Source organism: Roseateles sp. P5_E4 (assembly GCF_054049255.1).
The window spans coordinates 284266-340263 of the sequence record NZ_JBFUMS010000003.1 but is presented as its reverse complement, the minus strand read 5'-3'; the positions used below and the strand labels follow the sequence as shown (position 1 = coordinate 340263).

At 66.8% G+C, this 55998-nt stretch carries 49 protein-coding genes (2 of these 49 cut by a window edge); 25 read left to right on the top strand and 24 right to left on the bottom strand.

Translation table 11 applies throughout. The annotated features are described in order from the left end of the window. Positions 1 to 2005 carry the 5' portion of a nitrite reductase large subunit NirB gene (gene nirB, locus ACXJLH_RS08590; RefSeq protein WP_457443444.1) on the bottom strand. It extends 524 nt beyond the left edge of the window, so only the first 2005 of its 2529 coding nucleotides appear in the window; the start codon lies at positions 2003 to 2005; its stop codon lies off the left edge, out of view. A 297-nt stretch (positions 2006 to 2302) separates the two neighbouring features. Continuing rightward, positions 2303 to 3259, bottom strand: coding sequence for an MBL fold metallo-hydrolase (locus ACXJLH_RS08585; protein WP_457443442.1), 957 nt, complete (start codon positions 3257 to 3259; stop codon positions 2303 to 2305). A 49-nt stretch (positions 3260 to 3308) separates the two neighbouring features. Here ACXJLH_RS08585 and def point away from each other — a divergent pair, with 49 nt between their 5' ends. Both def and ACXJLH_RS08575 read left to right on the top strand, forming a co-directional pair. Then, positions 3309 to 3848 (top strand): peptide deformylase, encoded by a 540-nt coding sequence (def, locus tag ACXJLH_RS08580; protein WP_457443440.1) that lies wholly within the window; start codon positions 3309 to 3311, stop codon positions 3846 to 3848. 77 nt (positions 3849 to 3925) lie between these two features. Further along, positions 3926 to 5905, top strand: a complete 1980-nt coding sequence (locus tag ACXJLH_RS08575; RefSeq protein WP_457443438.1) for a DUF6600 domain-containing protein — start codon at positions 3926 to 3928, stop codon at positions 5903 to 5905. Between the two features lie 22 nt (positions 5906 to 5927). Here the strand turns inward: ACXJLH_RS08575 and ACXJLH_RS08570 are convergent, their stop codons facing one another. Next, entirely contained in the window at positions 5928 to 6581 is a 654-nt protein-coding gene (locus ACXJLH_RS08570; RefSeq protein ID WP_457392185.1) for an arylesterase, read from the bottom strand. Here ACXJLH_RS08570 and ACXJLH_RS08565 point away from each other — a divergent pair. After that, positions 6580 to 7251, top strand: coding sequence for an ABC transporter ATP-binding protein (locus tag ACXJLH_RS08565; RefSeq protein WP_056198349.1), 672 nt, complete (start codon positions 6580 to 6582; stop codon positions 7249 to 7251). The genes ACXJLH_RS08570 and ACXJLH_RS08565 overlap by 2 nt on opposite strands. A 146-nt stretch (positions 7252 to 7397) precedes the next feature. On the opposite strand, the gene ACXJLH_RS08560 is transcribed toward ACXJLH_RS08565, so the two are convergent. The 5 genes from ACXJLH_RS08560 to msrB form a co-directional block, all read right to left on the bottom strand. Next, positions 7398 to 8627 carry a cystathionine gamma-synthase family protein gene (locus ACXJLH_RS08560; RefSeq protein ID WP_457443436.1) on the bottom strand — a complete coding sequence of 410 codons (1230 nt, stop codon included), beginning with the start codon at positions 8625 to 8627 and terminating at the stop codon, positions 7398 to 7400. 69 nt (positions 8628 to 8696) lie between these two features. After that, on the bottom strand, positions 8697 to 9500 hold the full coding sequence (locus tag ACXJLH_RS08555; RefSeq protein ID WP_457392191.1) for a peptidylprolyl isomerase: 804 nt from the start codon (positions 9498 to 9500) through the stop codon (positions 8697 to 8699). A gap of 78 nt (positions 9501 to 9578) precedes the next feature. After that, positions 9579 to 9839, bottom strand: coding sequence for a BolA family protein (locus ACXJLH_RS08550; protein ID WP_056198339.1), 261 nt, complete (start codon positions 9837 to 9839; stop codon positions 9579 to 9581). Further along, positions 9836 to 10468 (bottom strand): septation protein A, encoded by a 633-nt coding sequence (locus tag ACXJLH_RS08545; RefSeq protein WP_457443434.1) that lies wholly within the window; start codon positions 10466 to 10468, stop codon positions 9836 to 9838. Before ACXJLH_RS08545 ends, ACXJLH_RS08550 begins: the two co-directional genes overlap by 4 nt. Further along, entirely contained in the window at positions 10465 to 10890 is a 426-nt protein-coding gene (msrB, locus tag ACXJLH_RS08540; protein WP_056198333.1) for a peptide-methionine (R)-S-oxide reductase MsrB, read from the bottom strand. Before msrB ends, ACXJLH_RS08545 begins: the two co-directional genes overlap by 4 nt. A gap of 500 nt (positions 10891 to 11390) precedes the next feature. On the opposite strand from msrB, the gene ACXJLH_RS08535 reads away from it, so the two are divergent. The 6 genes from ACXJLH_RS08535 (at position 11391) to ACXJLH_RS08510 (ending at position 18254) form a co-directional block, all read left to right on the top strand. Beyond that, positions 11391 to 13037 (top strand): 3-(methylthio)propionyl-CoA ligase, encoded by a 1647-nt coding sequence (locus ACXJLH_RS08535; RefSeq protein WP_457443433.1) that lies wholly within the window; start codon positions 11391 to 11393, stop codon positions 13035 to 13037. A gap of 93 nt (positions 13038 to 13130) precedes the next feature. Further along, positions 13131 to 14387: a branched-chain amino acid ABC transporter substrate-binding protein gene (locus tag ACXJLH_RS08530; RefSeq protein WP_056198327.1), complete on the top strand. Its 1257-nt coding sequence runs from the start codon at positions 13131 to 13133 to the stop codon at positions 14385 to 14387. A gap of 133 nt (positions 14388 to 14520) precedes the next feature. Then, positions 14521 to 15480: a branched-chain amino acid ABC transporter permease gene (locus ACXJLH_RS08525; RefSeq protein WP_457443562.1), complete on the top strand. Its 960-nt coding sequence runs from the start codon at positions 14521 to 14523 to the stop codon at positions 15478 to 15480. A gap of 4 nt (positions 15481 to 15484) precedes the next feature. Further along, positions 15485 to 16783 carry a branched-chain amino acid ABC transporter permease gene (locus ACXJLH_RS08520; protein WP_457443431.1) on the top strand — a complete coding sequence of 433 codons (1299 nt, stop codon included), beginning with the start codon at positions 15485 to 15487 and terminating at the stop codon, positions 16781 to 16783. After that, entirely contained in the window at positions 16780 to 17547 is a 768-nt protein-coding gene (locus ACXJLH_RS08515) for an ABC transporter ATP-binding protein (protein ID WP_457443429.1), read from the top strand. The genes ACXJLH_RS08520 and ACXJLH_RS08515 overlap by 4 nt, the downstream gene beginning before the upstream one ends. Next, a complete protein-coding gene (locus ACXJLH_RS08510; protein WP_457349584.1) occupies positions 17544 to 18254 on the top strand; it encodes an ABC transporter ATP-binding protein in 711 nt (236 codons plus the stop codon). The genes ACXJLH_RS08515 and ACXJLH_RS08510 overlap by 4 nt, the downstream gene beginning before the upstream one ends. Positions 18255 to 18264: 10 nt before the next feature. On the opposite strand, the gene ACXJLH_RS08505 is transcribed toward ACXJLH_RS08510, so the two are convergent. Further along, on the bottom strand, positions 18265 to 18774 hold the full coding sequence (locus ACXJLH_RS08505) for a diguanylate cyclase domain-containing protein (RefSeq protein ID WP_457349586.1): 510 nt from the start codon (positions 18772 to 18774) through the stop codon (positions 18265 to 18267). Positions 18775 to 19021: 247 nt separating this feature from the next. Here ACXJLH_RS08505 and ACXJLH_RS08500 point away from each other — a divergent pair, with 247 nt between their 5' ends. Genes ACXJLH_RS08500 through ACXJLH_RS08490 form a run of 3 tightly spaced genes read left to right on the top strand, consistent with a single transcriptional unit; the run spans position 19022 to position 22761 of the window. Continuing rightward, positions 19022 to 19576, top strand: a complete 555-nt coding sequence (locus tag ACXJLH_RS08500; RefSeq protein ID WP_200955292.1) for an ECF-type sigma factor — start codon at positions 19022 to 19024, stop codon at positions 19574 to 19576. Positions 19577 to 19579: 3 nt separating this feature from the next. Then, entirely contained in the window at positions 19580 to 22276 is a 2697-nt protein-coding gene (locus ACXJLH_RS08495) for a protein kinase domain-containing protein (RefSeq protein WP_457443427.1), read from the top strand. A gap of 38 nt (positions 22277 to 22314) precedes the next feature. Beyond that, the gene (locus ACXJLH_RS08490) at positions 22315 to 22761 is read left to right on the top strand and encodes a hypothetical protein (protein WP_457443425.1); all 447 of its coding nucleotides are present in this window, start codon (positions 22315 to 22317) and stop codon (positions 22759 to 22761) included. 18 nt (positions 22762 to 22779) lie between these two features. Here ACXJLH_RS08490 and ACXJLH_RS08485 read toward each other — a convergent pair whose 3' ends face one another. Both ACXJLH_RS08485 and ACXJLH_RS08480 read right to left on the bottom strand, forming a co-directional pair. Continuing rightward, the gene (locus tag ACXJLH_RS08485) at positions 22780 to 23622 is read right to left on the bottom strand and encodes a J domain-containing protein (protein ID WP_457443423.1); all 843 of its coding nucleotides are present in this window, start codon (positions 23620 to 23622) and stop codon (positions 22780 to 22782) included. A 95-nt stretch (positions 23623 to 23717) separates the two neighbouring features. Beyond that, positions 23718 to 25883: a sodium-translocating pyrophosphatase gene (locus ACXJLH_RS08480; RefSeq protein ID WP_457443421.1), complete on the bottom strand. Its 2166-nt coding sequence runs from the start codon at positions 25881 to 25883 to the stop codon at positions 23718 to 23720. Between the two features lie 161 nt (positions 25884 to 26044). Between ACXJLH_RS08480 and ppa the strand changes: the two genes are divergently transcribed. Continuing rightward, positions 26045 to 26584: an inorganic diphosphatase gene (ppa, locus tag ACXJLH_RS08475; protein WP_056198301.1), complete on the top strand. Its 540-nt coding sequence runs from the start codon at positions 26045 to 26047 to the stop codon at positions 26582 to 26584. Between the two features lie 54 nt (positions 26585 to 26638). Here ppa and ACXJLH_RS08470 read toward each other — a convergent pair whose 3' ends face one another. Next, positions 26639 to 29002, bottom strand: coding sequence for a sensor histidine kinase (locus tag ACXJLH_RS08470; RefSeq protein ID WP_457392210.1), 2364 nt, complete (start codon positions 29000 to 29002; stop codon positions 26639 to 26641). Further along, entirely contained in the window at positions 28999 to 29781 is a 783-nt protein-coding gene (locus tag ACXJLH_RS08465) for a helix-turn-helix domain-containing protein (protein WP_457325111.1), read from the bottom strand. Before ACXJLH_RS08465 ends, ACXJLH_RS08470 begins: the two co-directional genes overlap by 4 nt. Positions 29782 to 29931: 150 nt before the next feature. On the opposite strand from ACXJLH_RS08465, the gene ACXJLH_RS08460 reads away from it, so the two are divergent. After that, positions 29932 to 34815: an autotransporter-associated beta strand repeat-containing protein gene (locus ACXJLH_RS08460; protein ID WP_457443419.1), complete on the top strand. Its 4884-nt coding sequence runs from the start codon at positions 29932 to 29934 to the stop codon at positions 34813 to 34815. An 18-nt stretch (positions 34816 to 34833) separates the two neighbouring features. Here ACXJLH_RS08460 and ACXJLH_RS08455 read toward each other — a convergent pair whose 3' ends face one another. Next, entirely contained in the window at positions 34834 to 36006 is a 1173-nt protein-coding gene (locus ACXJLH_RS08455; protein ID WP_457443417.1) for a GNAT family N-acetyltransferase, read from the bottom strand. Between ACXJLH_RS08455 and ACXJLH_RS08450 the strand changes: the two genes are divergently transcribed. Beyond that, positions 36005 to 37669 carry an NAD+ synthase gene (locus ACXJLH_RS08450; RefSeq protein WP_457443415.1) on the top strand — a complete coding sequence of 555 codons (1665 nt, stop codon included), beginning with the start codon at positions 36005 to 36007 and terminating at the stop codon, positions 37667 to 37669. The two genes, ACXJLH_RS08455 and ACXJLH_RS08450, sit on opposite strands and share 2 nt — an antisense overlap. A gap of 34 nt (positions 37670 to 37703) precedes the next feature. Next, on the top strand, positions 37704 to 38042 hold the full coding sequence (locus ACXJLH_RS08445) for a P-II family nitrogen regulator (protein ID WP_056198291.1): 339 nt from the start codon (positions 37704 to 37706) through the stop codon (positions 38040 to 38042). Positions 38043 to 38326: 284 nt separating this feature from the next. Here ACXJLH_RS08445 and ACXJLH_RS08440 read toward each other — a convergent pair whose 3' ends face one another. From ACXJLH_RS08440 to ACXJLH_RS08410, 7 genes are all read right to left on the bottom strand, one after another. Continuing rightward, a complete protein-coding gene (locus ACXJLH_RS08440; protein WP_457443413.1) occupies positions 38327 to 38938 on the bottom strand; it encodes a LysE family translocator in 612 nt (203 codons plus the stop codon). A 64-nt stretch (positions 38939 to 39002) separates the two neighbouring features. Then, positions 39003 to 39788, bottom strand: coding sequence for an AraC family ligand binding domain-containing protein (locus tag ACXJLH_RS08435; protein WP_457443411.1), 786 nt, complete (start codon positions 39786 to 39788; stop codon positions 39003 to 39005). Positions 39789 to 39888: 100 nt separating this feature from the next. Further along, positions 39889 to 40266, bottom strand: a complete 378-nt coding sequence (locus ACXJLH_RS08430) for a diacylglycerol kinase (RefSeq protein ID WP_056198286.1) — start codon at positions 40264 to 40266, stop codon at positions 39889 to 39891. A 73-nt stretch (positions 40267 to 40339) separates the two neighbouring features. Further along, the gene (locus tag ACXJLH_RS08425; protein WP_457349608.1) at positions 40340 to 40852 is read right to left on the bottom strand and encodes an RDD family protein; all 513 of its coding nucleotides are present in this window, start codon (positions 40850 to 40852) and stop codon (positions 40340 to 40342) included. Continuing rightward, on the bottom strand, positions 40849 to 41493 hold the full coding sequence (locus ACXJLH_RS08420; protein WP_056198281.1) for a DUF3106 domain-containing protein: 645 nt from the start codon (positions 41491 to 41493) through the stop codon (positions 40849 to 40851). The genes ACXJLH_RS08425 and ACXJLH_RS08420 overlap by 4 nt, the downstream gene beginning before the upstream one ends. A gap of 184 nt (positions 41494 to 41677) precedes the next feature. Beyond that, positions 41678 to 42151, bottom strand: coding sequence for a DUF3619 family protein (locus ACXJLH_RS08415; protein WP_457443409.1), 474 nt, complete (start codon positions 42149 to 42151; stop codon positions 41678 to 41680). After that, positions 42148 to 42717, bottom strand: a complete 570-nt coding sequence (locus ACXJLH_RS08410; RefSeq protein WP_056198279.1) for an RNA polymerase sigma factor — start codon at positions 42715 to 42717, stop codon at positions 42148 to 42150. The genes ACXJLH_RS08415 and ACXJLH_RS08410 overlap by 4 nt, the downstream gene beginning before the upstream one ends. A gap of 231 nt (positions 42718 to 42948) precedes the next feature. On the opposite strand from ACXJLH_RS08410, the gene ACXJLH_RS08405 reads away from it, so the two are divergent. From ACXJLH_RS08405 to ACXJLH_RS08390, 4 genes are all read left to right on the top strand, one after another. Next, complete coding sequence (locus ACXJLH_RS08405) at positions 42949 to 44733, top strand: acetolactate synthase 3 catalytic subunit (RefSeq protein ID WP_457349610.1); 1785 nt, start codon at positions 42949 to 42951, stop codon at positions 44731 to 44733. A gap of 165 nt (positions 44734 to 44898) precedes the next feature. Then, on the top strand, positions 44899 to 45390 hold the full coding sequence (ilvN, locus tag ACXJLH_RS08400) for an acetolactate synthase small subunit (RefSeq protein WP_056198275.1): 492 nt from the start codon (positions 44899 to 44901) through the stop codon (positions 45388 to 45390). A 48-nt stretch (positions 45391 to 45438) separates the two neighbouring features. Beyond that, entirely contained in the window at positions 45439 to 46455 is a 1017-nt protein-coding gene (gene ilvC / locus ACXJLH_RS08395) for a ketol-acid reductoisomerase (protein WP_056198273.1), read from the top strand. Positions 46456 to 46602: 147 nt separating this feature from the next. Beyond that, positions 46603 to 47994 (top strand): hypothetical protein, encoded by a 1392-nt coding sequence (locus tag ACXJLH_RS08390; RefSeq protein ID WP_457443407.1) that lies wholly within the window; start codon positions 46603 to 46605, stop codon positions 47992 to 47994. A gap of 17 nt (positions 47995 to 48011) precedes the next feature. Here the strand turns inward: ACXJLH_RS08390 and ACXJLH_RS08385 are convergent, their stop codons facing one another. After that, the gene (locus ACXJLH_RS08385; RefSeq protein ID WP_457443405.1) at positions 48012 to 48443 is read right to left on the bottom strand and encodes a DUF1810 domain-containing protein; all 432 of its coding nucleotides are present in this window, start codon (positions 48441 to 48443) and stop codon (positions 48012 to 48014) included. Then, positions 48440 to 48784, bottom strand: a complete 345-nt coding sequence (locus ACXJLH_RS08380) for an NIPSNAP family protein (protein WP_457443403.1) — start codon at positions 48782 to 48784, stop codon at positions 48440 to 48442. The genes ACXJLH_RS08385 and ACXJLH_RS08380 overlap by 4 nt, the downstream gene beginning before the upstream one ends. 77 nt (positions 48785 to 48861) lie before the next feature. On the opposite strand from ACXJLH_RS08380, the gene pssA reads away from it, so the two are divergent. The 4 genes from pssA to pbpG all read left to right on the top strand — a co-directional run bounded on the left by pssA (position 48862) and on the right by pbpG (position 54500). Continuing rightward, entirely contained in the window at positions 48862 to 49686 is an 825-nt protein-coding gene (gene pssA, locus ACXJLH_RS08375; RefSeq protein ID WP_056198267.1) for a CDP-diacylglycerol--serine O-phosphatidyltransferase, read from the top strand. 198 nt (positions 49687 to 49884) lie between these two features. Beyond that, on the top strand, positions 49885 to 51573 hold the full coding sequence (gene leuA / locus ACXJLH_RS08370; protein ID WP_056198265.1) for a 2-isopropylmalate synthase: 1689 nt from the start codon (positions 49885 to 49887) through the stop codon (positions 51571 to 51573). Continuing rightward, positions 51570 to 53111 (top strand): 2-isopropylmalate synthase, encoded by a 1542-nt coding sequence (locus ACXJLH_RS08365; protein WP_056198264.1) that lies wholly within the window; start codon positions 51570 to 51572, stop codon positions 53109 to 53111. Before leuA ends, ACXJLH_RS08365 begins: the two co-directional genes overlap by 4 nt. Positions 53112 to 53504: 393 nt before the next feature. After that, entirely contained in the window at positions 53505 to 54500 is a 996-nt protein-coding gene (gene pbpG / locus ACXJLH_RS08360) for a D-alanyl-D-alanine endopeptidase (protein ID WP_457349619.1), read from the top strand. Between the two features lie 53 nt (positions 54501 to 54553). Here pbpG and ACXJLH_RS08355 read toward each other — a convergent pair whose 3' ends face one another. After that, positions 54554 to 55324, bottom strand: coding sequence for an IclR family transcriptional regulator (locus ACXJLH_RS08355; RefSeq protein ID WP_056198258.1), 771 nt, complete (start codon positions 55322 to 55324; stop codon positions 54554 to 54556). Positions 55325 to 55388: 64 nt separating this feature from the next. On the opposite strand from ACXJLH_RS08355, the gene ACXJLH_RS08350 reads away from it, so the two are divergent. After that, a protein-coding gene (locus tag ACXJLH_RS08350) for a TIGR03790 family protein (RefSeq protein WP_457443402.1) crosses the window boundary here: on the top strand, positions 55389 to 55998 show its 5' portion. 494 nt of this gene lie beyond the right edge of the window; the window shows 610 of its 1104 coding nt (coding positions 1-610); its start codon is at positions 55389 to 55391; its stop codon lies off the right edge, out of view.

Genomic DNA, 55998 nt, shown 5'->3' with positions numbered 1-55998 from the left:
CACGCAGGCCCTTGTAGCGGTTCTCGATTTCCACCGCGAGGCCGACCGAGTCGTCCACGCCATAACGGCACCACGTGCTGCCCACGCAGCTCTTTACGGTGCGCAGCGACTTGCCGTAGGCATGGCCGCTCTCGAAGCCGGCGGCGATCAGCTCTTCCCAGATGAAGGGCAGCTGCTCGACGCGGGCGCCGAACATGTCGACGCGCGCGCCGCCGGTGATCTTGGTGTACAGGCCGTACTTCTTGGCCACCTGGCCGACGGCGATCAAGCCATCGGGCGTGACCTCGCCGCCCGGCATGCGCGGCACGACGGAGTAGCTGCCGTCCTTCTGGATGTTGCCGAGGTAGTAGTCGTTGCTGTCCTGCAGCGCGGCCAGCTTGGGCTCCAGCACGAACTCGTTCCAGCACGACGCGAAGATGCTGGCTGCCGCGGGCTTGCAGATGTCGCAGCCCAGGCCCTTGCCGTGCTTGGCCATCAGGTCGCTGAAGGTCTTGATGCCGCCCACGCGGATGAGGTGGTACAGCTCCTGGCGCGAATGCGGGAAGTGCTCGCAGATGTGGTTGTTCACGGCCATGCCGCGCTTGGCCATCTCGAACTTCATCACCTGGGTGACGAGCGGTACGCAGCCGCCGCAAGTCGCGCCGGCCTTGGTGCAGGCCTTGAGGGCGCCGATGGTGGTCGCACCGTCGCCGACGGCCGAGCAGATCTGGCCCTTGCTGACGTTGTTGCACGAGCACAGCTGGGCGCTGTCGGGCAGGGCGTCCGGGCCGATGCCGACCTTGGCCTTGCCGTCGCTGCTGGGCAGGATCAGGAACTCGGGGTCGGCCGGCAGCTTGATGCCGTTCAGCTGCATCTGCTGCAGCGTGCCGTACTCGGCGGCGTCGCCCACCAGCACGGCGCCGAGCAGCTTCTCACCGTCCTCGCTGACGACGATCTTCTTGTAGATCTGCTTGCGCTCGTCGACGTACTGGTAGCTGCGGCAGTTCGGCGTCTTGCCATGAGCGTCGCCGATGCTGGCCACGTCCACGCCCATCAGTTTGAGCTTGGTGGACAGGTCGGCGCCGGGGAAGGCCGCCTCGGCATCGCCGGCGATATGGCGGGCCGCCACACGGGCCATCTCATAGCCAGGGGCGACCAGGCCGTAGGTCTGCTCGTTCCAGGCCGCGACCTCGCCGACGGCGTAGACATTGCGGTCGCTGGTGCGGCAGTGGTCGTCGATGACGACGCCGCCGCGCGGGCCGATGGCCAGCACGCATTGGCGCGGCAGTTCGTCACGCGGGCGGATGCCGGCGGAGAACACGATCATGTCGGTCTCCAGCCAGGTGCCGTCGGCGAACACCATGCGGTGGCGGGCCATCGCGCCGTCGGTGATCTCCAGGGTGTTGCGGCCGGTGTGGACCTGCACGCCGAGGTCTTCGATCTTCTTGCGCAGCACGCGGCCGCCACCTTCGTCGATCTGCACGGCCATCAGGCGCGGCGCGAACTCGACGACGTGCGTCTCCAGGCCCATGTCGCGCAGCGCCTTGGCGCATTCCAGGCCCAGCAGGCCGCCGCCGATGACGACGCCGGTCTTGGAGACCGCGCCGCTGGCTTTCATGCCTTCCAGGTCTTCGATGGTGCGGTAGACGTGGCAATGCGGCCGATCGCGGCCGGGCACTGACGGCACGAAGGGGTAGGAGCCCGTGGCCAGCACCAGCTTGTCGTAGTGGACGACTTCGCCGTCGGCCAGCGTGATGGTGTGGTCGCGGCGCTCGACGGTCACGGCCTTGGCGGCCAGGCGCAGCTTGAAGCCGGGGTGGTTCTCGAAGAAGCCCTCGGGCACCAGGGACAGGTCCTCGGCCGATTTGCCCGAAAAGAATTCGGACAGATGCACGCGGTCATAGGCCGGGCGTGGCTCCTCGCACAGCACCGTCACCTGCACGTCGGCGGCAGCAGGCCCCTCTGCGAGGGATTCGAGAAATTTCTGGCCCACCATTCCGTGGCCGATGAGGACGATGTGCTGCATGTGTGTTCAGGGCGAAGCAGGCTGCGCCGACGGGCTTGGAAAGGCCAGATCGGAGCCACCAGTAAGAAGGCCCCGAGAGCAGCGGTCTGCTCGGTCGGGGCCGGAAGATGAGGTTCGCCGCCTTTGGCGATGCTTCTGCGGAAGCAGAGGGCCGCGTCAGCGCAGCACCTCATCCCCTACAATGCAAGGACCATGCCTGCGCCAGAAACGGGCATCGCCCATGAGCCGGCATGCACCACGCAGGGGTGGCACAGGGGCGGTGCGAGGCGACGCACCGCGGCGGGGCGCATCGCCCCGTCAGCGGGCCGGGCGGTCCAGCATCACCTCGAGGCCTTGCGCGTTCAGCTCGGCGTCCAGGCCCAGCCAGTCGGCGGCCTCGGCGTCAGCCGGGTGGCCGTGGCTGCGCAGGCGTGCGAGATAGCCATCCAGCAGGCCGGCCTTGAGCTGCTCGTGACGGCGCGGCGCGGCGCGCAGGGACTCGGCCAGCGCCACCATCTCGTCCACCTGCTCCAGCATCAGCGCGGCCAGGCGACGCACTTCGTCCACCGAGCCGCCGATGCGGCCGTAGTGGGTGACCTGCATCGCAAGCGGCTCGGCCGCCAGCAGCCGCGCGACGGTGGACTTGAGCGCTTCGGGCTCGAACTGCACCGGCGTGCTGGTCGGCAGGATCCAGGCGCGGCCGTCGACGTCGAAGGCGCGGTAGGACAGGCCGAAGGTGTCGCCCGTGAACCAGCTGCGGCTCCTCTCGTCCCAGATCGCGTGGTGATGCCTGGCGTGGCCGGGGCTGTCGATGAGGCGTAGCGGCCGGCCGGCGAGGTGGATGACCTGCTCGTCATGGCTGGCCTCGGCGCGTTCAGCCGGCACGGGCACGAGCCTGCCGTAGCTGCGCTGCATCTCGGCCTCGCCGTAGACGGCGAGCGCTCCCAGCCATAGCGCCTTGGGGTCCACCATGTGGCGCAGGCCACGCGGGTGCACCAAGGCGCGGGCCTGGGGCAGGGCTTCCATCAGCAGGCCGACGCCGCCGGCATGGTCCAGGTGCACGTGGGTCGGGATCACCCAGTCCACTGCCTCCGGTGACAGCCCCAGCGCGTTCAATGCCGCCAGGAGGCGCGGCACGGCATGGTTGGTGCCGGTATCGATGAAGGCGGCGCGGCCGTTCTCGACCGTCAGATAGGCGGCATCGAAGCGCGGGCGCTGGAAGCCGGTGTCGATGGCGTAGATGCCGTGGCCGAGGTCTTCGATGAAGTCAAGCATGAACGGGGCTTCCTAGAATCACCGATCACGATAGCCCAAGGAGGCCGCAGTGGCGGTGCACGAGATTTTGAAGATGGGCGACCCGCGCTTGCTGCGCGTGGCCCAACCGGTCACCGCCTTCGGCACGCCGGAGCTGAAAGCGCTGATCGCCGACATGTTTGAAACCATGGCCGCCGCCAATGGCGCGGGTCTGGCGGCGCCGCAGATCGGCGTGGACCTGCGCCTGGTCATCTTTGGCTACACGAAGAATGTGCGCTACCCGGATGCGCCGCCGGTGCCGCCCACCGTATTGATCAATCCGAAGATCGAAGTGCTGGACGGCGGCCGCACCGAGGGTTGGGAGGGCTGCCTGTCGGTGCCGGGGCTGCGCGGCGTCGTCGAGCGCGATGAACGCATCCGCTACACCGGCTTCGATGCCGATGGTGCGGTGATCGACCGCATCGCCGAGGGTTTCCATGCCCGCGTTGTGCAGCATGAGTGCGACCATCTGGATGGCACCCTCTACCCGATGCGGATCAAGGACTTCACTCGCTTCGGCTTCACGTCCGTGCTCTTCCCGGAGCTCGACCCCGCGTCCGACGACGACTGAGAGATGGAAACACTTGTAAGTGCGGTGCACCGCACGCGGATCTTGTGCGTTGCGCAGGCGCAAAGGAGCATTGGCTCATGACCACGTCCATCGAATCCAAGCTTGTCCTGAAGCGCAACAGCTGGCGCATGCTGGCTCTGGCGCTGTTCATTGCGATCGCGCCTGCCGTCAAGGCACAGGACGCCGACCGTGATCCTCCGACCCGCGCGGCCCGAGTCGTCGACGTTGTCGGCGATGCCTGGCTGTTCGACCACGACACCCGCGAATGGACGCGGCTGTTGCGCAACCAGACCGTCGGCGAGGGCGATCGCGTGCGCACCGACGACCGCGCCCGCATCAGTTTGCGTTCCGGCTCGACGTCAATCTGGGTTGACGAACGCAGCGACCTGGAGCTGAGCCAGCTCGATGAGGGCCAGACACTGCTGCAGATTGACCGCGGCGACGTTGCCGTGCGCCTGCGCAACTCCGAGAACGCCGCCGAAACCCGGCTGCGCACCCGTGAGGGTACGGCGCAGCCCGAGCGCGAGGGCCTCTACCGCGTGGAGCAACTCGACCGCGGCAGCAAGGCCTATGTCTGGCAGGGGCGCCTGCGATTTGAATGGGCTCGCACCGCCTCGCCCGTGACGCTGGGCACCGGCGAGCAGGCCGAATTCTGGTGGCCCGACGGTCCCCGCGCCGAGCGCAGCCCGCTGTTCAGCGACGGCTTTGGCGACTGGGTGCTGGCCGAAAGCCGCGAGGAAGGTGACCGCCCCGTCGCGCGCTACGTGTCTCCCGAGATGACCGGCGCCGAGGACCTGGACCGTTATGGCCGCTGGGAGACGGCGCCTGAGTACGGCACGGTCTGGATTCCGACGACCGTTGCCGTCGCGGACTGGGCGCCCTACCGCTATGGCCGTTGGACCTGGTCGCGTCATTGGGGCTGGACCTGGGTGGACGACGCGCCCTGGGGCTTCGCGCCCTTCCACTATGGCCGCTGGGTCAGCTGGGGCGGGCGCTGGTGCTGGACGCCGGGCGCCTATGTGCACCGCCCGGTCTATGCACCGGCCCTGGTGGGCTGGGTCGGCAGTGGCTCCGTCAGCATCGGCATCAGCGTGGGCAGCCGCCCGCCGCCGCCACGCTTTGGCTGGTACCCGCTGGCACCGCGTGAGGTCTATGTGCCGGCCTACCACCACAGCCCGCGCTATGTGAACCGCGTCAACGATCCGCGCGACGTGCGCGACCCCGTCACCGTGCGGCGCCCGCACCGATACCGCGATGCACCGGCGGCCGTCAGCACCTTGCCCGCCCCCGGCGCGGCCATCCAGCCGCTGCCGGTGCGCGGCCCCGACCGTCGCCCCGAGCCGGGCTGGAACCGCCCGCTGCCGACAGCGCCGGGCCGTGGGGACCTGGCAGCCGTGCTGCCGGCGGCACCCACCCGGCCGCCGGAGACCGAACTCCCGCGCCGCAATCCCCGCGCGCCGGAGGCCAATATGGGCTGGCGCAGCGAGGGCAACCAGCGGCCCCAGCGCCGCGATCAACGCGGTACTGACGTGCAGCCGCAGGTGCCTGTGCCTGCGGTGGCACAGCCGGCCGTTCCGGCCATCGCCGCGCAGCCTCAGGTTCCCCAGCAGCAGCGCCCCGGCGTCGAACAGCCGCAGCGCAGTGGCGACAACATGCCTTGGCGCGCGCAGCAACAGCAACAGCAACAGCAACAGCAACAGCAGCAGCAGCAGCAGCAACAGCAACAGCAACAGCAACAGCAACAGCAACAGCAACAGCAACAGCAACAGCTGCAACGGGAAGCGCAGCAGCGCGATACGCAGCATCGCGAAGCCCAACAGCGTGAGACGCAACAACGCGAGATGCAGCAGCGTCGCGAAGAGCAGCAACGCCGCATCTCCCAGCCCGAGCCGCAGCGCCAGATCGAGGTGCCACGCCCGCAGCCTCAACCGCAGGCGCAACCACAGGCGCAACCCCGCGCACAGCCGCGCGAAGAAGGCCCGAAGCGCGGCCGCCAGGACGGCGTGCCGACGCGCGGCGACAAGCAGCCGCGGGACCCCCAGCAGCAGGAGCGCTGAAGCAGCGGCTTGGTACGGCCGCCTAAAGCAGCGGTTTCAACGCTGGCCAGACGTTGTCCAGCATCAGCGGATGCGCCTTGGCCAGCGGGTGGATGCGGTCGCCCTGGAACCAATCCATCGCGTCCGCCCGGTCCGCCACGCCTTTGAGCAGGAAGGGCACGAAGGCCGCGCGGGCCTGCCTGGCGACCTGCTCGAACAGGTCGGCAAACTCCTTGCCATAGGCCGTGCCGTAGTTGGGCGGCACCTGCATGCCGGCAATCAGCACCTTGGCGCCGCTCTCCTGGGCGGCGCGCGCCATGGCCAGCAGGTTGTCGCGCGTGCTCCCCAGCGGCAGGCCGCGCAGCGCGTCGTTGCCGCCCAGCTCGAGGATGACGATGGCCGGCTTGTGCGTGCGCAGTGCGGCTGGCAGCCGGCTGCGGCCACCTGCCGTGGTGTCGCCGCTGATGCTGGCGTTGACGACGCGGTAGGGCTTCTTCTGTTCGGCCAGGCGCTTTTGCAGCAGGGCCACCCAGCCGTCGCCGGCCTTGAGGCCGTATTCGGCGGACAGGCTGTCGCCGACGACCAGGATGACCGGTGCCTCGGCGGCCGCGGCCGCACCTGAGATCCCTGAAGAAAAGCCGGCGATCACCCCCAGGCTAAAGTGCGCCAACACCCATCGCCGCCGCAGTCCCGACATGCCCGAAGCCCTTGTTCAAGTTGACCAGATCACCAAGCGCGTGCGTGACGCGACCGGCGAGCTGACGATTCTGCATGACATCAGCTTCGAGCTGACTGCAAGGGAATCGGTGGCCATCGTCGGCGCTTCCGGCTCCGGCAAGAGCACGCTGCTGGCCATCCTCGCCGGCCTGGACACGCCCAGCGATGGCTCTGTCACGCTGCGCGGCCAGGATCTCTTCACGCTGGACGAGGACCAGCGCGCCGCCGTGCGCGCCCGCGAGCTGGGCTTTGTCTTCCAGAGCTTTCAGCTGCTGCCCAACCTGACGGCGCTGGAGAACGTCATGCTGCCGCTGGAGCTGCGCGGCGACCGCGACGCGCGCGAGCAGGCCGCCGCCATGCTCACGCGCGTGGGCCTGGGCGAGCGCCTGGGTCACTACCCGCGCGTGCTGTCGGGCGGCGAGCAGCAGCGCGTGGCGTTGGCTCGTGCCTTCGTGTTGCGCCCGGCGCTGCTGCTGGCCGATGAGCCCACCGGCAGCCTGGACTTCGCGACCGGCGCCTCGGTGATGGAGCTGATGTTCGAACTCAACCGCGAGGCCGGCACGACGCTGGTGCTCGTCACCCATGACCGGGAGATCGCCTCCCGGTGCGAGCGCCAGTTGCGCATCGAGGCGGGCCGCCTGGCGGCTTGAGCCCCTCGCCCGCTCCTGCCCCGCTGAACGCGGGCATGCCCGGTCGGTCCCCCGAGGGGACGGCGATGCTGCCCGGTTCGACCGGCCAGCACATCGCCAGACGGGCCGGCTAGGGAGCGGCCCGGCGCTCGGCCCGGCAAACGAAGTCAGTCAGCGAGCGCCTGGTCGAAGTCGGCGATCAGGTCTTCGGCCGCTTCCAGGCCCACCGACAGCCGAACCAGACCTTCTACGATGCCCATGGCGGCTCGCGCCGCCTGGCCCATCTCCCAGAAGATGGTCGGCGCCACCGGGATGATCAGCGTGCGCGTGTCGGCCAGGCCGGTGGCCTTCAGCGGTAGGCGCAGCCGGTTCAGCACCTCGACCATGCGCTCGGGGTCGCGCAGCTCGAAGCTCATCATCCATGAGCCGCTGCCGAACCAGGCGCGGGCCTTGTCGTATTCGGGATGGGTCTCGAGCATGGGGTAGTGCACGTGCTCGATGGCCGGGTGGGCGGCCAGGTGGCGAGCCAGCGCCAGCGCCGTGTCGCTGCTGCGTTGCAGGCGCAGCGTCAGCGTCTCGGCGCCGACGAGGATGCGGTGGGCGGCCTCGCTGGACAGCGTGCCGCCCATGTCGCGCAAGCCCTTCTTGCGGATCTGCTGCAGGCCCCAGCCGCGCGCGTCGCCCTGGCGGTAGGCCGGGAAGATGTTCGGGTAGGTCGACCAGTCGAAGCAGCCGGTGTCGGTCACCGCACCGCCCAGGGCCTCGCCATGGCCGGCCAGCGTCTTGGTCAGGGAGTTCATCACCAGGCCGGCACCGAAGCGGCGCGGCTGGCACAGGGCCGGCGAGGTGACGGTGTTGTCGACGACGTAGAGCAGGCCGCGCTCACGGCACAGCGTGCCAATGCCTTCGAGGTCGGGAATGCGGGTGCTGGGGTTGGCGATGGTCTCGACGAAGACCAGCCGGGTCTCGGGCCGCAGCGCGGCCTGCACCGCGGCGGCCTCGCCGGCATCGACGCGGCTGACCGCGATGCCCAGGCCCTCCAGCGTCTGCAAGAAGCTGTTGGTATTGCCGAAGACGCGGTTGCTGGTGACGAGGTGGTCGCCCGCCTTCAGCAGCGTCAGGAAGAGGGCGCTCAGGGCCGCCATGCCGGTGGCGAAGCTGACGGTGCCGATGCCGCCTTCCATCTCCGTGACAACCGCTTCGAGCGCGGCCGTCGTCGGCGTGCCCTGGCGGGCGTAGTTGAAGCTGCCTTTGCTCTTGCCCTGGAAGACGGCGATCAGGTCCTCCACCTTCTCGTAGGCGTACTGCACGGAAGGATGGATGGGCGTATGGACGCCACCGAACTGGCGGTCGGGGCCGCTGGCGTGGACGAGACGGGTGCTGAGGGCGTCGGGCATGGTTTATCGGGTCCAGATGGCAGAAGACCCGCCGTAGCGGGTCTTGCAACAAGTGATCGGCAGGCCGGCTTACTTGCTGAAGGTGTAGTCGGTCTTGGCCTTCTTGATCAGGCTGTCCTGGAATTCGGCCATCTTCTGCTGCTCGATGCGCTGCTTGATCTGGGCCTTGACGTCGTCGAAGGCCGGGAAGGTCGCGGGGCGGGTGTCTTCGAGCTTGATGATGTGATAGCCGAACTGGCTCTTGACCGGTTCCTGCGTCATCTCGCCCTTTTGCAGCGCCGTCATGGCCTTGCTGAATTCGGGCACGAAGTTGTTCGGGTTGGCGAAGTCCAGGTCGCCGCCGTTGGCTGCGGAGCCGGTGTCCTTGGAGTTCTTCTTGGCCAGTTCCTCGAAATTGGCGCCGCCCTTGATCTGGGCGATCAGGGCCTTGGCGTCCTCTTCCTTCTCGACCAGGATGTGGCGGGCGCGGTATTCGTTGCCGGTGTTGGCGGCCTTGAACTTGTCGTACTCGCCCTGGGCTTCAGCATCCGTAACCGGGTTCTTGGTCTTGAAGTCGTCCATCAGGCCGCGGATCAGCAGCATCTGACGGGCCAGGTCCATCTGGACCTTGTAGTCGGCGGTCTGCGGAACGCCGCGCTTCTCGGCTTCCTGCATGAAGATCTCGCGGCGCACGACCTCGTCCTTGACCTGGGCTTCCAGCTCGGGCGAACGCTGCTGCTGGCCGCTCTTGGTGACTTGCTGGATCAGCGTCTCGACGCGCGCCTTGGGCACGGGCTTGCCGTTGACGGTGGCGACGTTCTGCGCGACTGCAGCAGCCGGCAGCAGGGCCGAAATGGTGGCCGCGACGACGGCGGCGAGCGCAAACTTCTTCATGGGTGGGGGAATTTGATTCAGGCTAAAAAAATCGCGCCCGGTGCCGGGCGCGCGGTTCTTCAATCACGCACGATCTGATCAGTGTTCACCCGGGGCCCGGGCGTCGATCGCCAGCGCGTGGATGCCGCGCTGCATCAGGTCGGACAAACAATGATAAACGAGGCGGTGCCGGGCCAATCTTTGCAGTCCGGTAAAGCGATCCGACACGACAGCCACGTGAAAGTGGCCGCCCTCGCGGGCACCGGCGTGGCCGGCGTGCTGGGCGCTGTCGTCGCGGATGCTGAGTTCCAGTGGCGCCAGCTCCGCGCGCAGGCGGGCCTCTATCTCTGCGCTGATCATGGCTTGCTGTCCTCTTCCGGCGGCAGGTGCTTGCTGAGATACAGGCCTTGGGCCAGCGTGAACAGCACGATGAGGCCCGTCACGCCAAAGACCTTGAAGTTGGCCCAGGCCGACGTCGAGAAGTGGTAAGCCACATAGAGGTTGAGCACGCCCATCGCGGCGAAGAACAGCACCCAGGCGCGGTTCAGTTTGAGCCAGATCAGGTCGGGCAGGGCGAGTTCGCTGCCGAGCATGGACTGGATCAGGTTCTTGCCGAACGCTGCCTGCGAGATCCACAGCGTCAGCGCCATGGCCCAGTACAGGCCGGTGGGCTTCCACTTGATGAAGGTCTCGTTGTGGAACCAGATCGTGGCACCGCCCAGAGTCACGACCAGCACGAGGCTGATCCACAGCATCAGATCGATCTTCTTGCCGCGCAGCTTCAGGATGGACGCCTGCGCCAGCGTGGCGATCATGACGACCAGCGTGGCCAGCAGAACCGGCGCTTCCTGGGCGCCGACAACGCCGCCGGAGACCAGGAAGCCGAAATGCTCGGTCGAGAACGCCGCCGCTGCATCGGCGTGCCCTTCAGCACCCTTGAAGACGATGAAGAAAAGGATCAGCGGAAGAAAGTCGAGCAGCAGTTTCATGCGCCGGGATTGTCTTTCACGAAATCGATGGAGGCGGAGTTGATGCAGTAACGCTCACCCGTCGGCTCGGGACCGTCCGGGAAGACGTGTCCCAGATGCGAGCCACATTTGTTGCAGCGGACCTCGACCCGCACCATGCCGTGGCTGCTGTCGACGATGCGTTCGATGACTTCGCTGTTGACCGGGGCCCAGTAGCTCGGCCAGCCGCAGCCGGCGTCGAACTTGGTGTCGGACTCGAACAGCGGCGTGCCGCAGCCGATGCAGTTGTAGTGGCCGTCCTTGAAGTGATCCCAGTACTTGCCGCTGAAGGCGCGTTCCGTCCCCGCATGGCGGGCGACCTGGTACTGCGTGGCGTCGAGTTGCTCGCGCCATTCGGCGTCGGTCTTTTGGACGGGGTAGGTCTTGCTGGAATCGTGGCTCATGATGAAAAGGACACTTCGGGGCTTGGGGCCCGGTCAGGCGGCAGGGCCGCGTCGCCGGGAAGAGCGGGTTCGTCGAACGGGCGACTCAGAACTTTCATCAGCCGGCCAGTTTAGTGAGAGGGCCGAAGGCCTCGCTCACCCGGGTGTTTCCCCGGGGTGCGAGGGTCGCGGTTGTGACGTTCAGGTGTCGGACCCGGGGGCTAGACTGGCCGGAACCTGTTCGCAGTCTCCCCATGGCGCCCGTTGCCCCGCAAAGGCAGTGGCTGCAAGACGCAAACCGCAGTCGGGCTGGTTGCCCGGCGAGGATTTGCAACGCCGCAGACGCTGCCTTTGCGGGGCAACCCTGAGGGCAAGGCAGCACAGGGCCGCACTCGGCGTTGCGCACCTGGGTCGGGCAAGAGCCCGACCGGCGGCGCGCGCCTTGATTGCGACCCTGTGCTGCCTTGCGGGCGCCATGGGGAGACTGCAAACAGGTTCTACAAGACCGCCAGGAGACAACCATGGCATTGATGGGCCGGATGATGTCGGATCCGCTGCTGATCTCGTCGCTGCTGAAGCACGCCGAGCGGCATTCGGGCGAGACCGAGATCGTCAGCAAGCGGGTCGAGGGCGACCTGCACCGCAGCAATTGGCGCGAGCTGGCGCGGCGTTCGCGCCAGGCCGCGCAGGCTTTTGCACGCCTGGGTTGCGAGCCCGGCGACCGCGTCGCGACGCTGGCCTGGAATGGCCACCGCCACATGGAGATCTACTACGGCAGTTCGGGCTCCGCGCTGGTCTGCCACACGATCAACCCGCGCCTCTTCCCCGAGCAGATCGTCTGGATTGCCAACGACGCGCAGGACCGCATCCTCTGTTTTGACGCCACCTTCCTGCCGCTGGTCGAGAAGATTGCGCCGCTGCTGAAGAGCGTTCAGCACTTCGTGCTGATGACCTCGCGTGCCCACATGCCAGCAAGCAGTGGCATCCCGAACCTGCTGTGCTTTGACGACCTGCTGGCCGCCGAGACCGGCGACTACGCCTGGCCGCAGTTTGACGAGAACACCGCCTCCAGCATCTGTTACACGTCCGGCACCACCGGCAACCCCAAGGGCGCCATCTACAGCCACCGCTCGACGGTGCTGCATGCCTACGCCGCGGCGCTGCCGGACGCGATGGACTGCTCCAGCCGCGACGTCATCCTGCCCGTCGTGCCGATGTTCCATGTCAACGCCTGGGGCCTGCCGTACAGCGCGGCCATCGTCGGCTGCAAGTTCGTGCTGCCCGGGCCGCATCTGGACGGCAAGAGCCTGTATGAGCTGTTCGAGGGCGAGAAGGTGTCTTTCAGCGCCGGCGTGCCCACCGTCTGGCTGGGCCTGCTGAACTACGTCAAGGCCAACAACCTGAAGTTCTCGACCTTCAAGCGCACCGTCATCGGTGGCTCGGCCTGCCCGCCGGCGATGATGAAGTCGTTGCAGCAGGACTACGGTGTCGAGGTCATCCATGCCTGGGGCATGACCGAGATGTCGCCGCTGGGCACGCTGTCCAAGTTGACGACACGCCAGCTCGACCTGCCACCCGAACAGCGGCAGCGCCTGCTGGAGAAGCAGGGCCGCGTCATCTACGGCGTGGACATGGCCGTCATCGACGACGAAGGCCGCTCCCTGCCCTGGGACGGCCAGAGCTCGGGCAATCTGGTCGTGCGTGGTCACTGGGTCATCGCCCAGTACTACAACCACGACGAGTCGCCGCTGGTCAGTGTGGATGGCGAGCCAGGCTGGTTTCCGACCGGTGACGTGGCCACCATCGACGCCGACGGCTTCATGCAGATCACCGACCGCAGCAAGGACGTCATCAAGTCGGGCGGTGAGTGGATTTCCTCCATCGACCTCGAGAACATCGCGATGGCCCACCCGGCCGTGCACGAGGCCGCCGTTATCGCTGCCAGGCACCCCAAGTGGGACGAGCGGCCGCTGCTGGTCGTCGTGAAGAAGCCCGACGCGACATTGACGTGCGAAGAGCTGTTGGCCTTTTACGAGGGCCGCATCGCCAAGTGGCAGGTCCCGGACGACGTTGTCTTCGTTTCCGAAATTCCGCATACGGCCACTGGCAAGGTGCAGAAGCTCAAGCTGCGCGACCAGTTCCTGAGCCACAAGCTCCCGACGGCATGAGCGCGATGACCGGTCAGGGGTAAGCCCGGGACTGCGGCGTGGCCGCGCTGGATTAACTTCCGTTCACATTCAGACCCACAACAGGAGACAAGCATGTTCGACATCACTTCGGCCCATGTCCCACGCCTAACGCGCGCATTCACGGCAGTCGCCGTGCTGGCCTTGGCGGCCGGGGCCGCCCAGGCGCAGAAGGGCGAGACGGTCAAGCTGGCCTATATCGACGCGTTGTCCGGGCTGATGGGCCCGGTGGGCCAGAACCAGGTCAAGACCTTCCAGTTCCTCGGCGAGAAGACCAACAAGAGCAACCCCGCCGGCGTGAAGTTCGAGATCGTCACCTTCGACAACAAGTTGAGTCCCGCCGAATCGCTGAACCTGCTGAAGGCCGCGGCCGACCAGGGCATCCGCTACATCATGCAGGGCAATGGCTCCAGCGTGGCGCTGGCCCTGAGCGACGCCGTCAGCAAGCACAACGAGCGCAACCCGGGCAAGGAAATCCTCTACCTGAACTACTCGGCGGTGGACCCCGACCTGACCAACAGCAAGTGCAGCTACTGGCACTTCCGCTTCGACGCCGACACGTCGATGAAGATGGAAGCGCTGACGACCTTCATGAAGGACCAGGCCGACGTCAAGAAGGTCTTCCTGCTGAACCAGAACTATGCCCACGGTCACCAGGTCGCCAAGTACGCCAAGGAGATGCTGGCCCGCAAGCGCCCCGACGTGCAGATCGTCGGCGAAGACCTGCACCCGCTGGCCCAGGTGCGCGATTTCGCCCCCTATGTTGCCAAGATCAAGGCCAGCGGTGCCGACACCGTCATCACCGGTAACTGGGGCTCGGACCTGGCCCTGCTCGTCAAGGCCGCCAACGAGGCCGGCTACAACGGCAAGTTCTTCACCTACTACACCGGTGTGACCGGCACGCCGACGGCACTGGGCACCGGCGGCGCGGGCCGCGTCTTCCAGGTGGCCTACAGCCATTACAACCTGGGCGGCCAGGCGCAGAAGGACGCCGAGGAATACAACAAGAAGTTCAACGACGACATGTACACGCTCAGCGTGCAGCACATCTACTCGCTGCTGAGCCAGGCCATGGCCAACGCCAAGTCGACCGACCCGGTCAAGGTGGCCGCGGCAATGGAAGGTCTGACAGTCAAGAGCTTCAATGGTGAAGTGACGATGCGCAAGACCGACCACCAGCTGCAGCAGCCGCTGTTCATCTCGGTCTGGCAGAAGGCCGACGCCAAGTACCCCTACAGCCCCGAGAAGACCGGCATGACGCTGGCGCCGGTGAAGATGTACGACAGCTACGTGTCGTCGACGCCGACGTCCTGCCAAATGAAGAGGCCCTGAGCCCCTGGGTGCCTGACTCGACCGCGCCCCGCTCGCGAGCGGCGGCGCGATCCTCCTGACTTTGCCGGCCACCGCCTTGGATCAAGTCTTCATCAATCTGCTGAACGGCCTGTCGTCCGGCCTGCTGCTCTTCATGCTGAGCTCGGGCCTGACGCTGATCTTCAGCATGATGGGCGTGCTGAACTTTGCCCACGCCAGCTTCTACATGGTGGGCGCCTACATCGCCTATTCGCTGGTGGGCATCATGGGCTTCTGGCCGGCGCTGCTGTTCGCGCCGCTGGCCGTTGGCGTGCTGGGGGCGGGCTTCGAGAGGCTGGCGCTGCGGCGCGTGCACAAGTTCGGCCATGTGCCCGAGCTGCTGATCACCTTCGGCCTGTCCTATGTGGTGCTGGAGCTGGTGCAGCTGATCTGGGGCCGGACCGCCGTGACGTTCACGCCGCCGGCGCTGCTGGAGGGGTCGGCCCTGACCATCGTTTCGCGCGCCCAGGACGGCATGTCGCTGGTGCTGGGCAAGGCGTCGCCCGAGGTCTGCGCGGTGGCCAACTGCTCGACCTTCCCGGCCACCAAGGCCTTCATGATGCTGGTGGCCCTGCTGATGCTGCTGGCGCTGTGGTTGCTGCTGACGCGCACCCGCGTCGGGCTCATCATCCAGGCCTCGCTGACGCACCCGGAGATGGTCGAGGCCCTCGGTCACAACGTGCCGCGCGTGCTGATGCTGGTGTTCGGCAGCGGCTGCGCGCTCGCTGGCCTGGCCGGCGTCATCGGCGGCATCACCTTCGTGACCGAGCCCAATATGGCGGCCTTCATCGGCGCCATCATCTTCGTCGTCGTGGTCGTCGGCGGCATCGGCTCGCTGGCCGGCGCCTTCGTCGGCTCCATCGTCGTGGGTCTGTTGCAGACGCTGCCCTTGACGATCAACGGCTCCCTCGCCACGCTGCTCGGCAGCCTGGGCTTCACCATCACCCAGGCCACGCCGGGCTACCCGGTGCTGCGCCTGACGATGGCCGAGGTCGCCCCCATCCTGCCCTATCTGCTGATGGTGCTGATCCTGATCTTCCGGCCCAAGGGCCTGCTGGGCACGCGGGAAGACTGATCCGATGAGCAAGTCCAAGGATTTCCATTTCAAGCCCCACAACGTCGGGCGCTGGTTCGTCTGGGGTTTCTTCGCCCTCATCCTCTTCGTCGCCCCGCGCATCTGGACGACGGGCCTGGCGCAGACCATGCTGACGCAGATGGGCATCGGCGTCATCGCCTGCCTGGCCTACAACATCCTGCTGGGCCAAGGCGGCATGCTGAGCTTCGGCCACGCTGTCTACAGCGGCATGGGCGCCTTCCTCGCCATCCATGCGCTGAACATGGCCGGTGCCGGCACACTGGGCATTCCCGTCAGCCTGATCCCGCTGGTGGGCGGCTTGGCGGGCCTGGTCTGCGCGGCGCTGCTGGGCTACGTGTCGACGAAGAAGGCCGGCACGCCGTTCGCGATGATCACGCTGGGCATTGGCGAACTGGTGTTCGCGCTGACGCTGATGCTGCCGGAGTTCTCGGGCGGCGAGGGCGGCGTGTCCAGCAACCGCGTCATCGGCAAGCCCTTCATGGGCATCAGCTTCGGCCCGCAGATCCAGGTCTACTACCTCGTCGCCGTCTACTGCTTCATCTGCACGGCGGCCATGTTCGCGCTGACGCGCACGCCGCTGGGCCGCATGCTGAACGCCGTGCGTGACAACCCCGAGCGTGTCGAGTTCGTCGGCTACGACACGCACTGGGTGCGCTTCATGGCCTTCGCCATCTCGGGCTTCTTCGCCGGCGTGGCGGGCGGCCTCGGGGCCATCAACGCCGAGATCGTCAATGGCAGCGACGTGCTGCACGCGGCGCGCTCGGGGGCCTATCTGTTGTTCACCTTCCTGGGCGGTGCGACCTTCTTTTTCGGTCCCATCATCGGCGCCGTGCTGATGGTCATCTGCGGCGTGCTGCTGTCGGAGCTGACCAAGGCCTGGCTGCTCTACCTGGGCCTGATCTTCCTGTTCATGGTCATGTACGCCCCCGGCGGCTTTGCCAGCCTCATCCTGATGAACCTGCGCGTGGCGGCCTTCGGCAAGCTCAAGAAGCTCTGGACGTCCTATCTCGCGCTGGCCGGCACGGCGCTGGCGGCGCTGGTCGGTGCGGCGACCATGATCGAGATGCTCTACCACCGCCAACTCAACGAGGCCCTGGGTCCCGAGCTGCGCTTCATGGGCGCCACGCTGAACAGCGGCACGCTGGATGCCTGGTTCGGTGCCGGCTTCCTCATCGTCGTCGGTGCGGGTCTTTTCGAGCTGGTGCGCCGCCACTATGTGCACGAGTGGGGCGAAATCCAGGAAGACATCGAAAAAGAAATCAAGCGGAGGGAAGCGCTATGAGCTTTGCGCTTGAACTGCGCGACCTGCGCAAGAGCTTCGGCAAGAGCGAGATCATCCGCGGCGCCAACCTGGCCGTGCAGGCCGGCGAGCGCGTCGCCATCATCGGCCCCAACGGTGCGGGCAAGAGCACGCTGTTCAACCTGATCAGCGGCCGCTTCGCGCCGACCTCGGGCGAGATCCATCTGCACGGCCAGCGCATCGACGGCAAGAAGCCCTACGAGATCAACCGCCTGGGCCTGTCGCGCAGCTTCCAGGTCTCCAACCTGTTCACGCGACTCTCGGTGTTCGAGAACATCCGCTGCGCGGTGCTGTGGAGCCTGGGCCACCGCTACGCCTTCTGGAAGTTCCTCGCCGACCTCGAGGATGCCAACGACCGCACCGAGCAGATCCTCGAGATGATCAAGCTCGACCGCAAGCGCGACGTGCTGGCCATGAACCTGACCTATGCCGAGGCGCGGGCGCTGGAGATCGGCATCACCATCGCCGGCGGCTCCAGCGTCATCCTGCTGGACGAACCCACGGCCGGCATGAGCAAGAGCGAGACCAAGCGCTTCATCCAGCTGATCCGCGACGTCACCGTGGGCAAGACCCTGCTGACCGTGGAGCACGACATGGGCGTCGTCTTCGGCCTCGCGGACAAGATCGCCGTGCTGGTCTATGGCGAGGTCATTGCCTTCGACACACCCGAGGCCGTGCGCGCGAATGCACGCGTGCAGGAGGCCTATCTGGGCTCGGTGCTTGCAGAAACTCAGGCGGCGGCATGACCCAGCAGCGCATCCTCAAGCTGGACAACGTCCACGCCTTCTACGGCAAGAGCCATGTGCTGCATGGCGTCAGCATGGAAGTGAAGCCGGGGGAGATCGTCAGCCTGCTCGGTCGCAATGGCGCTGGGCGCTCCACGACGGTCAAGACCATCATGGGCCAGGTCGATGCCAAGGGCTCGGTGTGCTGGGGCGACGTGGAGCTGGTGGGTCGCAAGGCCTACGAGATCGCTCACATGGGCCTGGGTTACGTGCCCGAGAACCGCGACATCTTCCCCAAGCTGACCGTGCACCAGAACCTGATGCTGGGGCAGAAGTCCAAAGCCAAGAACCCGCGCTGGGGCTTCGAGGACATGTACAAGATGTTCCCGCGGCTGCGCGAGCGCCAGCACACCGAGGCCGGCGTGCTGTCCGGTGGCGAGCAGCAGATGCTCACACTCTGCCGCACGCTGATGGGCGATCCCGACCTCATCATGATCGACGAGCCCACCGAAGGCCTGGCGCCCAAGATCGTCGAGCTGGTGGCCGAGTACCTCAAGGAGCTGAAGAACCGCGGCATCGCCGTGCTGCTGGTCGAGCAGAAGCTGGCCATCGCGATGGAGATCTCCGAGCGCTGCTACGTGATGGGCCACGGCCGCATCGTCTTCGAAGGCTCGCCGGCGGACTTGCGCGCCAATGCCTACATCCGCAAGGAGTGGCTGGAAGTGTGAGGAGCGCTGCTCAGTCGCCCCCAGCCGCCGGCAGGTTCGCCCGCGCCGCTTCCGCCAGCTCGGCGCCGTTGCGCCCGGCCTGCGGGAACACGGCGGTGCCCAGGCGCACACCCACCTGCATCAGCCGGCCGTCGACGCCATAGGCGCCTCTGAGAGCCTGCCGCAGCCGCTCCTCGACGAGCTCAGCCTCGGGCGCGCCGGCCGCTACCAGCAGCACGGCAAAGCAGTGCTCTCCCATGTGCACGACCTCGTCCGCGCTGCGTACACGGTTGCGCAGGCGCAGGCTCACGGTCTGGATCAGGTTGTCGCGCTCGGCAGGGCTCAGGGTGTCGTCAGGCCGTGCCAGCAACTCGACCTGCAGCCACAACAAGGCCAGCTGCTCTCCCTTGCGGCGGCACTGCGCGAACTGGCGCGACACGCGCAGGCCGAATGCGCCGAGCGAGTCCACCTTGGGCACCTGCGTGAACGTGCCGGCGCGATCGGGCGGGGGAGGGTCGTCGGCGAGCTGGGATTGGAGCATGGCATCACGCGTTGGATTGGACGGCGCTGGCGGCCACCTGGCCGATTCACAGCGGGGTGAGGAGCAATGAATGGGCGGCCCGCGGCTTTTGCCGGCTCCCTGGCTTGGCTTGGACATCGCTCCTCATCCTCTTAAACGGGGGATATCCGCCAAACCCGACATCGGGATGCAAAAAAGTTGCCGCTTGCCGGCAGCAGGCTCGTAACCAACCCCTGCGCCGGCGTTACCAGCCGTTAGAGTGCGGCCGGTGCAAGCCATCACCCAATTGCTGCAGGCCGCCGGCCAAGGCGACCGCGCCGCCGCCGACCAGGTGGTGGCCCAGCTCTACGTCGACCTGCAGCGCCTGGCGCGCCGGCATGTGCGCGACGCGGGTCATCTGACGTTGCTCGACACGACGGCCCTGGTGCACGAGGCCTGGATGCGTGTGGCCGGCGCCCAAGGGGCTGATTTCCCGGACCGGCGCCACTTCCTGGCCTATGCCGCCCAGGCCATGCGTTCGGTTGTTGTCGACCTGGTGCGCGCCCGGCGGGCCGAGCGCCGTGGCGGTGGCGAGTTGCATCTGACGCTGGACACCGCCATCGCCGACCAGTTGCCCCATGGCGACGCCGACGTGCTGCGAGTGCACGAGGCTCTSGACGAGCTGGCCCAGGTGGAGCCCCGCCTGGCCCAGGTCGTTGAGATGCGCTATTTCGCCGGCCTGAAGGAGCCAGAGATCGCCAAGGCTCTCGGCGTGACCGAACGCACCGTGCAGCGCGACTGGCAGAAGGCCCGCCTGTTCCTGTCCATGAGCCTGGCGGGCTAGTCCATGGACAGGCAACGCTGGCTCGCCCTGAGCCCTTTGCTGGATGAGCTGCTGGACCTGCCCCCGGCTGCCCGCGAGCATCGCCTGGAGCGGCTGCAGACAGAGGACGCCGACGCAGCCGAGCAACTGCGGCGCATGCTGGCGCGCGCCGAGGAGTTGCAGCAGCAGGGCTTCCTGAGCGAGCCCGTCGTGGCGCAATGGCAGGAGGCGTTGGCCTCGGTGCCCGACGACACACCGCCGCCCGACCTGGCCGGCCAGGCCATTGGTCCCTATCTGCTGGAGCGCCAGCTGGGGCAGGGCGGCATGGGCACAGTCTGGCTGGCGCGGCGCGCCGACGGTCGTTTCGAGGGCCAGGTCGCGGTCAAGTTCCTGATGGCCGGCCTGTTCGGGCGTGGTGACGCGGGTCGCTTCGCGCGCGAAGGCGAGATCCTGGCCCGCCTGTCCCACCCTCACATCGCCCGCCTGCTGGACGCCGGCCTGCACCAGAGCCAGCAGCCCTATCTGGTGCTGGAGTACGTCGATGGCCAGCCCATCGACCTCTACTGCCGCCAGCAGCAGCTCGATGTCGAGGGCCGGGTGCGCCTGTTCCTCGACGTGCTGGGCGCCGTGGCACATGCCCATGCGCGGCTGATCCTGCACCGTGACCTCAAGCCCAGCAACATCCTCGTGACGCGCGAGGGCGACGTGAAGCTGCTGGACTTCGGCATCGCCAAGCTACTGGCCGATGCGACCCAGGCGGAGCAGGGGGCCGCCGCCACCGAGCTGACGCAGCGCGCCGGCAGCGCCTTCACACCGCAGTTCGCCGCGCCCGAGCAGGTGCAGCAGTCGGACGTGACGACGGCCACCGATGTCTACGCCTTGGGGGTGCTGCTCTATCTGCTGCTGGGCGGCCATCACCCGACCGCCGACGACACGCAGACGCAGCTGGACCGGCTCAAAGCCGTCGTCGAGCATGTGCCGCGGCGGTTGTCGGACGTGGCGGCCAGCCAGGACGACACCGTCATCGCCGGGCAGGCGCGGCATCTGCGCGGCGATCTCGACACCATCGTCGCCAAGGCGCTGAAGAAGGCGCCAGCCCAGCGCTACGCGAACGCGCAGGCGTTGTCCGAGGACTTGCAGCGCTGGCTGGACCATGAACCCATCCGTGCGCGCCCGGACAGCCGGCTCTATGTGCTGGGTCGGTTCGTGCGCCGCCACCGCGTGGCCGTGGCGGCTGGCGGTGTGGCCGTGGGGGCCCTGCTGGCCCTGACGACCACCAGCCTGTTGCAGGCCCACCGGGCGGAACAGGCAGAGCAGCAGGCCCAGGCACGGCGCCAGCAGGCAGAGGACGTGCTCAGCTTCATGCTGGGTGAATTTGCCGACAAGCTGCGCCCCATCGGCCGCCTGGAGTTGCTGGACAGCGTCGGCGGCAAGGCATTGAAGGTGCTGGACAGCTCGGGGCCGCTCAGTGCGTCTGATCGGCTGCAACGGGCCAAGGCCTTGACCGTGATTGGCGAGGTCAGGGTGTCCAAGCGGGACCTGGAGAGCGCGCAGGAGCCGCTGGAGACGGCCACCGAGCTGCTGCAAGGCGATCCTCCCGCGGCCGACATGACGGCGGCCTGGCGCAAGGCTCAGGGCGCCGCGGCATTCTGGCAAGGCGAGGTGTTCTTCCGCCAGCGCCAGCTCGAACCCGCCGAGAAGCACTGGGCCCGCTATCGCGACGTCAGCGCGAAATGGCTGCAGGCCGATGCAAAGGACGCGGATGCGCAGCTGGAGCTGTCCTATGCCGAGAACAGCTTGGGCAGCCTGTGGTTGAGGCAGGGGCAATTCGCTCAGGCGGAAGAAGCTTTCAGGCATTCCCTGGTGCTCAAGGAGAGCTTGCTCGCCAAACGCCCCGACGACGCCGCCTTGCAGAGTGATTGGGGAGATACCGTCAGTTGGCTGGGCGGGCTGCTGCAGTTGACGGGTCGGTATGCGGGTGCTGCCCAGGCGTTCAACCGCGCGCTGCCGCCTGTGCAGTCGCTGCGCCAGCGGCACCCTGCGGACCTCGAATGGTTGAAGCGCGAGACCGGGCTGCTGCTGAATCTGAGCGACACCCAGATGGCGGCCGGCCTGAGCACTTTGACGGTGCTGAGCCAAGCCAAGTCAGCCGCTGATCAATTACGGCGAGGTGACCCCGCCAATGTGAGCTGGGCTTTCCTGGCCCTGGAGATTGACGCCAACCTGCTGGCGCAACGGGCCGACTTGCCGCCAGACGCGCGCGCCGTACAGGCCTTGGCCCTGCTGCAGAAGCTGGAGGGTCTGCGACCGGGCAAGCCGCCCCTGGACAGCTGGCTGCCTCGTTCGGTCCGGCTGTTGGAACTGGCGGCCAGTCCTGCTTGTGCAAGCCCGGCGTGCGAGGCGCGCGACCAGGCCCTGGTGCGAGTCGAACAACGCTTGTCCGCCGTGATGGCCAAGCGCCCCGTATCCCTGGAAGCCTTGAACGCAGCGGTGCGACTGCAATTGTTCAAGGCGAACCTGAATGCTACTGACGCGTCCGCCAGGCAGGCGGCTTGCGGCCAGGCGCAGCAACTGCTGCAGCTTCGCGCGGGATGGCTGCAGGCGCATGCCGAGTTGACTCAACGTTGGCTCGAAGTACAGAAATGCCTGGATCCGCGAGTCGTCGACCAGCCTGACTGGCAAGCAGGCCGTGCCTGGCTGCATCGGCAGCGTGAGATGTAGCTGCCACCTCTTTCCCCACCACAACCAGAGAAGTCCCTATGTCGACCTTCGTTCCTCCCTACACCGTCACCGTCACCGGTACCGCCGGTGGATTGGCGCAATGCGCTTATGTCGATGGCAATGGCCAGCCCGTGCCGTCGGGCACAGTGCTCACCACGACGACCCCCGCGGGGCAGGATGGTGAACTGCCGTTCACCTTCGTTGAAACGACGGTCGGCGGCACGAGCCTGCGCCTGGTGGGTGCCGCGGTGAAGACGGTTGGCAACGACCCCACCATGAACCCCTACAACTACCTGCCAGCCAGCAGAACCGAGTCGGACGGCGCCTGGTGGGACGGCGTCATCGTCCCTTGGTCTGCCGATACCTACACCCGGCGTGGCGTTGTGCTGCTGTTCGCTCAGATCAGCGCTACGGGTGACATGGTGAACTTCTATCCCAGCTCGGACCCGCAGACGCAGAACGACCAGTCGCAAGGCTGCGACTGAGCCCGCAGGACGACGGGCTCAGCCCAGGCCCAGCCCCGTCAGCCGCTGGTAGCGCTTGCGCAGGAAATCCGCTGCCATGCGGGCGTCGCTGCCGACACGCTCGCCGATGTAGAGCTCCTGGCGGCGCTCGGCGATCTGGGTGCGCAGCCGCGCGGCCATGATGTCCAGCGGCCGCATGCCGCCGCCCTCGGCACGTTCGATGGCGATGCGCAGTTGGTGCATCTGCAGGTTGTGCAGCAAGGCGGTCTGCGCCTGCACGACGCGGATGCGGCCCTGCACGAGGTGCTCGCACAGGCCGAGCCAGGCGCGTACCGCGTCGGCCGGGCCGCCGATGACCTTCTCGGGCAGTTCGCCCGCAGCGAGCAGCAGCGTTTCCAGCCGGTGGCGGTCGCTGTTCGCGTAAGCCTCGTTGACGATCATCATGCGCTGCTCGCAGACCTCGCGCTCCGGGCCGGAGGGCGCCAGGTCGGGGTGGAAGCGCATCGCCGCGCGCCGGTACAGCGTCTTCAGGCTGGGCGGCGGCAGGTCGGTCATGGGGCCCGTGGGTTCGGGCGGCAGCGGCGTCGCGTCGGGCAGGGCGGGCACATCGGGCCAGGCCTTGGCGCGCTGGGATGCCGACACCGGGGCGTCGACACCCTGGCGCTTCAAGGCCTCAGACAACAGGGCCGTGGCCTGGTGCAACTGGGCGTCGATCTCGTCGAGCTCGCGCATCAGCGGGCCCAGGGCCTCGAGATAGCGCTGGCGAAAGCCGAGCAGCTTGGCGCGGGCGCCGTCGTGATCGGCCTCCAGCACGGCGAGGTAGCGCTGCAGATCCTGCAGTTGTTCGCGTCGCCGCGACAGCTCGTGCCTCGTGATTGCCATGCTCGCCATGAGCCGCGATTTTGCCTGGGCCAGACGGAGAAACGGCCCGAGAAGTCTGATTTCTCGGGCCGTTATGCCAGGGATTTACCTGGGTGTTACTTAGATGCTGCCGACGCGGGCATCTCCGCGGTGCTGGCCGCCGGTGCCGCCACGACAGCCGGGGCTGCGACGGGCTCGGGGGCCTTGCTGCCCGCAGGCAGCGGCAACAGCGGCACGATCAACAGGGCCACGATGTTGATGATCTTGATCAGCGGGTTCACGGCCGGGCCGGCGGTGTCCTTGTAGGGGTCGCCCACGGTGTCGCCGGTGACAGCGGCCTTGTGCGCTTCCGAGCCCTTCTTGTGCAGCACGCCCTTGTCGTCGGTGAAGCCTTCCTCGATCAGCTTCTTGGCGTTGTCCCAGGCGCCGCCGCCGGTGCACATCGAGATGCCGACGAAGAGGCCGGTCACGATGGTGCCCATCAGCAGGCCACCCAGTGCCGCCGGGCCGAGGATCAGCCCCACCAGGATGGGTGCCACCACGGGCAGCAGTGAAGGAACGATCATTTCCTTGATGGCGGCAGTGGTCAGCATGTCGACCGCGGCGCTGTAGTCGGGCTTGCGCTGGCCGGCCATGATGGCGCCATCGGCGAACTGCTTGCGCACCTCGACGACAACGGCACCGGCGGCCCGGCCGACGGCTTCCATCGCCATCGCGGCGAACAGGAAGGGGATCAGGCCGCCGAGGAAGAGGCCCAGGATCACCTTGTGGTCGGACAGCGAGAACACCTCGTGCATGCCACGCGCTTCCAGCGCGTGCGTGTAGTCGGCAAACAGCACCAGCGCAGCCAGGCCGGCGGAGCCGATGGCATAGCCCTTGGTGACGGCCTTGGTCGTGTTGCCCACGGCGTCCAACGGGTCGGTGACGTCACGCACGGAAGCCGGCAGCTCGGCCATCTCGGCAATGCCGCCGGCGTTGTCGGTGATGGGGCCGTAGGCATCCAGTGCCACGATGATGCCGGCCATGCTGAGCATGGAGGTGGCCGCGACGGCGATGCCGTACAGGCCCGCCAAGGCAAAGGCCGCGTAGATGGCCGCGCAGACAAAGAGCACCGGCCAGGCGGTGGACTTCATCGACACACCCAGGCCGGCGATGACGTTGGTGCCGTGGCCGGTGGTGGAGGCCTGCGCCACGTGCTGCACCGGGTGGTACTGGGTGCCGGTGTAGTACTCCGTCACCCAGACCATGGCCGCCGTCAGCGCGAGGCCGACCGCGCAGGCGCCGAACAGGGCCATTGCGCTCGTCGTGCCACCCGTGCTCAGCTCTATGGGGCCGGGGAACATCGCCTTGGTGACGAAGAAGAAGGCGATCAGGCTCAGCACGCCGGCCACGATCAGGCCCTTGTACAGCGCCGGCATCACGTTCTTCATGCCGGGGCTGGCCTTGACGAAGTAGCAGCCGATGATGGAGGCGATGATGGACACGCCGCCGAGTGCCAGCGGGTAGACGACGCCGGCCAGCGCGCTGCTGCCGGTGATCATCAACGCGCTGAGCGCCATCGCGGCGATCAGCGTGACCGCGTAGGTCTCGAACAGGTCGGCCGCCATGCCGGCGCAGTCGCCGACGTTGTCACCGACGTTGTCGGCAATGACTGCCGGGTTGCGCGGGTCGTCCTCGGGGATGCCGGCTTCGACCTTGCCCACCAGGTCGGCGCCGACGTCCGCACCCTTGGTGAAGATGCCGCCGCCCAGGCGCGCGAAGATGGAGATCAGCGAGGAGCCGAAGGCCAGCCCCAGCATGGGCTTGAGCGCCGTGCTGTCATGCCCGCCGCCGATGGCCATGTAGAAGCCGCCCACGCCCAGCAGGCCCAGGCCCACCACCAGCATGCCGGTGATGGCGCCGCCCTTGAAGGCGACATCCAGCGCCGGGCCAATGCCCTTGGAGGCTGCCTGCGCGGTGCGCACATTGGCGCGCACCGAGATGTTCATGCCGATGAAGCCGCAGATGCCCGACAGCACCGCGCCGATGACGAAGCCGATGGCCGTCGTCGTTCCCAGGCCCGACACCGCGATGGCGATGGCCAGCACGACGCCGACGATGCCGATGGTGCGGTACTGCCGGCCGAGGTAGGCGGCGGCACCTTGCTGGATCGCCGCGGCGATCTCCTGCATGCGGGCATTGCCCGCATCCTGACTCAGGATCCAGCTTCGTTGGATGAAGCCATAAAGAACGGCCGCGAGGCCGCAAGCCAGCGCGAAATACAGCGCCACTTCTGTCGACATGTATGAGTCTCCTGTTTAGCGTGTCATCTGTGGCCCGCGGCAGGGTATGCCGGGGCTCGGCGGCCGAGCTTAAGGGCCGGGTTTGACGCCCGGGTTGCACGTTTACCAGCGATGTTGGGGAAACCTAGAATGCGGGTTTTCCTTAGCCCTAAAAGACGACCATGAGCCTGCACAACGTGACCCCCGGCGCCAAGGTGCCTGACGAGTTCAACGTCATCATCGAAATCCCGATGAATGCCGACCCGATCAAGTACGAGGTGGACAAGGAGAGCGGTGCGCTGTTCGTCGACCGCTTCCTGACGACGCCTATGTACTACCCGTGCAACTACGGGTACATCCCCAGGACGCTGGCGGACGACGGTGACCCGGTCGACGTGCTCGTCATCACTCCCTTCGCGCTGACGCCCGGCGTCGTCGTGACCTGCCGCCCCCTGGGCGTGCTGATGATGGACGACGAGGCCGGTGGCGACGCCAAGCTGCTGGCCGTGCCCACCAGCAAGATCCTGCCCATGTACGACCACTGGCAGAAGATCGAAGACGTGAACCCGGCCCGCCTGTCCGCGATCCAGCACTTCTTCGAGCACTACAAGGATCTGGAGAAGGGCAAGTGGGTCAAGGTCAAGGGCTGGGAAGGCCCGGAGAAGGCCAAGTCCGAGATTGCTGAAGGCCTGGCGAATTACGCCAAGGACCTGCCGAAGTAAGAGCGGGCCGTCCGGCCGTTGAAGAGCGCCTGAGCGGGTCTGAGGCGCTCTTTTTCATGGCGTCGCCGCGGGGCTGAAGTGCTCGGCCAGCAAGGCGGCGGCGTTGACCGGCTTGTAGAGCGTGGCGTCGAACAGGCCCGCCAGTTCGGATGCGAGCGGGCGATCGACGAGGGCGATGCACCGGCGTGACGCACCGCTGGCACGCCAGTGCTGCACCTGTGCAAGGCCGTCTGCATCCAGCAGGCAGGGGTCGCACAGCAGCAGATCCGCCGGCGCAAGCAGCGCGCCGGGCGCGGGCCGCAGCACCTCGACGTTGGCGGCGAATAGCAGTTCGGCGACGCGGTCGGCATGGCCCTGCGGCGCGTCGATCAGCAGCGCAAGCAGGTCGGTCTCGGCGGTCTCGACAGGTGTGACGCCGTCGGCGGGCATCAGAACCTCCTCGGCGCGACCTGCGCTCAGCGGCAGCAAGAACGAGAAGCGGCTGCCCTGGCCCACGGCGCTGTCCAGTTCGATCTGGCTGCCCATGGCCTCGACGATGTGTTTGGCCACCGCCAGGCCCAGGCCCGAGCCAGCCTCGGCGCGCTGATTCTCTTGCGGCGGAGCTTGCCAGAAGGGTTCGAACAGCCGGGCCTGGTCCGCGGGCGCAATGCCGCTGCCGGTGTCAGCCACTTCGAAGCACCAGACGCCCGGCGCCGTACTGCTTGGCATGACGCTCAGTTCGATCTGACCGCCGGTAGTGAACTTGGCGGCGTTGGACAAGAGGTTGAGCAGCACCTGGCGCAGGCGCTTGGCGTCGGCCAGCACCACGGCCGGCAATTCCGGGTCTATGCCTGCCCGAAAGGCGTTGCGGTGCTGGCGCGCCAGCAGCTCGCCTTGCTTTGCCAGCTCGTGCAGCAGGCCGTGGATGTAGAGCGGAGCGGGCACCAGGTCCAGCTCATGCAGCTCGCCGCGCGAGAACTCGACGAGCTCATCGATCAGCGCCAACTGGTAGCCCACGCTGTGCTCCACGCTGGCGCGCAGTTGCTGGTCGCGCCGGCCGCCGCCGCCGAGCAGGCGCAGATAGCTCACCGTCGCGGCCAGCGGTGCGCGCAGGTCGTGGCCAATGAAGGCCAGCAGGCGGCTGCGCTGCTGGTGCTGGCTGCGGGCCTCCTGCAGCGCATCGCACAGCTCGCCGGTGCGCTGTGCCACCTGCCGCTCCAGCTCCTGGCTGCGCGCGGCCCGTTCCTGCAGCAGCTGCGCCTGCGCGGCCAGCTCGGCGCGGCGCTGCTGCACCACCTGCTGCACCAGGGCCATCAGCAGGATCAGGTGCGACAGCAGCAGCACGACGGGCGTGGTCAGCCACATCACCGGCCCCAGCTCCAGCCAGCCCAGCACATAGGCGTAACGCGGCAGCGCGCCCAGCACCGTGGAGGCCATCACCACGGCCGCCCAGCCAGCCAGCGGCAGGCGTCGCCAGCAGGCCCAGCCGGCCAGCACCAGGGTCAGCAGGCCGCACAGCCCCGTCAGCGCGTTGACGAGGGGCGCCACGGCCCGGTAGTCGCCCCACAGCGCGGTCAACAGCGCGGCACCAATGGCGAGCCAGGCTGCGGCCAGCGGCCAGCGCAGCGCTCGCGCGGCCTGGCGCAGTGGCAGGATGGCGGCCACGGCCAGCGAATTGAGCAACTGCGCCGTGCCCATCAGCACCACCAGGCTGCGCGGCGCCCAGGCGGTGGCGTTGGGCCACAGGTACTGGAAGCTCAGGCCATGCAGGCTCAGCTCGTACAGCCCGTATGCGGCCACCGACCCCGCCATTAGCGCGAATGCCGCGCGACGCCAGAAGAAGAACAGCAGCAGATAGCCGGCGGCGGCCAGCATCTGGTTGCCAGCCAGCACGGCAATGGCCAGGGTGGTATCGCGGTTTTCAGCGAAGCAGTCGCGCGGCCGGCACAGCAGCGCGTCGAAGGAGGCGTAGGTGCGGCCCGATTCGCGCAGCATCAGGCGCAGGGGCTGGTCTGGCTCGGGGCGCAGCTCGAAGCTCACGTCGCCGGTGTCCAGTGGCCATTGCGCGTGCGGCACCAGCAGGCCGGCCTGCGCGTGGTGCCACTGCCCGTCGGGCGCCTGGACCCACAGCTGCGCGTGCTCGATGCGCGTCAGCGTCATCACCAGCCAGAGGGTCTCGGGCCGCGCGTCGGCGGGCAGCTCCAGCCGGGCCCACAGCGCGGTGCGTGTGTAGCCGGGGGTGCGCAGATGGCCAGTCGGCTGGTGGGGCTTGAACTCGGCGGCTCGCGCCTGCACGTCGTCCAGCGTCAGGGCGCCGCCGGGGTCTTCGAGCAACTGCCAGGCTGGTTGAGGCGTTGGTGGCGGCTGCGCATGCAATGGTGTCCAGGCGGCCAGGGCCAGCGCGAGGCTCAGCAGCCGGGTCAGCCAGCGCCGGGTCAAGCGGTGCCGCCGTCGCGCTGGTGCTGGCGCCAAGCCTGCGGCGTCAGCCCCAGTCGCTCGCGGAAGGCGGTGGAGAAGTTGGACGCCGTGGTGAAACCCACGTCGAAGGCAATGTCCTGCACGCTCATGGGCGTGGCGGCCAGCAGGTGGCAGCCGACGCGGATGCGCTCCTCGCTGATGAAACCCGACACCGTCAGGCCGAGGTGCCTGCGAAACAGCGTGGACAGGCGTCGCTCGCTCAAGCCCAGGCGCTCGGCCAGGTCGCCCACCGAGGGCAGGTCCTCCAACTGCTCGCCAATGAGCTGGGTAGCTGCGTTGACGAAGGCCAGTTCGGGGTCGTGTGCGCCATCGCAGCGCCCCGGCGCGGTCTTGGCGCGCGGCAGATGGACGTAGACCCGCGCCAGCACCTCGTCGGCCAGAAAGGGCTTGGCGATGTAGTCCACCGCCCCCAGGCGCAAGCCGTCCAGCCGTTGCTGCGCGCTCGCCTGGGCAGAGAGAAAGATCACCGGGATCTCACAGGTGGCCGCATCGGCCTTCAGTAGCCGGCACACAGCATGCCCGTCCATGCCAGGCATCACGAGGTCCAGCAGGATCAGGTCGGGCCGCTGCGCCTGGGCGCGGTGAAAGCCGCCGAGCCCGTCGGCGGCATGGAGCAGCCGGTAGTGGCGGGCCAGCAGATCGCTGAGCTGGCGCAACTGCTCGGGCGCATCGTCGATCAGCAACAGCCGCGCCGCGCCTGGCGGAGCCATGTCGTCATGCGTGGCGAGAGCTTCACTCATCGCGGCGATTGTCAACCGTCTTTGCAGGCCGTTTACATCTGGTTATTTTTGCTAGACGACGAACCAGCACAGGTTTTCTGCGGTTTGGCAAAGGTGGGTTGGCCAGAGTGCGGAGAAAGTCACGCTGCACCGCTATCAGGGAGAGCCACCATGAAGACACGCCAGCCCGGCAAGACCCAGCCTGCCCGCCACCCGCACACCGTCCGCGTGATGCCGGCGCTGTCGCGGCTGAGCCTGCTGATCGGCCTGGGCCTGATGCCGGGCCTGGCGGCCCAAGGCACCACCCTCAGCGACCAGGTCAGCTTCAGCGCCACGGGCCAGAGCCTGTGGGGCAATGCCGGCGGCACGGCCACCGCGAGCTATGCGCTGCAGACCAGCTGGGGCACCTATGCGGGTGTCGCCGCGCAGGAGTTGTTCAACTTCGGCGGCTTCACCAACGTTTACGACCCGATCTTCAACACGTACCTGGGCCGCTACGGCGTCGCGGCCAGCATGCAAAGCTCGGGCCGGATCGGGCTGGAGTTCTCGGCCAGCGCGCGGGGTGGATCGATGGATTTCAGCCAGAGCTTCAACCCCGTGCTGACCCTGCCCGACAGTTTTACCAAGGGGCAGAACTTCATCGTCAAAGCCCGCGACACCCTGAAAGCGGCGGCCACCCTGACGCCCTATCTGCCCAGCGTGCAGGCCTCCGTGTCCGGTCTGTTCAATTTCGATGCCAAGGTCGCGGTGCAGGGCTGCTTTGTCGATTGCACCAGCACCAGCTTCGAGTTCGGGGTGAACCCGGGCAAGTTCTCGCTGCTCAACTTCGACAGCGCCGCGAGCGCCATGCTGACGGTCCTGGGCAAGCCGGTGGCGGTGCCGGCCCTGGGCCAGGATTTCCTGATCGGCAGCACCAACACCTTCATGCTCGACACCGTCAAGGCCGGTAACTGTTCGGCGCTGACGGGCGGCGCCCTGCATTGCGGCAACGAGGTGCTGCGTGGCGGCTGGGAGCTGGGGGCCATGCTGCCGCCCCTGTACGGCGTCGCCAACCCGCTGCGCTTCAGGGGCTCCGAAAAAGGCTTCAGCCTCGAGACCAATTTCCTCAGCGTGAATGCCGGCCCGTCCATGGGCATGAACTTCGACTTCGCGCCCACCGCGCCGGTGTTCGTCAAGCTGGTGTTCGATCAGCCGGTGCAAGAGGTCATCACCGGCGCCGGCGGCGCCGAGTCCTTCATCGACCATCTGGACGGCAAGGTCAGCTTTGCTCTGGGCAGCGACATCAAGCTGCGTTTTGCCGGCACCCCCGGCAAGCTGGTGGGGCGCAACTACTTCCTCGGCGACGCCAGCATCCAGACCTCGCTGAGCGCCGACCTGGACCAAGACCTGCGTGGCCACTACGGCTGCGGCTTCGAGGTCAAAGCGGTGGGCCTCAGCCTGGGCGACACCGGGCTGAACAACTGCCTGTACGAGAGCAACTCCAACATCAGCCGCGACACGCTGAAGGTCTATTCGGGCTCGACCACGCTCAGCGGCGTGCGCACCAGCCTCACGCTGGAGGGCAACCCCACCAGCATTGACGACCTGGTGGTCACCGGCACCACCGCCTACCGCGGTGGGTCGATGCTGAGCAACCGGGGGCGCGGCGTCCTGGCCACCTTCGCAGCCGGCAGTCGCACCGAAATCAGCGATGCCGGCAGCCGCATCGACAATGGCGACCATGCGCGAGCCCTGTTCGACAGGAGCTCCTCGGTCCTTGTGATGGCTGGCGGCCGCATTGACAACAGCGGCGGCGCGCAGATCGAGATCGAGCGCGACGCGGTGGTCAACGTGCTCGCCGGCGCTACGCTGTCCAATGAGAAGGCCTCGCCCGGCTACGGCGACAGCCTCATCAGCAACCGCGGCACGCTATCAGTCGCCGGCAAGCTCAGCAACCACGGCGTGATCGACAACCAGGGCAGCCTGTCCCTGGGGTCAGGCTTTGTCATGGACTCCGCCGGTGGCACCCTCAACAACGGCAACACGCTGGAGCTTCACGGCAACCTGGTGCTGGGTGCAGCCGAGGCCGGCAGCTTCAATCTGCTGGCCGGCAGCAGGCTCAATGTGTATGGCTCGCTGGGCATTGCCGCCGGCTACACACAGATCAACAGCGGCTTCCTGTGGCTGGCGCCCGGTACAGGCACGCTGAACATCCAGGGCACGCTTCAGATCGGCCAAGGTGGCAGCGATGGCCAGCTCAACGGTGACAGCACACTGGGCCCAGGGGGCAAGCTCGTCTTCAATCTCGCCGGCAACCAGGAGCATTTGAACCGGATCAGTGGTGAAGGCAGCGTGTGGAAGACGGGGCCCGGTACGGTGAACCTGAGCGCAGCCGGCCTTTACACCGGCTCCACCATCATCGACGGCGGTACGCTGCGGCTGAGTTCGACCACCCTGTCCCGCCAGTTCGACATCGGCACCAGTGGCGTGCTGGAGCTGAACCTGAACAGTGGCACGCGCGCGTTCACCAGCGACACCCGCTTCACCGGCAGCGGCGTGCTGAGCATCGTCGGCGGGGGTCAGGCGATCTGGCAGGGAAGCGCCGCCAGCTTTGCGATGGGCGCCGGCGGCCTGATCGATGTGCAGTTGGGCACCCTGGTGGGCGGCTCCTTCGGCAACGACGACTGGACCGCCAACCAGTCCCAACTGCGCGTCGGCACTTACGCGACCTTTCGTGGGGTGGAGGCGAATGTGCGGGTCGACGCCCTGAGCGGCGAGGGGCTCATTCAATCGGGTTACCAAGGTGCCGGCTACCGCAGTTTTACCTTCGGCGTGGCCAACGGCTCGGGTTCCTTCGAAGGGGTGCTGGCCGACACCGACACCGCCCAAGGCCAGATCGGCAACTTCACCAAGGTCGGCAGCGGCACCCAGACCCTCCTTGGCAACAACAGCTTTACCGGCACCCTGAGCATCGAGGCCGGCACCGTGCGTGTGGGCGAAGGCGGTGTGCGCGGCTCGCTGGCCACCCGCAGCATCGTCAACAACGGTGCCCTGGTGTTTGCGCGCAGCGGCGACATCGGCTATCAGGGCGTCATCTCCGGCAGCGGCAGCCTGCACCAGCAGGGCGCCGGCATTCTGCGGCTGAGCGGCAACCAGAGCTACACCGGCGCCACCAACGTCGAGGCCGGCTGGTTGGTGCAGGAGGGCGCATCGCGTTCAAGCGCCTTCAACCTCAGCGGCAGTACGGTGCTGGAGTTGCAGGTGAATCAGGGCACGCGCGACGGCGCAGTGGACGTGAAATTCGCCGGCAGCGCCGCCACGCTGAGAAAGACCGGCGCCGGCATGGCGGTTTGGACCGGGTCCAAAGCCGTGTTCGCGCTGGACGAGTTCAGCACCATCGACGTGCAGGGCGGCACCCTGGTCGGGGGGTCCTATGGCAACGAGGACTGGAGCGCCAACAAGAGCCGGCTGAATGTGGCTGCTGGCGCTACTTTTGAAGGTGTGGAAGCCAATGTCCGCGTGGACTCCCTCAGCGGCGCGGGCACCATCAAATCCGGTTTCAACGGCGCGGGCTACAGCGCGTTCACGATGGGCGTGGCCAATGGCTCGGACGTTTTCTCCGGCGTGCTGGGGGGCTCCGGCAACTTCGTCAAGGAAGGAACGGGCTTCCAGGGGCTGACCGGCGCCAACACCTTCACCGGCCGCCTGACCATCAACGGCGGCATGGTGCAGATCGGCAACGGCGGCATCACCGGCTCTCTGGCCACCGCGCTGGTCACCAACAACGGCACGCTGAGCTTCGCCCGCAGCGACAACATCAGCTTCGCTGGCGCGATCGACGGCACGGGCGTTCTCGTCAAGCAGAGCGCGGGTGTGCTGACGCTGGGCGCGGCCAACACCTACACCGGCCAGACCCAGGTACAAAGCGGCGTGCTGCTGCTGCAAAACAGCACCCGCTCCGCTGAGTTCTTCATCACATCACCGACCGCCACGGTGGAGCTCAATGTGGCCAGCGGCACCCGCGCCAATGCCGCCGACACGCTGTTCTCTGGCAAGGGCACCCTGCGCAAGACCGGCGCCGGCGTGGCGACCTGGCAGCAGGGCAAGGCGACTTTTGCAATGGGCAGCGGCAGCCTGATCGACGTGCAGGCCGGCACTCTGGTCGGCGGCTCCCACGCCAATGAGGACTGGACCCGCAACCAGAGCCGACTGAACGTGGCCGCCAATGCCGTCTTCGATGGCGACGAGGCCAATGTCCGCGTCGATGCGCTCAGCGGCGCCGGCCGCATCAAGTCCGGCTATGGCGGCTCCGGCTACTCCGCCTTCACCTTTGGCGTGGGCAATGGGTCGGGCCACTTTTCCGGCGTGCTGGCGAACAGCGAATCCACCGGCAACTTCGTCAAGGAGGGCACGGGCACCCAGGTGCTCAGTGGCATCAACACCTACACCGGCACGACCCGGGTGCAGGCCGGCGAACTGACGCTCAACGGCTCGTCCCTGAGCAGCGCCTTCAGCGTTGACGCCGGCGCCACGCTCGGCGGCAGTGGCGCACTGCGTAGCCTGGCGCTGGCCGGCAAGCTCGCCCCGGGCAACTCGCCGGGCCAGCTGAGCGTGGCGGGCAAGGCGAGCTTCGCCGAGGGCGCCAGCTATCTGTGGGAGATCGCCGATGCCAACGGCGCTGCCGGCGTGGGCTACGACCTGCTGAGCGTCGGTGGCACGCTGAGCCTGAACGCCAGCGAGGCCAACCCCTTCACCGTCACGTTGAAGTCGCTGCTGGCGAACGGCAGCACGGGGCTGCTGGCCGGTTTCGACGCCCAGCACAATCACAGCTACACGCTGGCCTATGCGAGCGGCGGCATCCTGGGCTTCTCGGCCAAAGAGTTCAGCATCGACGGCAGCGGTTTCACCAATTCGCTGATGGGCGGCCACTGGACCATGTCGGCCTCCGGCAACGCGCTGAACCTGAACTTCACCGCCGCCGTACCCGAGCCCGAGAGCTACGCGATGCTGCTGGCGGGCCTGCTGGTGGTGGGGCGGGTGGCCAGGCGCCGGCTGGGCGGAGGGGCTCGACCCTGAGATCGGCCATTGCCGGGTTCAAGGCACTGACTTGAACGGTTGGTGCTCGCCCAGCTCGTCGATATAGCCCGCCATCGCCTCGCCCTCGCGTGCCAGGAAATCATTGACGGCATCGGCAAAGGAGGGGTGGGCCAGCCAGTGGCTGGACGCCGTGGGCGTGGGCATCAGCCCGCGCGCCATCTTGTGCTCGCCCTGGGCGCCACCCTCGAAGCGCCGGTAGCCGTTGTCTATGCACCAGGCCAGCGGCTGGTAATAGCAGGCGTCGAAATGCAGGTTGGGGATGTGCTCGACGGCGCCCCAGTAACGGCCGAAGGCGGTGCGGCGTTCGGGGTCCAGCGCGATCAGGGATGTCGCAACGCGTTCGCCGTCCCGGCGGGCCGTGAACATCAACCAGTGCTCGGGCATGTCGCGGGCCATGCGGGCAAAGAAGTCGCGGCTCAGATAGGGCGTGCTGTGGTGTTCGCGGTAGGTCTGCTGGTAGCAGCGGTAGAAGAAGTCCCAGTCCTCGACGCTGATAGCGTTGCCGGCGTTTGCCTCGAACAGGACACCCGCTTCGCGCACGCGGCGCTGCTCCTGCTGGATCTTCTTGCGCTTGTCGCGCTGCAGGCGCGCGAGAAAAGCAGTGAAGTCGGCGTCGCCCTCGGCCGTCCAATGGAACTGCACGCCAGCCCTTGCCATGCAGCCGGCTGCTGAAAGCGCCGCCTGGTCAGCCTCATCGCCGAACAGCACGTGCAGGGACGACGCCTCAGTCTCCCTGGCCAGGGCCCGCAGCGCCTGCGCCAGCAGTGCCCGTGCTTCATCGTCCACGGCCAAGAGCCGGCTGCCCGGCACGGGCGTGAAGGGCACGGCCACCAGCAGCTTGGGGTAGTAGCTCAGCCCATGGCGCTGGTAGGCGTCGGCCCAGGCCCAGTCGAAGACGTATTCGCCATAGCTGTGGGTCTTCAGATAGGCCGGGCAGGCCGCCAGCAGCTCCTCGCCCCGCCACAGCGAAACGAACTGCGGCTGCCAGCCCGTGCCGGCGACGGCGCTGCCGCTGGCATGCAGGGCGCGCAGATAGGCTAGGCGCATGAAGGGCGTCGGCCGCGCCTGGGCAGAAAGCAGGGCATCCCAACGGTCTTGCGGCAAGGCCTCGGGCGAAGCGTCGACCCGAATGACAATGCTGCTCTCGTGTTCTGAATCGCTGTCGCCCATGCCCTCGCCCTTGAAGATTGCCCTGGCCCAGATCAATGTCGTCGTCGGCGATCTGGTGGGCAACGCGGACCGCATCATTGCCCAAGCGCGCGCGGCGCACACGGCTGGGGTTGATCTGCTCGTCACGCCCGAGTTGGCGCTGTGCGGCTATCCGCCCGAGGACCTGCTGCTGCGCCCGGCATTTCTGGAGGCCTGCGACGAGCAGTTGCAGCGCATCGCGGCTGAGCTGGCGGGCTGCGAAGGGCTACATGTCGTGGTTGGCCACCCGCGCGAGCGCGAGGGTGGGGCGGTGCGGGAGCGCAGCTGGTCGCTGCCGCCCTGCCTGAACGTCGCCTCGGTGCTCGCGGGCGGCCAGGTCATCGCCAGCTACGCCAAGCGCGAGCTGCCCAACTACCAGGTCTTCGACGAGCGGCGTTATTTCTACTCCGGCAGAGATGCCGGGCTTGGCGCTGTCGTCGTCGACGTCAGGGGCCACCGCGTGGGCCTGCTGATCTGCGAGGACGCCTGGTTCGAGGAGCCCGCCGCTGCCGCCAAGGCGGCCGGAGCCGAACTGCTGTGCGTCATCAACGCCTCGCCCTTCCACATCGGCAAGGTCGAGGAGCGCGAGGCCCACATGGCCGAGCGCGCCCGCGCCGTGGGCCTGCCGCTGCTCTACGCCCACCTCGTGGGCGGGCAGGACGAGATGGTCTTCGATGGCGCGTCCTTTGCGGTGCAGGCCGATGGCAGCGTGGCGGCCCGTGCGCCGATGTTCGAGGAGGCGCTGGCCATCATCGAGCTGGACGGCGGCCGGCTGCGTGGCGACATCATTCCGGTGCCGGAGTACGAGGCCCAGGTCTGGCAGGCCCTGGTGACCGGCGTGCGCGACTACCTCGGCAAGAACGGCTTCCCGGGCGCGCTGATCGGCTTGTCGGGGGGCATTGACTCGGCCCTGGTGCTGGCCATCGCTGTGGATGCGTTGGGTGCCGACAAGGTGCGCACCGTGATGATGCCTTCGCCCTACACGGCCGACATCTCCTGGATCGACGCTCGCGACATGGCCGAGCGCCTGGGGGTGCGCTACGACGAGAAGTCCATCGTGCCGATGTTCGATGCCTTCAACACCACGCTGGCCGAGGAGTTCAAGGGCCTGCCGCTGGATGCCACCGAGGAGAACATCCAGGCCCGCATCCGCGGCACGCTGCTGATGGCGCTGTCCAACAAGTTCGGCAGCATCGTGCTGACGACCGGCAACAAGAGCGAGATGGCCACCGGCTACTGCACGCTCTATGGCGACATGGCGGGCGGCTTTGCCGTCATCAAGGACGTCGCCAAGACGCTGGTGTTCCGCCTGGCGCGCTGGCGCAATGCGCAAGGCCCCGAGATCATTCCCGACCGCATCATCACCCGCCCGCCCTCGGCCGAGCTGCGCCCCGACCAGAAGGATGAGGACAGCCTGCCGCCCTACGCGGTGCTGGACGCCATCCTGGCCCGCTACATGGAGCAGGATCAGTCGATCGCCGAAATTGTTGCCGCCGGTTTCAAGCCGGAGGACGTCGAGCGCGTCACCCGGTTGATCAAGATCAACGAGTACAAGCGCCGCCAGGCGCCAGTGGGCATCCGCATCACCCACCGCGGCTTTGGTCGCGACTGGAGATATCCCATCACCTCCAGGTTCCGTGCGTAAACTTGGGTGAACCTCGCAAACTGGAGCGCTCGCAATGAAGCAAATCACCGCCATCATCAAACCCTTCAAGCTCGACGAAGTGCGCGAGGCGCTGGCCGAAGTAGGCGCGTCGGGCCTGACGGTCACCGAAGTCAAGGGTTTTGGCCGCCAGAAGGGGCACACCGAGCTCTATCGCGGCGCTGAATACGTCGTCGACTTCCTGCCCAAGGTCAAGGTCGAGGTCGTCGTGAAGGACGACGAGGTCGACCGCTGCATCGACGCCATCTTGAAGGCCGCCAAGACCGGCAAGATCGGCGACGGCAAGATCTTCGTGCTGCCGGTCGAGCAAGTGGTGCGCATCCGTACCGGCGAGACGGACGAAGCCGCCGTCTGACGCTTAACGCCGCGCCGGCGCTGCCGTGCAGGCCGAGGCCGTACGCCGTAGGGCTTGACCAGGTCGGCCGTCTGGCCCGTCCGGCACAAGTCTTTGAGCGCCTCGTCGAAGGCGTGGTAGTCCGCCTGGGACATGCGCCTGCGCGTCAGCCCGAAGACGTAGTAGATGTCCTTGGCGCCGCCCGAGGGTTGCAGGCCGGCCATCGCATTGCTGGCCAACAGCCATAGCGCCACCTGCTCGTCCAGCATAGCGGCCTGGCGCGCCGGGCGCCATGCGGTGGCACCTCAGCGCTGCGTCAGCGCGAGCTTGATGCCCAGGGCCACGAAGGTCGCCGCAAAACTCCGCCGCAGCCAGGCCATCACCGTCCGGCTGCCCAGGACCTGCTCGCGCATGCGCGCCGCGAAGGCGCCGTAGAGCGCAAAGACCGCAAAGGTCATGGCCATGAAGATGGCCGACAGCTGCAGCATCGCCAGCGTCGGCGCCGCCTCGTCCTGGGCGATGAACTGCGGCAGGAAAGCCAGGAAGAACATCGAGAGTTTGGGGTTGAGCAGGTTCACGAGCACGGCGTGCTGAATGACCTCCCAATCCGAGCGCTTGGCGCCGTCGGCCTCGATCTTCAGCACCCCCTGTTCGCGCCAGGTCATCCAGGCGATGTAGAGCAGATAGGCCACGCCCGCGAACTTCACGGCCTCGAAGGCCAGGCTGCTGGCATGCAACAGCGCCGCCAGGCCCGTGATGGCCGCCAGCATGTGGGGCACGACGCCCAGCGTGCAGCCCAAGGCTGCAATGACGGCCGTGCGCGCGCCGCGCGACAAGCCGGCGGCCACGGTCACTGCCGCGCCGGTACCGGGGGAGGCGACGACGAGCAGGGACACGGTCAGGAATTCGAGGTTCATGGTGCGCTCCTTGGTAGAGGCGCCATGCTGCGGCGGATGCCGCCGGCGGGTCTTGAACGAAATTTCAGCGGCTGCGCGCCAACGCCCCGGGCGTCAAGCCGAAGTTGCGCACAAAGCAGCGCGTCATATGGCTCTGGTCCGCGAATCCGCTGGCCGCGGCGACCTCTGCCAGCGACAGGCCTTGGCGCACCAGCCGGCGCGCGCGCTGTACGCGGCGCTGCAGCAGGTAGGCGTGCGGTGGCAGGCCGGTCAGCCGTGTGAACGCGCGCAGGAACTGGTAGCGGCTCATCGCCGCGTCGGTGGCCAAGCCTGATAGCGTCAGTTCGGCAGCGGGATCGTCGTCAATGCGCTCGCGCGCGGCGGTGACGCCGGCGCTCACGGCGGGGCGCTCTACCGACGAGGGCTTGAGAAGCCGCGCGGTCAGTGTCAGCAGTTCGGCGTCGGAGTGCAACGCGTCGTCCGTGGTGACCGCGTTGAACAGGGCGCGAAAGCGTGCCGTCATGAGGGCATCACGAATGACGGGCGCCTTGAACTCAAACGATGAACCTGGCGCGATGTCCGCTGCCGCATCCAGCAACCGGGCCGGATCGACATAGAGCATGCGCCAGCACCGCCCGCTCGCATCAAAAGGCGTGCCGTCGTGCACCTCGCCGGGGTTGACCGTGATCAGGTCGCCCGCACCAGCCTCGACGACACCGCGCCCGCTGGCCGATTTCTGCGCGCCTCGCTCGATGAGGCCAATGCCGAACTCGTCATGCGTGTGGCGGCCGAAGGCCAATGCCGAGTCGGCCACGACCACCTCGACGCCGTCGACGTGGCTGGGGATCAGCTTGAAACCGCGGGCCTGCATGGCCCGACTGTGGCATGTCAGTGCCGCCCGGCCGTCCGAAGGCGCTGACGCGCCCCCTCGGGGGGGGCAGCTCATGAAATGAGCGTGGGGCTGCGTTGCCTCAGCGCAGGTGCTGCCAGACGGCGGCGGCCCAGATGCCGCCAGCGAGCACCAGCGCCATCAGCACGGCGGCGCTGGCAATGTCCTTGGCGCGCTTGGACAGTTCATGCCGCTCGAAGGACACACGGTCCACGACCGCTTCAATGGCGGAGTTCAGCAACTCGACGATGAGCAGCAGCAGCAGCGAGCCCAGCAGCAGCGCCGCTTGCTCCCAGGTGTTGGCCAACCAGAACGCCAGCGGCGCGGCAATGATGCAGAGCCAGGTTTCCTGGCGGAAGGCGCTCTCGCCGGTGTAGGCGGCCTTGAGACCGGCCCAGGAATAGCCGGCGGCGTGGATGATGCGGTCCAGGCCGGTCCGGCCCTTGTGCGGGTTGGTCATGGGGCACCCTTAGGCCTGCGGCCTTGTCCCGCCAGGCGGGAGCGAGTTTGCTTGGGACGGCCCGGCGCTGCGCTCATGAGCGCACGGGAAGTTGGGTGATGACGCGCGAACCGCAGAGGGCGTCGTGCAGGAATTGTCGCTGCGGGTGCAGGCGTGCAATCAGCAGGTAGCCGGCGATGCCGGCCAGCAGGCTGCCGATGATGGCGCCGCCGCCGTGCAGGCCCAGCGCCCAGACGCTGATCAGCGCCGGCAGGAACCAGAGCCAGCTCAAGCAGTAGCGCAGCAACGCACGGCCCCAGCGCAGCGGCCGGCCGGCGGCGTCGGTGACGCGCAGATGCCAGGTCTTCATTGCCAGCGTCTGACCCGTGCGCGTCCAGAAGCCGACGAAGTACAGGCCCAGCACGATGAAAAGGCTCACCGCCATGCCCGTGCGACCCTCCAGCGCATGCTGCTGGCGCGTCAGCACCGAGTAGAGGAAGCCGGCGAAGAAGACCACGCCGAACAGCAGTACGCCTTCGTAGAGAAAGGCCGCGAAACGTCTCGCCAGGCCCGCAGGCGCGGCGTTCGTGTCGACCAACGCCGTCATGTGCGCGGTACGGACGCGGGTGGCGCCTTCAGCGATTTTGGCAGCAGCGTCTTGGGGTCCACCAGGGCCGGATCGGCCACCACCTTGGTCTCACCCGCTGCGTGGTGGGCCGGCAGGACGAGGCCGCGCGTGATCAGGACCGTCGTAGCACCCGGCTTGGCCTGGATGAGACTGCCCGTCACGGGTGTCGGCGTGACGAGCTTGGGCGCCGCGGGCACGATATTGGACTTGGGCACCGCAGTCAGCGGCTTGGCCACCGGGCTGGCGGCCTTGGTCTGGGCCTGACGGCGCGCAACGGCCTTGTCGGCAAGCTCCTGGCGTTTTTCCTGGGGCAGCGCCTGGTAGGCCTCCCACTTGGCCTGACGCTGCTCGGAATCCACCTGTTTGGCCACCTGGAAGCCGATGCGGGCATCGACCCGCTCGCCCGGCGTCAGATTGGCCCAGTCACGCATGCGTTCATGCAGGCGGTTGAGTTCGGCAGGCGGCAGCACGGCCAGACGCGGCGTCGCATTCAGCCACTTGCTGCGCTGGTTGGGGCCGAGCTTGTCCCAGTCCTTCGCCAGCGGTGCGAGGAGGTCGCGCTGCGCTGGCGTCAGTGCCTGCCAGGTCGGTGCGGCGGCCAGCGCGGAGACCGGCGACATGACAGGTGCTGCCGGTCGAACTGCGGGAGGGGAGATGGCCGCGCTTGCTGCAATGGCATCTGGCGCCGAAGCCGCGTCTTGTGTCTGCGCAAAAGCAGAAAACCCCGCTGCGGTGAGCAGCAGGGCGATCAACGGGCGGAGAGGGGCGGGAGGCCTCCGCGCGGCTCGGCTCATGGGCATCCGGTCATTCTTGACCGTCTCTCAGGAATTCGGCGAAGCCCGGATCGCTGAAGGCGGAGGGCGGCAGGTTGTCGCTGAGCAGCGCCGTGTCCACCTCAGCGGCGGCGACGATCTGTTCATGGATCTGGCCTTGTTGCATCAACAGCAGCCCGGCCAGCAGCGCCAGCAGCGGGAGGGCGGACGCAAGCTTGGACCATAGGCCGTTGTTGCCGTCGGCACCGCGCGGGCCGCCGCTCAGGGCCAGCGTCGAACCCATCTGCACCACCCCAGGGCTGGCCGTGCTTACCGAGGTGCGCGCAGCGCGGGCCTGGGCGGCGCGGGCCAAGGCTTGCTCACGTGAGAAGCGCAGACGTTCGGACACGTCATGCGGCAGTGTGGCGTTGCGCTCGGTCAGGCCAGCAGCGACACGCAGGCCAAAACGCGTGACGCGAGCATCCAGGTCGGCAGGGAAGGTGGAAAATTTCGACGGCGACTTCATAGCGTGATCCCCTTGGCCTTGAGCGACTTCGCCAGCGAATGGACGGCGCGGGAACAGTGAGTTTTGACACTGCCTTCCGAGCAACCCATCACAGACGCGGTCTCTGCAACATCCAGTTCCTCCCAGTAACGCAGCAGGAAGGCTTCGCGTTGACGCGTCGGCAGCTGTTCGACTTCCGTCTCGATGCGCTGCAAGATCTGCGCCCGGCTGACCTCATCCGCGGCGCTCAAGGCGCCCATGGCGCCTTCCTGGGTTTCAAGGATCTCCAGCAGGTCGAAATCACCGTCGCCATCGCCGCCGCCCTCGAACTCCGACATATTTGTCATGACGGCCCGGCGCGTCTTCTGGCGACGGAAGTAGTCCATCGTCGCGTTCGACAGGATGCGCTGGAACAGCAGCGGCAACTCGGCCGCGGGGCGGTCGAAATAGTTCTCGGCCAGCTTGATCATGGCGTCCTGGACGATGTCCAGGGCGGCATCGTCGTCTCGAACCACGTAGGCCGTGCGCTTGAAGGCGCGGCGGTCGACGGTACGCAGGAAATCGTTGAGTTCTTTGTCGGTGGCCAAGGCGGGGAGGCAGGTCCGGGCGGCAGCTCGGATTATGGCATTCGTCTGATACGAAGGCTCACACGATTTTGCTCGGCATAATGTTGCTTCGCACAAAGAGTCAATGGTCTCTCAGTGGCCGCCCGACTGGGGCTCCATCTGTTGATCGCGCAGGTTCCAAATCCGCTTCACGAGGGCGAGAAGAGGGACACCAATGGTTTTTCGTTAGAGAAATTCACAAAGGTTCTAAAAATGGACATGTCTGCCGCGGATATCAAGCGCGCCGCCCTGGCGCAGCCGAATTCCCAATCCCCCAATTCCACCGCGGAGCTCAATGGCTCCGAGATCCTCGTTCGCTGCCTGCAGGCCGAAGGGGTGCGCCATCTCTGGGGTTACCCCGGCGGCGCGGTGCTCTACATCTACGACGCCCTCTACAAGCAGGAAAGCATCCAGCACGTGCTGGTGCGCCACGAGCAGGCGGCCGTACACGCCGCCGACGGCTTTGCCCGGGCGACCGGCGAAGTCGGTGTGGCGCTGGTCACCTCGGGCCCAGGAGTCACGAATGCCGTGACCGGCATCGCGACGGCCTACATGGACTCGATCCCGATGGTCATCATCACGGGTCAAGTGCCAACGCCCGCGATCGGCCTGGATGCCTTTCAGGAGTGCGACACGGTCGGCATCACGCGCCCCATCGTCAAGCACAACTTCCTGGTGAAGGACGTGCGCGACCTGGCGCTGACGCTGAAGAAGGCCTTCCACATCGCCCGTACCGGCCGCCCCGGCCCGGTCGTCGTGGACATTCCGAAGGACGTGTCGCTCGCGAAGACGACGTTCAGCTATCCGGACCGCATCGAAATGCGCTCCTACAACCCGGTCAAGAAGGGCCATAGCGGCCAGATCCGCAAGGCGGTCCAACTGCTGCTGCAGGCCAAGCGCCCTTACATCTACACGGGCGGCGGCGTCATCCTGGGTGAAGCCACGGCGGAGCTGCGCCAACTGGTCGACATGCTGGGCTTCCCCTGCACGAACACGCTGATGGGCCTGGGTGCCATGCCCGGCACCGACCCGCGCTTCCTGGGCATGCTGGGCATGCACGGCACGTACGAGGCCAACATGACCATGCAGCACTGCGACGTGCTGCTGGCCGTGGGCGCACGCTTCGATGACCGCGTCATCGGCAACCCCAAGCACTTCGGTTCGGTCGAGCGCAAGATCATCCACGTGGACATCGACCCCTCGTCGATCTCCAAGCGCGTGCGCGTCGACATTCCCATTGTCGGCGACGTGAAGGACGTGCTGCAGGAGCTGATCGCCCAGCTGAAGGAAGCGCAGGCCAAGCCGGATGCGGACGCCGTCAACGCATGGTGGAATCAGATCAATGAATGGCGCGGCCGTGACTGCCTGGTCTACAAGGGCTCGGACGAGGTCATCAAGCCGCAGATGGTCGTCGACACGCTGTGGAAGCTGACCCGCGACCGCGACACCTACATCACCAGCGACGTCGGCCAGCACCAGATGTGGGCCGCGCAGTACTACAAGTTCGACCAGCCGCGCCGCTGGATCAACTCCGGCGGCCTGGGCACCATGGGCGTGGGCCTGCCCTATGCGATGGGCATCAAGCTGGCCAAGCCGGAGTCGGATGTGTTCTGCATCACCGGCGAAGGCAGCATCCAGATGTGCATCCAGGAGCTGTCGACCTGCTTCCAGTACAAGACGCCGGTCAAGATCGTCTCGCTGAACAACCGCTACCTGGGCATGGTGCGGCAGTGGCAGCAGCTGGACTACGGCGGCCGCTACTCGCACAGCTACATGGACGCGCTGCCCGACTTCGTGAAGCTGGCCGAGGCCTATGGCCACGTCGGCATCCTGGTCGAGAAGCCCAGCGACGTCGAGCCCGCGCTGAAGGAAGCGATGCGCCTGACCGACCGTACCGTCTTCCTGGACATCCGCACCGATCCGACCGAGAACGTCTGGCCCATGGTCAAGGCGGGCAAGGGCATTTCCGAGATGCTGCTGGGATCGGAAGACCTGTGAGCGCCTGAAATCGGCAGCTCTGGCTGGCGTTACCGCGCCAGTCGGGGTTGCCGCTGAAAAGCGCAAGCAGTCCGACACCCGCAGCGATCCACTCCACTCGAACCCGCAGCCAAGGTCCGCTGGTTACCGCCAGCGGCACTGAAGAGCGCGAAGGACGAAGAACCCATGAAACACATCATTGCTTTGCTCATCGAGAACGAGCCGGGTGCGCTGTCGCGCGTCGTCGGCCTGTTCTCGGCCCGCGGCTACAACATCGAGAGCCTGACCGTCGCGCCGACCGAGGACCCATCCCTCTCGCGCATGACCATCGTGACGACGGGCAGCGACGAGGTCATCGAGCAGATCACCAAGCACCTGAACCGCCTCATCGAGGTCGTCAAGGTCGTCGATCTGACTGAAGGCAACTACACCGAGCGTGAGCTGATGCTCATCAAGGTGCGCGCCGTCGGCAAGGAGCGCGAGGAAATCAAGCGCACCGCCGACATCTTCCGTGGCCGCGTCATCGATGTGACCGAGAAGACCTACACGATCGAGCTGACCGGCGACGCCGGCAAGCTCGACGCCTTCATCGATGCGATCGACCGTGCGTCCATCCTCGAAACCGTACGCACCGGCGCCAGCGGCATCGGCCGCGGCGAGCGCATCCTGCGCGTCTGATCCGCCTTCACCCCAACACACCACAGTTTTTTCCTGGAGCGACCCATCATGAACGTCTACTACGACAAGGACGCCGATCTCAGCCTCATCAAGGGCAAGAACGTCACCATCATCGGCTACGGCTCACAAGGCCATGCCCACGCGCAGAACCTGAATGACAGCGGCTGCAAGGTCACCGTCGCGCTGCGCCGCAGCGGCGCGTCCTGGTCCAAGGCCGAAGGCGCGGGCCTCAAGGTCGCCGAGATCGCCGACGCCGTGAAATCGGCCGACGTGGTCATGATCCTGCTGCCCGACGAGCAGATCGCCGACGTCTACAAGAACGAGGTCGAGCCCAATATCAAGCAGGGCGCGTCGCTGGCCTTCGCGCACGGCTTCAACGTCCACTACGGCCAGGTGCAGCCGCGCGCTGACCTGGATGTCTGGATGGTCGCTCCCAAGGCCCCCGGCCATACGGTGCGCAACACGTATCGCCAGGGTGGCGGCGTGCCTCACCTGATCGCCATCTACCAGGACAAGACCGGCAAGGCCCGTGACCTGGCCCTGAGCTATGCCGCAGCCAACGGTGGCGGCAAGGCCGGCATCATCCAGACCAGTTTCCGCGAAGAGACCGAGACCGACCTCTTCGGCGAGCAGGCCGTGCTGTGCGGCGGCGCCGTGGAACTGATCAAGGCGGGCTTCGAGACGCTGACGGAAGCCGGCTACGCCCCCGAGATGGCCTACTTCGAATGCCTGCACGAGCTCAAGCTCATCGTGGACCTGATCTACGAAGGCGGCATCGCCAACATGAACTACTCGATCTCGAACAACGCCGAGTACGGTGAGTACGTGACCGGCCCGCGCGTCGTCACCGAAGACACCAAGAACGCGATGCGCCAGTGCCTGAAGGACATCCAGACGGGCGAATACGCCAAGAGCTTCATCCTCGAGAACAAGGCCGGCGCTCCGACGCTGATCAGCCGCCGCCGCCTGACGGCCGAGCACCCCATCGAGCAGGTCGGTGAGAAGCTGCGCGAAATGATGCCCTGGATCAAGGCCAACAAGCTGGTGGACAAGGCGAAGAACTGATCGTCATCCCGTTCTCAACGGATTGAAAGGCCGGTGCCGAGGGGCGCCGGCCTTTTTTGTTGGGGAACCGATTCGCTGCTTTCCGTCACGAAGGCTGGTGATGGCAGGCGCGCCTGCGCCGACGTTCAATTGCGGAGGTGCCTGATCTTGGACAAGTCGCTCCCTGAAACGACCGCTGTGCGCGAGGTGCTGGAGTCGATCAAGAGCACCGAGGTCGTCGTCGATGAAATAGTTGCGCCCGGTGCCGTGTCCTTGAAGATCGAGGCACGTGGTGGCGGCCGGGTCGTGGCCGCGGAAGCCAACGTGCCACTGCGGCTCACGGTCACGGTGATGGGAGCAAGCGGGCCGATGGAGGCGGTCGCCACCGATGTCGTCCTGTCCTCTGACGGCAAGCTGTCCGGCGACGTGACGCTGCCGGCCAGCGCCTTTGCTCGCGGCATCGCCGATGCCCAGGTGCAGTTCACCGAGGCGGCCCAGGGCGTCACGCTCACCGCTCGAAGTGGCGACCTGACGGCTGTCACCGCCCGGTTTGTCGTGCTGCCCGCGCTGGTGCCGTTCACCGGCCGCGGGCCCTTGGTGGCGAACAGAAACGAGATTCAGGGCAAGACCAGGAAGGCTCGCGCCGTGCTGCTTGAGCCGCCGCGCAATCCGGGGTCCGAGGCGCTGGCCATGCTGCGTGCCAGGCGGCCGATCGCTGGCCTGAATTCGGCCGGCCCCAACTCGAAAAAGTCAGAAGACGAACTCGGGGCAGGGCGGTCTGGCGATGCGGGAACGAACTGCCTGTGCTGCACGATGGGTGCGATCACGGGGCAGACGACGACGGCGCTGGTGCACGCAATGATCCGCGACAAGCTCGGCCCCGACATCCGGGCGGGGCTGGATGAATCGTGGAAGACCCAGGACAAGGAGCTTGTGGACGCCGAAGTGCAGCGGCGACTTGAAACGTTGATCGCCGATTACGGGACCATGCAGGACGAAAAGATCTGGTGGCGGCTGGAGAGCCTGAAGAACTTCATGACCAAGGCCTCGGACGAGGTGCCGGGCGAGGACGTCTCGGGGGACGCGCAACTGCGCGGTACGCGCGGTCTGATGGTTTCTGAGGCCAGGCGCCGCAACGCGGAGGCTGGCACCGATGGCATCCGCTACAAAGTCGTCCAGGACGGGGTGGCCGACACCGACCCGTTGAAGAGCAAGATCTATGCGCTGGATGGCGAGATGCAGGCGCAGATGGGCAAGTATCCCGACGGTACCCAGTTCCAGGTATTCGTCTATGGGTCGATGCATCACTGGCTGTTCGCGGAAAAATACAATGGGAAGGTGGTGATGGAGGACTATCAGAAGTCCAAACCACCGGTCGGCACCAAGGCCTCAGCCAGCGGACCGACGGGCTACACGGGTGACGACGTGCCGCATCATCCGGTCGCGCAGGAGCAGTCAGGCGTTTTCACGCAGGGCTACTTCCTTGCCATCTGCCCGGAGTCGTTCGACGCCAGCCAGGCCTGGGCCGGCAACAGGGACTGGCCGCAGCTCACGATGTGAGGATCACGGCTCGTGAATCACACCCGCGTGCCGCCGGCAAGCAGCCTCAACGTCGCTCCATCCCGCTCCCCGTTGTAGAGCTTCTCCAGCGTCCGCCCAAACAGGTGGTCCGGCTCGCCCGCGACCGCCTCGAACAAGGTCAGGCAGGATTTGAACTTCATCGCGTCCACGTCGCCCAGGATGCGCTCGGCCGAATTGCCCTCGTGAGCCAGCATGGCTTGCACACAATCACGCAGCCGCGCGCCCAGCACCGGATGGGCGAGATAGGCCTCGGCTTCCGCGCGGCCTGCGATGCCGTATTCATGCGCCATGGCGCAGCGCCCCAGCCCGTGCAACTGCGGCAGCACGAACCAGATCCAGTGACCGGTCTTGCGGCCCGCCCTCAGCTCGGCCAGCGCCTGCTCGTAATGACCCTGCTGAGCCTGAATGAAGCGGTCGAGTGTGCTCATGGCATGCCGTTGTGGGCTCGCAGCGCCTCGACGGCTTCATCGGGCAGCCAAAGCAGCGTGTTCAGATAGTCGTCCAGGCAGTCCACTAGTGCCGCACGCGGCCCCTCTCGCCAGGCAGCCGAGCCATAGAAGGCGTCCTGCTGCGCGACCAGTTGTTCCCGGCTGTCGAACGCGCGGATCAGGAAGAAGCTCTCGTGCTCATGGTCCGAGCGCCCAAAGGCCACGACGTCCATGCCGCTGGCTCGCACCAGCGGCAGCGCAGCCTGTACCGCAGGGACGAAGCGCTCGGCGCAGCCGGGGTTGAGCTTGTAGGTGCGGACCTCGATCAGTTTCATGGTCATGAGTTGGAGTGGATGCGCACTGCATGCTAGGCCTTCGCGAATGCCGAAGCAGGGCCCCCTGAGCTATCCTGCCGCCCATGATTCCCGAGCCCACCGAGGACGACGAGCCCAGCCTCGCCGTCCGCCCTCGCCGCAAAGGCATCTACGCTCTGCCCAACGCGATCACGCTGGGCGCGCTGTTCAGCGCCTTCTATGCCATCGTCATGGCCATGAACGGCCGCTTCGAGGTGGCCTGTGTTGCCATCTTTGCCGCTGCCATCCTCGATAGTCTCGATGGCCGGGTTGCACGCATGACCAATACCCAGTCAGCCTTCGGCGAGCAGATGGACAGCCTGTCCGACATGGTGGCCTTTGGTGCCGCGCCGGCGTTGATCGTTTACATGTGGGCGCTCAAGGACATGGGCAAGCCGGGCTGGATTCCGGCCTTCGTCTACATCGCCGGCGCTGCACTGCGGCTGGCACGCTTCAACGTCAACATCGGCGTGGTGGACAAGCGCTATTTCCAGGGGCTGCCAAGCCCCGCGGCAGCGGCGATCGTGATGGGTCTGATCTGGGCCGTCGTGGATCGCAAGGAGTACACCGGTGTCCAGCCCGGCGGTTGGGTCGCCTGGGTGGCTTACGGCATCACCTTGTTCGCCGGGCTTTCGATGGTGACGAACGCTCCGTTCTACAGCTTCAAAGTCTTCGACCGGCGGCGCAGCGTGCCCTTCATCGTGTTGGTTGTGATCATGCTTGGCATCGGCCTTGCCGCACTCGATCCATCGCGCGTTCTCTTCGGTGTCTTCTGCGTCTATGGCCTGTCGGGGTATGTCATCTATGGCTGGCGCAAGTCCAAGGGCAAGCCCGTCAGCGTCATCTCCACCAGCACCGACGAGCCGGATGAACGTGGCTTGCATCAATAGCCATTCATGCTAGATTCCCGACCCATGAGCCGCGCCACGCGAATTAGCCTGCTACTAGCCCTAGAGGAACCACGGGTTCGCTAGTCAGTCGCGCACGTACGCTCACACCTGACCCCAACGGCCCGTATGCAACCGCAGCGGGCCGTTCGTGTTTTCAAAGGCTGCTGGTTGCGCCACCCACCCTCGGATGGAACACCCATGTTGAAGCAACCGCAGCAAAAGTACCGCTCCTTCGCCCCGATCGCATTGCCGGACCGCCGCTGGCCCGATGCCGTGCTGACCCGCGCGCCGATCTGGCTGAGCACCGACCTGCGTGACGGCAACCAGGCGCTGATCGAGCCGATGGACATTGCCCGCAAGCTGCGCATGTTCCAGCAACTCGTGAAGATTGGCTTCAAGGAGATTGAGGTCGGCTTCCCGTCGGCGTCGCAGACCGAGTTCGACTTCATCCGCCTGCTCATCGACGGCGGACACATCCCCGACGACGTGACCATCCAGGTGCTGACGCAGGCGCGTGCCCACCTGATCGAGCGCACTTTTGAGTCGCTGGATGGCGTAAGGCGCGTCATCGTCCACGTCTACAACGCGGTCGCACCCATCATGCGCCGTGTCGTGCTCGGCACGGACGAGGACGGCATCGTCGAGCTCGCGGCCTCGCACGCCCGCCAGATCAAGGAGCTGGCCGCCGCACGGCCAGGCGTGGACTGGCGCTTCGAGTATTCGCCCGAAATGTTTTCTGGCACCGAGCTGGCCTTCAGCAAACGTGTCGTCGATGCGGTGACGGCGGTCTGGCAGCCGACGCCCGAGCGCAAGTGCATCATCAACCTGCCGTCCACCGTCGAGCACAGCACGCCCAATATCTTCGCGGACATGATCGAGTGGATGCACCGCAACCTGGCGCGCCGCGAATCCATCGTGCTGTCCGTGCACCCGCACAACGACCGCGGTACCGGCACGGCGGCTGGCGAGTTCGCGCTGATGGCGGGCGCTGACCGCGTCGAGGGCTGCTTGTTCGGCAACGGCGAGCGCACCGGCAACGTCGACCTCGTCAACATCGCGCTCAACCTTTACACCCAGGGCGTGGACCCACAGCTCGATTTCTCCGACATCGACGAGGTGCGCCGCTGCGTCGAGCATTGCACGCAGATCCCTGTGCATCCGCGCCACCCTTACGTGGGCGACCTCGTCTACACCTCCTTCTCGGGCTCCCACCAGGACGCCATCAAGAAAGCCTTCGCAGCCCGCCGGGAGGGGGAGATTTGGGACATGCCCTATCTCCCCGTCGACCCCAAGGACCTGGGCCGCAGCTATGACGCCGTCATCCGCGTGAACAGCCAGTCAGGCAAGGGCGGCATCGCCTATCTGCTGGAAGCGGAATACGGCCTGGAGCTGCCGCGGCGCCTGCAGATCGAGTTCAGCCAGGTCGTACAACGCGTCATGGACGACGCCGGCAAGGAACTGACGGCCGCGGACATCTATGCCATCTTTGAACGCGAGTACGGCATCGGTGACGCTGGCGCGGCCGTCGTGCAGCCGCAGATGACCGAAGTAGCGGGCGGCGCGATGCGCCTGTCGGCCGAAATCGTGTTGGGTGGCTGGATGGGCCATGTGCAGGGAGAGGGCAACGGTCCCATCGATGCCTTCGTCAACGCGCTGTCGACACGCCTGGGCCAAGAGGTGCGTGTGCTGGACTACCACGAGCATTCGATCGGCAGCGGCGCGGATGCGCGCGCGGTGGCCTATCTGGAGCTTCGCGTGGGCGACGTGACTCGCCACGGCGTCGGCATTGATGGCAGCATCGTGCGCGCGTCCATGCAGGCCATCCTGTCCGGCCTGTCTCGCGCACCGGTGGCCGTGCCCCAGATTCGAGAGGAAAACGTGCGATGACCGACAAACTCATCATCTTCGACACCACGCTGCGCGATGGTGAGCAATCGCCCGGCGCGTCCATGACGCGCGAGGAGAAGCTGCGCATCGCCCGCCAACTGGAGCGCATGAAGGTCGACATCATCGAGGCCGGTTTCGCGGCATCGAGCAATGGTGACTTCGAGGCGGTCAAGGCCATTGCCGCGGCGGTCAAGGACAGCACGGTCTGTTCACTGGCCCGCGCCAACGACCGTGACATCTCGCGAGCGGCCGAAGCGCTGGCACCTGCTCACCGGGCTCGCATCCACACCTTCATCGCCACCAGCGAACTCCACATGGAGAAGAAGCTGCGCATGACCCGCGAGCAGGTGCTGGAGCAGGCCATGCTGGCGGTGCGCTTCGCGCGCAACCTGTGCGGCGACATCGAGTTCTCGCCCGAGGACGGCTACCGCTCCGACATCGACTTTCTCGCCCGAGTCTGCGAGGCCGTCATCAAGGAAGGCGCCGGCACCATCAACATCCCCGACACGGTGGGCTATGCCATTCCCGAGCTGTATGGCGACTTTCTGCGCCGTCTGCGCGAGAAGGTGCCCAACTCCGACCAGGCCATCTGGAGCGTGCACTGCCACAACGACCTGGGCATGGCGGTCGCCAATTCCCTGGCCGGCGTGAAGATTGGCGGCGCTCGCCAGGTGGAATGCACCATCAACGGCCTGGGCGAGCGCGCCGGCAACTGTTCGCTCGAAGAGGTCGTCATGGCCGTCAAGACGCGGCGCGACTATTTCGGCCTGGATGTCGGCCTCGACACGTCGCAGATCGTGCCGGCCTCCAGGCTGGTATCGCAGACGACCGGCTTCGTCGTGCAGCCCAACAAGGCCGTCGTCGGCGCCAACGCCTTCGCGCACGCCTCAGGCATCCACCAGGACGGCGTGCTGAAGGCGCGCGACACCTATGAAATCATGCGCGCCGAGGATGTGGGCTGGGCGGCCAACAAGATCGTGCTGGGCAAGCTGTCCGGCCGCAATGCCTTCAAGGCGCGGCTGCAGGAGCTTGGCATCCAGTTGGAGAGTGAAGCCGAGGTCAATGCGGCCTTCCAGCGTTTCAAGGATTTGGCCGACCGCAAGAACGAGATCTTCGATGAGGACATCGTTGCCCTCGTGATGGACGAGTCGGTCATCAACGACGCCGAGCACTACCGCCTGCTGTCGCTCGCCCAACGCAGCGAGACCGGGGAGCGCCCGCACGCAGCCATCGTCTTCGCCGTGGGGCTCCAGGAGCATCGCGCGGAAAGCGACGGCAATGGCCCCGTCGACGCGACGCTGCGGGCCATCGAGTCGGTCGTGCAGTCGGGGGCAGAGATGCTGCTGTATTCCGTCAACGCGATCACGGGTGGCAGCACGGAGTCACAGGGTGAGGTGACGGTGCGGCTGCAGCATGCCGGTCGGGTGGTGAACGGGGTCGGCGCCGATCCCGACATCATCGTGGCGTCGGCCAAGGCCTACTTGAGCGCACTGAACAAGCTGCAGAGCAAGGCCGAGCGCGTGGCAGCCCAAGGCTAGGGCCGCCGGGAGGCGCTGTAACCGGCGTGATCCTCATCACGCCCATCGCAATCGTTACCACGCGGCGTGGAATCTGGCGCGTAAACGCCTTGCTGCTCTAGGCCCAGATCGCCCGCTGCGGCCCCAAAATCTCGGTCAGAGGTCACCCGCGAGCAGCGTGCGGGCGGTCGGCGAGGGTGGTTCTGGGGCTGATCCCGATACCGCGACCTTGTCAGCCAAGGCCTACTTGCATGCGTTTTGGAGCTCGTTGCGAAGCGAAAGAGCCGGTGGCAAGCCCTGAGGTGACGGCCCGTCAATACGGGACAAGAGTTCACTTGAGGTATTTCACTTAAGTTCTTATCTTGTCGGTACTTTTGGCGTCACGTACACTGCCGCCTGCGTTGGGGACCTCCGTTGAAGACATTTGCCGCCGCTTTCCTGAGCCTCACCTTCCTGGCCGCGCTGCCTGGCGCCGCCACGGCAGCCGCCGACACGACCCAATCCAGGGCCATCCGCACTCCCGTCAAAACCGCCGCCGTGCCCACGCGCAAGGTGCGCTCGGTCGTGCTGCGCAGGGCGGTCGCACCCGTTATCTCGGCTGTGCCCACCTTCGGGCAGGTTGCCGGCCTGCACCAGGTGGATGACCCGCTGGCCCTGAAGTCCAGCGTGGCCTATGTGCTGGACCAAGACACCAACGAGGTGCTGTTCTCCAAGAATCCCCAGGCCGTGCTGCCCATCGCCTCCATCACCAAGCTGATGACGGCGTTGGTGGTGGTCGAGGCCGGGCTGTCGCTGGACGAGAAGATTTCGGTCACCGATGACGACATCGACACCGAGAAGTTCACCCGTTCCCGCCTGGCCGTCGGCACGACGCTGACGCGCGGCGACATGCTGCACCTGGCCCTGATGGCCAGCGAGAACCGCGCCGCCCATGCGCTGGGCCGCAACTACCCCGGTGGCCTGGACGCCTTCGTCGCCGCGATGAACGCCAAGGCCGAGAGCCTGGGCATGGCCGACACCCACTATGTCGAGCCCACCGGCCTGTCGAGCCGCAACCAGAGCAGCGCCGCTGACCTGGCCAAGCTCGTCAATGTGACCAGCCAAGTGCCGCTGCTGCGCGACCTGTCCACCTCCCGCGAAGCGCGCGTGGCCCTGGGCAAGCGCCTGGTGCAGTTCCACAGCACCAACGGCCTGCTGTCCAACCCGCTGTGGGACATCGGCCTGCAGAAGACCGGTTTCATCAACGAGGCCGGCAAATGCCTGGTCATGCAGGCCAGCATGGCCGGCCGCAAGCTGATCATGGTGTTCCTGGATTCCAGCGGCAAGGCGTCGCGGATCGCGGACGCCGAGCGCATGCGCAAGTGGCTGGCCAGCCAGGGCGAGACGGCGACCGCCTCTGCCAAGCTCTGAGCGGTTGAATCCAATGAAAACACGGCGCCGAGGCGCCGTGTTTTGCTTTGGCTTCAGACGCGGTGGCCCAGCGCCGACGAGATCTGAGAGGCCGTTTCCTTCAGCCGGACGACCCAACTCTCCTCCAGCCGGTCGGCCGGTGCTGAGATCGACAAGCCGGCCACCAGCTTGGCTTGGTCGTCATAGATGCCGGCCGCCATGCACCGCACGCCCAGCTCCAGTTCCTCATCGTCGCGGGCAATACCGCGCTGGCGCACCATGGCCAGCTCGCGCTCGAGTGAGCTGATGTCGGTCAAGCTGTTGCGCGTGTGACCCGACAGGCCGGTGCGCGTTGCGTAGGCGCGCACGCGCGGGCTGTCGTCGCTGGCCAAGAAGAGCTTGCCCACTGAGGTGAGGTGCAAGGGCGCGCGGCCGCCCACGGCGCGCACGACCTGCATGCCCGAGCGTTCGGAGTAGGTGCGTTCGATGTAGACAATCTCGTCGCCCTGGCGCACCGACAGGTTGACCGGCTGGTGGGTGAACTTGTGCAGCTCGCGCATGGCCGGCAGGGCGGCGTCGCGCACATCCAGCCGCGCCTTCACGAGGTTGCCCATTTCCAGCATGCGCATGCCGAGTCGATAACTACCGGCTTCGGGGCGATCCACGTATCGACCGAGGGTCAGGTCATTGAGAATCCGGTGCGCCGTGGAGGGGTGCAGCCCGGTAGCCTCGGACAAGGCCTTCAGCGACACCGGGTCCTGGTGGCTCGCCAGCACGTCCAGCAGCGAGAACATGCGCTCCAGCACCTGGATCGCCGGGGTCTGCTGGGCCTCTTTGGATTTCATGGCTTCATTGTGGGGGAGATTGCCAGTGTTTTGTATGGCGAAAGCGGGCTTCAGGAGGTGGCAAGTGGGCCTTGCCCTGGCGATAGCCAGCATGGGCGCAGCCCAGGCCGCGGAGCTGGCTTCTGCTGCGCCGGCCCCTGGCGAGTCACGTTGGGCCCGCGCGCCGCGGTTGTACGGCCGCATCACGGCCAATGAGTTGGGCCTCGTCATCAACACGGCCGACCCCTATTCCGTCACCGTGGGTGAGTACTACGCCAGGCGCCGCGGCATCCCGGCCGAGCAGATCCTGCGGGTGCAACTGCCGCTGCGCAACAGCCTGACGCGCGAGGAGTTCACGGCGCTCGACCAGGCCATCCGCAGCCAGATGCCCGAGCATGTCAACGGCCTGGCCCTGGCCTGGGTGCAGCCCTATGCCGTGGACTGCAATTCACTGACAAGCGCTCTTGGCGTCGGGTTGCAGCCCAATGTCTGCGCTCAGTCCTGCGCCGCCACGCGCATCAGCCCCTATACGGGTTACTTCGGCGCCAAGCCGTGGCTGGTCATCGGCGTGCGGCCGACGATGCAGCTGGCGGCCCGCTCAGTGCCGGCGGCCATGGCCATGATCGAGCGCGGCATCGCGGCGGACCACATATTGGCCGGCGGCGCGCCGGAGTCGGCCATGGCCTATCTCGCGG

What these genes read in the sequence shown, in the direction of transcription:
- ACXJLH_RS08560 (WP_457443436.1), bottom strand. Translation starts at nt 8,627, where the DNA reads ATGCCCGACGCCCTCAGCACCCGTCTCGTCCACGCCAGCGGCCCCGAC.
- leuA (WP_056198265.1), top strand. Translation starts at nt 49,885, where the DNA reads ATGTTGAAGCAACCGCAGCAAAAGTACCGCTCCTTCGCCCCGATCGCA.
- ACXJLH_RS08440 (WP_457443413.1), bottom strand. Translation starts at nt 38,938, where the DNA reads ATGAACCTCGAATTCCTGACCGTGTCCCTGCTCGTCGTCGCCTCCCCC.
- ACXJLH_RS08555 (WP_457392191.1), bottom strand. Translation starts at nt 9,500, where the DNA reads ATGAAGAAGTTTGCGCTCGCCGCCGTCGTCGCGGCCACCATTTCGGCC.
- ACXJLH_RS08380 (WP_457443403.1), bottom strand. Translation starts at nt 48,784, where the DNA reads ATGACCATGAAACTGATCGAGGTCCGCACCTACAAGCTCAACCCCGGC.
- ACXJLH_RS08355 (WP_056198258.1), bottom strand. Translation starts at nt 55,324, where the DNA reads ATGAAATCCAAAGAGGCCCAGCAGACCCCGGCGATCCAGGTGCTGGAG.
- ACXJLH_RS08525 (WP_457443562.1), top strand. Translation starts at nt 14,521, where the DNA reads ATGCTGAGCTCGGGCCTGACGCTGATCTTCAGCATGATGGGCGTGCTG.
- ilvC (WP_056198273.1), top strand. Translation starts at nt 45,439, where the DNA reads ATGAACGTCTACTACGACAAGGACGCCGATCTCAGCCTCATCAAGGGC.
- ACXJLH_RS08515 (WP_457443429.1), top strand. Translation starts at nt 16,780, where the DNA reads ATGAGCTTTGCGCTTGAACTGCGCGACCTGCGCAAGAGCTTCGGCAAG.
- ACXJLH_RS08485 (WP_457443423.1), bottom strand. Translation starts at nt 23,622, where the DNA reads ATGGCAATCACGAGGCACGAGCTGTCGCGGCGACGCGAACAACTGCAG.
- ACXJLH_RS08415 (WP_457443409.1), bottom strand. Translation starts at nt 42,151, where the DNA reads ATGAAGTCGCCGTCGAAATTTTCCACCTTCCCTGCCGACCTGGATGCT.
- ACXJLH_RS08510 (WP_457349584.1), top strand. Translation starts at nt 17,544, where the DNA reads ATGACCCAGCAGCGCATCCTCAAGCTGGACAACGTCCACGCCTTCTAC.
- ACXJLH_RS08385 (WP_457443405.1), bottom strand. Translation starts at nt 48,443, where the DNA reads ATGAGCACACTCGACCGCTTCATTCAGGCTCAGCAGGGTCATTACGAG.
- ACXJLH_RS08465 (WP_457325111.1), bottom strand. Translation starts at nt 29,781, where the DNA reads ATGAGTGAAGCTCTCGCCACGCATGACGACATGGCTCCGCCAGGCGCG.
- ACXJLH_RS08585 (WP_457443442.1), bottom strand. Translation starts at nt 3,259, where the DNA reads ATGCTTGACTTCATCGAAGACCTCGGCCACGGCATCTACGCCATCGAC.
- ACXJLH_RS08505 (WP_457349586.1), bottom strand. Translation starts at nt 18,774, where the DNA reads ATGCTCCAATCCCAGCTCGCCGACGACCCTCCCCCGCCCGATCGCGCC.
- ACXJLH_RS08455 (WP_457443417.1), bottom strand. Translation starts at nt 36,006, where the DNA reads ATGGGCGACAGCGATTCAGAACACGAGAGCAGCATTGTCATTCGGGTC.
- pssA (WP_056198267.1), top strand. Translation starts at nt 48,862, where the DNA reads ATGATTCCCGAGCCCACCGAGGACGACGAGCCCAGCCTCGCCGTCCGC.
- ACXJLH_RS08450 (WP_457443415.1), top strand. Translation starts at nt 36,005, where the DNA reads ATGCCCTCGCCCTTGAAGATTGCCCTGGCCCAGATCAATGTCGTCGTC.
- ACXJLH_RS08570 (WP_457392185.1), bottom strand. Translation starts at nt 6,581, where the DNA reads ATGTCGGGACTGCGGCGGCGATGGGTGTTGGCGCACTTTAGCCTGGGG.
- ACXJLH_RS08425 (WP_457349608.1), bottom strand. Translation starts at nt 40,852, where the DNA reads ATGACGGCGTTGGTCGACACGAACGCCGCGCCTGCGGGCCTGGCGAGA.
- ACXJLH_RS08405 (WP_457349610.1), top strand. Translation starts at nt 42,949, where the DNA reads ATGGACATGTCTGCCGCGGATATCAAGCGCGCCGCCCTGGCGCAGCCG.
- ppa (WP_056198301.1), top strand. Translation starts at nt 26,045, where the DNA reads ATGAGCCTGCACAACGTGACCCCCGGCGCCAAGGTGCCTGACGAGTTC.
- ACXJLH_RS08535 (WP_457443433.1), top strand. Translation starts at nt 11,391, where the DNA reads ATGGCATTGATGGGCCGGATGATGTCGGATCCGCTGCTGATCTCGTCG.
- ACXJLH_RS08520 (WP_457443431.1), top strand. Translation starts at nt 15,485, where the DNA reads ATGAGCAAGTCCAAGGATTTCCATTTCAAGCCCCACAACGTCGGGCGC.
- ACXJLH_RS08420 (WP_056198281.1), bottom strand. Translation starts at nt 41,493, where the DNA reads ATGTCGCCGGTCTCCGCGCTGGCCGCCGCACCGACCTGGCAGGCACTG.
- msrB (WP_056198333.1), bottom strand. Translation starts at nt 10,890, where the DNA reads ATGAGCCACGATTCCAGCAAGACCTACCCCGTCCAAAAGACCGACGCC.
- ilvN (WP_056198275.1), top strand. Translation starts at nt 44,899, where the DNA reads ATGAAACACATCATTGCTTTGCTCATCGAGAACGAGCCGGGTGCGCTG.
- ACXJLH_RS08480 (WP_457443421.1), bottom strand. Translation starts at nt 25,883, where the DNA reads ATGTCGACAGAAGTGGCGCTGTATTTCGCGCTGGCTTGCGGCCTCGCG.
- ACXJLH_RS08495 (WP_457443427.1), top strand. Translation starts at nt 19,580, where the DNA reads ATGGACAGGCAACGCTGGCTCGCCCTGAGCCCTTTGCTGGATGAGCTG.
- ACXJLH_RS08460 (WP_457443419.1), top strand. Translation starts at nt 29,932, where the DNA reads ATGAAGACACGCCAGCCCGGCAAGACCCAGCCTGCCCGCCACCCGCAC.
- ACXJLH_RS08550 (WP_056198339.1), bottom strand. Translation starts at nt 9,839, where the DNA reads ATGATCAGCGCAGAGATAGAGGCCCGCCTGCGCGCGGAGCTGGCGCCA.
- ACXJLH_RS08430 (WP_056198286.1), bottom strand. Translation starts at nt 40,266, where the DNA reads ATGACCAACCCGCACAAGGGCCGGACCGGCCTGGACCGCATCATCCAC.
- ACXJLH_RS08365 (WP_056198264.1), top strand. Translation starts at nt 51,570, where the DNA reads ATGACCGACAAACTCATCATCTTCGACACCACGCTGCGCGATGGTGAG.
- ACXJLH_RS08565 (WP_056198349.1), top strand. Translation starts at nt 6,580, where the DNA reads ATGCCCGAAGCCCTTGTTCAAGTTGACCAGATCACCAAGCGCGTGCGT.
- ACXJLH_RS08435 (WP_457443411.1), bottom strand. Translation starts at nt 39,788, where the DNA reads ATGCAGGCCCGCGGTTTCAAGCTGATCCCCAGCCACGTCGACGGCGTC.
- ACXJLH_RS08545 (WP_457443434.1), bottom strand. Translation starts at nt 10,468, where the DNA reads ATGAAACTGCTGCTCGACTTTCTTCCGCTGATCCTTTTCTTCATCGTC.
- ACXJLH_RS08530 (WP_056198327.1), top strand. Translation starts at nt 13,131, where the DNA reads ATGTTCGACATCACTTCGGCCCATGTCCCACGCCTAACGCGCGCATTC.
- ACXJLH_RS08575 (WP_457443438.1), top strand. Translation starts at nt 3,926, where the DNA reads ATGACCACGTCCATCGAATCCAAGCTTGTCCTGAAGCGCAACAGCTGG.
- ACXJLH_RS08490 (WP_457443425.1), top strand. Translation starts at nt 22,315, where the DNA reads ATGTCGACCTTCGTTCCTCCCTACACCGTCACCGTCACCGGTACCGCC.
- ACXJLH_RS08445 (WP_056198291.1), top strand. Translation starts at nt 37,704, where the DNA reads ATGAAGCAAATCACCGCCATCATCAAACCCTTCAAGCTCGACGAAGTG.